Here is a 45,248-nt window from a genome sequence, read left to right on the forward strand (position 1 = left end):
CATAGCTACCCCCCCGCCGCCCCCACGCGCCCCCCGCTCACCGGCCGGCCCGCGCGGCCGCCGGTTGCGGCCAGCCTGGTCGCCGCGGCGCCGCGGCCCCCGCACGACCCGACGCACCCCGGAGCGCCGGAGCCGTCGCGGCCCGCACGCCCCACGGACCCGCGGCCCGCGCAGGAACCGGCCGCGAGCACCACGCGCATCCCGTCCCGGCCCAGCCAGCCGACCGAGGCCAAGACGACGCGCTTCTCCGCCCAGGGCGCGCCCGGCCGTGACCGGCCGGCCGAACCGCGCCCCGCCAATTCCGCGCCGCCGGCGCCGCAGCGGCCCCCGGCGCCGGCTCCGGCGGCACCACCGTCCGGCGATCAGACGCGGGCCATCCCGGTTCCCGGCAACCGGGCCGACGACAACGGCGACGCCGCCGAACCCACCACCGCCCTGCCGAAGATCCGCCCGGAAGGCAACGAACCCGAAGCGGCCACCGAGCAGGCGAACGCGCGCGGTCAGGGTGAGAACGGCGACCCGGCGCGACAACGCCGGCGCTCCGGCGGCGGCCTGTCCGCCCAGGATCTGCTGCGCCGCGAGGGACGGCTGTAGTCAGCCGCCCGGGCGGCGCTCAACGCCGCGAAAGGGCTTGAGCCTCAGGCGGATTCGTCCTCGGGTTTGTCGGGCTCGGCCTGCAGGATCGCGTTCTTGTCGTCCGTCTCCTCGACCTGTTTCTCGGCTTCGGCGGACGGATCGGGCGCCAACAGCACCTGGATCGCGTTGTTGAGGAACGCGACCGTAGGTACGGCCAGCAGGGCGCCGACGATCCCGGCGAGCACGCCGCCGGTGGAGATGGCGAGCACCACCCCCAGCGGGTGAATGGAGACCGCGCGGCCCATCACCAGCGGTTGCAGCAGATGGGCCTCGATCTGGTTGACCGCGATCAGCAGGCCCAGCGTGATCAGGGCGTACACGATGCCCTTGGCCAGCAGCGCGACCACCACGGCCACCAGGCCCGAGATCAGGGCACCGACCAGCGGGATGAACGCGCCCAGGAACACCAGCGATGACAGCGGCAGCGCGAGCGGGACGCCCATGATCGCCAAACCGGTGCCGACCCCGGCCGCGTCGGTGAGGGCCACCAGGAAGGTGGCCCGCACGTAGCCGATCAGCGACCCGTAACCGGCGTTGCCGGCTTCGTGCACCCGGCCGCGGACGTCCGCCGGGATGATCTGCACGACGTACTGCCAGATGTTGCGCCCGCCGTAGAGAAAGAAGATCAGCGTGAACAGCACCAGCACCGCCGCGGTGACCAGCTCGGTGACGGTGGCCGCGGTGGACAGCGCGCCGCTGGTCAGCTTCGCCTGATTGTTGTGCAGCGCCTCGATGGCGGCGTTGCCCGCGCTGTTGATCTGTTCGTTGCGCAGGTGCGCCGGCCCGTTGATGAGCCAGCGGCGCGTCGACTCGATGCTCTGCGTCACCTGTTCGGTCAGCCCGGGCAGGCCGTCGATGAACTGCAGGATGACGAATGCCAGGATGCCGCCCAGGATCGCGAAGCCACCCAGCAGCACCAGCGCCACCGCGCCACCGCGGGGCAGGCCCCGCTTGTCCAGCCAGTCGACCACCGGCACCAGCAACGCGCTCACCAGCAGCGCCACCAGCACCGGCACGACGATGACTTCGAGTTTCTTCACCACCCACAACAGGGCGACCACGGCAATCAGGATGACCAGCAAGCGCCAGGCCCAGGCGGCGGTCTTGCGGACAAGGGGTTCGACCGACGCGTCGTCGGCGTTTGCTGACATCTGGCCAGCCTATCCGCCGCGGCCCACGCTCAAACGTGTGTTGAAGCCGTCTCACCGAGTGCTGCGCGGGGGCTGGCGCCATCGCCGTCGGCACGATCCGGTTACGACCCCGGAACTTCCAAGACACGGTAGGCGATGCGCAGCGATCGCCGCGCCACCTGCACCGTTACCCTAAATCACGTGCCGCACGACGCACCCGCCCACAAAACCACACCCCCGCGCGCGGGGGCAGCTCCCGCTTGCGGCGGCGAAACCCCGCGCGGGAAGTACTGGTGGGTGCGCTGGGTGATCCTCGCGGCGGTTGCCATCGTGCTTGCCGTCGAGGTTTCGCTGGGCTGGGATCAGCTGGCCAAAGCCTGGATGAGCCTGTATGAGGCGAAATGGTGGTGGTTGCTCGCATCGGCGGCGGCGGCGGCCGCATCGATGCACAGCTTTGCTCAGATCCAGCGCACGTTGCTCAAGTCGGCCGGCGTGAACGTCAAGCAGTTGCGCTCCGAGGCCGCGTTCTACGCCGCCAATTCGCTGAGCACCACGCTGCCCGGCGGGCCCGTGCTGTCGGCGACCTTCCTGTTCCGGCAGCAGCGGCTGTGGGGCGCCTCGACCGTGGTGGCGTCGTGGCAGCTGGTGATGTCGGGCGTGCTGCAGGCGGTGGGATTGGCTTTGCTCGGCCTGGGCGGCGCCTTCCTGCTGGGCGCGAAGAACAACCCGTTCTCGTTGCTGTTCACCCTCGGCGGCTTCGTCGCGCTGCTGCTGCTGGCCCAAGCCGTCGCGTCACGGCCGGAGTTGATCGACGGCATCGGCAGCCGGGTGCTGGCGTGGGTCAACTCGGTGCGCGGCAGGCCGGCCGACGCCGGCCTGGACAAGTGGCGCGAGACGCTGATGCAGCTGGAATCGGTGAGCCTGGGCCGGCGCGACCTGGGGGTGGCGTTCGGCTGGTCGATGTTCAACTGGATCGCCGACGTCGCCTGCCTGGGCTTCGCCGCATACGCCGCCGGAGATCACGCCTCGGTCGCCGGGTTGACGGTGGCCTACGCGGCCGCCCGCGCGGTCGGGACGATCCCGCTGATGCCCGGCGGCCTGTTGATCGTGGAGGCGGTGCTGGTGCCCGGCCTGGTGTCCAGTGGGATGTCGCTGCCTAACGCGATTTCGGCGATGCTGATCTACCGGCTGATCAGCTGGTTGCTGATCTCCGCGATCGGCTGGGTGGTGTTCTTCTTCGTGTTCCGCACCGAGAACATCGCCGACTCCGACGAGGACCCGATCACGGGTCCGCTACCGGTCGTGCCGCTGCAGGGCGACCCCCCGGCCGACCCGACCGAGACCGCACTGCAGGGGCCGTTACCGCCCGACCGGAATCCGGACGCCGAGGACCAGTAGCCGGGCGAAGCGGGTCGCCGCCATCGGGCCTAGCCGACGGTGTTGCCGCGCGACGGGCCCGGCAGCGGGTTGGTGGCCGCGGGCGGCGCCGGCTGCGGCGCGGCGGCCGGGGCGCCACCGGTGGTCCCGCCCAGCGGCGAAGCGCCCGGGGCGTTTCCGGGCAGCGCGGGCAGCCCACCGGCCGCGCCCTGCGCCTGCTGCATCAGCCCCATCGCCTGCGGGATCGAGATCGGCAACTTGCACTGCAGCGACAGGTTCGTCAGCGGCTGGGCAATGGACGTCATGTCACCGGCGACCTTGGGGTTCGCCTCGAAGTAGGACTTCAGCCCGTTCACCGACTGGGGCCCCGCCTGCTGCTGCAGCATCGAGGTCATCGTCTGGTTGGTCTCCGGGTGGGAATCCAGGTAGTCACCCATCGACTTGGAGACTGAGCCGATCGTCCGCGCGACCTCGCTGGCCGCGCACGGGTCGTTGGCACCGGTCGCCGGGGCGCCGGCGAGCACCGCGACGGCCACACCGGGCACGGTCGCGGCGATCAGTCCGGCGAAGATTTTGCGACCCCGTCCGGCGGTGGCTCTGGTCATGGACAACTCCTTAAGAGTTTGCGACGACCGCCGCATCGGCGCCTCGCAAACGACTGCGATAAGACGGCCCCACGCAACGAAGGCGTTCCCCCCGAATCCCCCGGGGGCCCGGCGGGCCATCCGACATCCTGCCACCGCCGATATCACCCCTGCCAGTCCGCACAAAGGCCGGGCCGGGATATGTGACCGAAATCCCGCTTGGTCACCGGTTCACAACGTCTTCGCAGCGTCTTGGCAACAACGCCGTCGCCGCAGCTCAGGAACTAGATAAGCCCGCATAATCCACAGGCCGCTGCGGTATCGTCGCCAACACGCGTTAGCGAGACCCCGGGGAGCGACAAAATCCAGCAGTTAATGATGCGCCTCAGCCGCAGCCTGCGTAGGTACCGCTGGTTGGTCTTCACGGGCTGGCTGCTGGCATTGGTTCCGGCGGTCTACCTGGCGCTGACGCAGTCGGGCAACCTGACCGGCGGTGGGTTCGACGTGGCCGGATCGCAGTCGCTGGCGGTGCACGACCAGCTCGAGGAGCTCTACCACGACCAGGGTGGATCGTCGTTGGCGCTGGTCGCCGCGCTTCGGCCCGACGCCAGCTACCAGGACATGAACGACGCCGTCGCGCAGCTGCGACAGATCGCGGGCGGCATCCCCGGCACCGCCGAGATCCCCAACCCCACCCAGCGGCCCCCGCAGCCGGACCGGCCCTACGTGCTCTCGGTGCGGCTGGATTCCCGTAACACCAGCGACATCGCCAAGCAGCTCCGCACCAAGGTCGGCATCAAGGGCGACCAGCCCGGCCAGACCGCGAACGGCCGCGTGCGGCTCTACGTCATCGGGCAGGGCGCGCTGTCCGCCGCCGCCGCGGCCAACACCAAGCACGACATCGCCGCCGCCGAGAAGTGGAACCTGCCGGTCATCCTGATCGTGCTGCTCGCGGTGTTCGGGTCGCTGGCCGCCGCCGCCATCCCGCTGGCCCTGGGCATCTGCACGGTCGTGGTCACCATGGGCCTGGTCTATCTGCTGTCCGCCTACACAACGATGTCGGTGTTCGTGACCTCGACGGTGTCCATGTTCGGGATCGCGCTGGCCGTCGACTATTCGCTGTTCATCCTGATGCGATTCCGGGAGGAGCTGCGCACCGGGCGCCAGCCCCGCGAAGCCGTCGACGCCGCGATGGCCACCTCCGGGCTGGCCGTGGTGCTGTCCGGCATGACGGTGATCGCCTCCCTCACCGGGATCTACGTGATCAACACCCCGGCGCTGAAGTCGATGGCCACCGGCGCCATCCTGGCCGTCGCGGTGGCCATGCTGACCTCGACGACGTTGACGCCGGCGGCGCTGGCGACGTTCGGGCGGGCGGCGGCCAAGCGGTCGGGCTTCCTGCACTGGTCGCGGCGGCCCGAGAGCACCCAGTCCCGGTTCTGGAACCGCTGGATCGGCTGGGTGATGCGCCGGCCGTGGGTGTCCGCGCTGGCGGCATCGCTGGTGCTGCTCGTGATGGCCGCGCCGGCGGCGTCGATGGTGCTGGGCAACAGCCTGCTGCGCCAGTTCGACTCGTCGCACGAAATCCGCGCCGGGGTGGGCGCCGCGGCCCAGGCCCTCGGTCCCGGCGCGCTGGGCCCGATCCGGGTGCTGATCAACTTCCCCGATGGCGGCGCGGCCTCCCCCGAACACAGCCACACCGTCGGCGCGATCCGCCAGCGGATGTCGCAGGCACCCAACATCGTCTCGGTGTCGCCGCCGCAGTTCGCCGAGGACAACGGCAGCGCGCTGCTGTCCGCGGTGCTGTCGGTGGACCCCGAGGACATGAAGGCCCGCGAGACCGTCGGCTGGATGCGCGCGCAGCTGCCCAAGGTTCCCGAGGCGGGCACGGCGCGCGTCGACGTCGGCGGCCCCACCGCGCTGATCAAAGACTTCGACGACCAGGTGTCGGCGACCGAGCCGCTGGTGCTGGCCATCGTCGCGGCAATCGCGTTCGTGATGCTGCTGGTCTCGGTCCACTCGGTCTTCTTGGCGCTCAAGGGCGTCCTGATGACGTTGCTGTCGGTCGCCGCCGCCTACGGCAGCCTGGTGATGGTGTTCCAGTGGGGCTGGCTGAAGGACCTCGGCTTCGCCCAGATCAGCTCGATCGACAGCACCGTTCCCCCGCTGGTGCTCGCGATGACCTTCGGGTTGTCGATGGACTACGAGATCTTCCTGCTCACCCGCATCCGGGAGCGCTTCCTGCATTCCGGTAACACCCGCGACGCGGTGGCCTACGGCGTCAGCACCAGCGCCCGCACCATCACCAGCGCCGCGCTGATCATGATCGCGGTGTTCGTCGGCTTCGCGTTCGCCGGCATGCCGCTGGTCGCCGAGATCGGCGTGGCGTGCGCGGTCGCGATCGCGGTGGACGCCACCGTGGTGCGGCTGGTGATGGTGCCGGCGCTGATGGCGATGTTCGCCCAATGGAACTGGTGGCTGCCGCCATGGCTGTCCCGGGTGCTGCCGTCGGTCGACTTCGACCGGCCGCTGCCCGAGGTCGACCTAGGCGACGTGGTCGTCATCCCTGACGACATCTCGGCGCTGGTGGCGCCCAGCGCCGACCTGCGGATGGTGCTCAAGTCATCCGCGAAGCTCAAGCACCTGGCGCCCGACGCCGTCTGCGTCACCGATCCGCTCGCCTTCACCGGGTGCGGCCGCAACGCCGCGCAGGCGTCGGGCCCGGACGAGGAGCAGACCCGCGGCCTGGGTCCCGCGCAGATCCCCCACCAGGTCGCCCTCAGCGAGGAGAAGGTCAGCGTCGGCGTTGGCGCCGGCGACAAGAAGCCCGGCACCAACGGCCACACCAACGGCTCCCCGGCGGCCAAGAAGCTGGTCGGCGGCCTGACCTCGCGCAACGGCATCGCCAAGGCCATCGCCGGGGCGGGCCGGCCCGTTCACCCGGTGACGCTGTGGCGGGGCCGCCTGTCGGTCGCGATCGACGCGCTGGAGACGGACACGGACACCGTTACGGCCGGCGACGGACCGAGATACGAGCGGCGCAGCCCCGTGGAGACCACGAACGTTCAGCTGCCCACCGGCGACCGGCTGCTGGTCCCGACCGGCGCCGAAACCCTGCGGCTCAAGGGCTACCTGATCATGTGCCGTAACAGTCGGCGCGACTATGCCGATTTTGCAGACATGGTCGATTCGTTGGAGCCCGAGACCGCCGCGGTGGTGCTGGCCGGAATGGACAGGTACTACTGTTGTAAATCATCCAGGCGGCAGTGGATTGCCACCCAGTTGGTCCGTCGACTCGCAGATCCCGACCCGTGCGATTACCCGGGAGACCAGGGATCGGAAGCCGACGGCAACGCGGACTGGGAGGAAATCAGGCAGCGCTGCCTGGCCGTGGCCGTAGCGATGCTGGAGGAGGCGAGGTGACGTTGGCACCCGACCGACGCCCCGCACCGCCGCCCCATCGGCCGGGCCCCGAACAACGTCCACGCGGCAATGGGCCGTCCGGGTCCTTTCAGGATCCCGACCAGCCGGTGGAGTTCTGGCCGACCGCGGCCATCCGGTCCGCCCTGCAGGGCGGTGACATCGCGACCTGGAAGCGCATCGCCGGCGCGCTGAAGCGCGACCCGTACGGGCGGACCGCCCGTCAGGTCGAAGAGGTCCTCGAAGGCACCCGGCCGTACGGCATCGCCAAGGCGCTGTGGGAGGTGCTCGAGCGGGCCCGCACCCACCTGGAGGCCAACGAGCGCGCCGAGGTGGCGCGCCACGTGCGGCTCCTGATCGACCGGTCGGGCCTGGCCCCGCAGGAGTTCGCGTCCCGCATCGGGGTCACGGCCGAGGAGCTGGACGGCTACCTCGACGGCAGCACCAGCCCGACGGCCGCGCTGATGATCCGGATCCGGCGGCTGTCGGACCGGTTCGTCAAGGTGAAGTCCGCCCGGTCCGCCGAAGCCAACTGATCTGGGCTACCTGACCGGCAGCACATCGGTGATCAGCCAGTCGCTGCCCCGCTTGGTCAGCGTCACCCGCAGCGCCGGCGCCGCCTGACTGGGCGGCTGTCCCGGGGTGTTCTGGGTGACCCGCAGGATCACCGCCACACTGGCCGCCGACGGCCCGAGGGCCTCGACTCCGGCCGACACCGTGGTGGCCTGCGCCGTGACGTTGTGCTGGGCCAGGTCGGCGCTGGACTTGCTGTACTGCTCTTTGAACGCGGCCGCATGCTCCGGGACGATCATCGCCGTGGCCCGGTCGATGGAGCCGGTCGGGGCGGTTGGGCTGAACGACGCCATCGCCTCCGCCATGCCGGTGGCGATCGCGACGACCTGGCGCGAGTCGTTGGTGAAGTCGTTGTCCGCCCTCGTCCAGTGCGTGTAGCCGGTCGCCACGGCCGCGGCCAGCGCCGCCGTACACAGCAGCACGACGGCCAACCGCAGCCCCGGGGCGTCATCGTCGGTGCCGAGGCTGACCGAGTCCCGACGCAGCAGCCAGAAATTGATCGCCACGCCTTCGACGATCAGCAGGATCAGCACCGAGCACGCCGACACCCACCACAGCGGCCAGCCGAGCACCAGCCCGATGGCCAGCAGGGCCGCGACCGCGGCCAGCGGGGCCAGAATGTCGAAGGCGAACAGCCGCCAGATGTTCCTCATCGGATCGACCCCAGTCCGGAGATCATCTGCTTGCCGTCCACGTCGGAGACGTCCAGCCGCAGGCTCCAATGCACGGTTTGCGGCTTGGCCCCGACGTTTTCGCTGACCGACGTGGCGATCACCATCACCGAGTCGGTTCGGCTCGCGAACGGCGGCAGCTTGGTGGTGACCGTCTCTCTTGGAGGCCTCGTGCCCGCCGGCTGGGTGTCTAGATCGTGGTGCACGGTTTCGATCGCCACCGCCTCGATCCGCCCGGCGCTCTTGGACTGCAGCTTCTCCACGACCGCCTTGTACGGCTGCACGGCGGCGTCGAAGTCGGTGTTGAGCTCGCCGACCGTCCCGTCGTGCAGCCGCTGCAGGCTGGCGTCGACGTTGCCGCTGTTCATGTTGATCAACACGTTCGCCCAGTCCGCGGCGGTCTGCATGGCGCGGCTCAGGTAGCCGCGCTCGGCGACCTGGTCGCGGTGGTCGGACCAGATGATGAAGCCGAGCACCACCGCGGCCACCGACAGCACACCGAGCACCGCCGACGCGATGCCGTAATGGGAGAAGACTTCGGCGCTTTCGGATTCGTCTTCGCCGACACCGTTGGAGTCGTCGTCGGTCGAGTCGTCGTCGGGGGCGACGTCAACGGAATCTTCTTCGGCAGGTGGCTCGGTTCGCTGGCCCTCGGACATGGCCCGATCGTCGCACCCGGAAAAGATGGAAGGATGGCGGGGTGACGAATACGGCCATCCGCTCGGGCATCGACCTGAGCTTTGTCGACGACAGCATCCGCCCCCAAGACGACCTGTTCGGTCACGTCAACGGCCGCTGGCTGACCGAATACGAGATACCGGCGGACCGGGCCACCGACGGCGCCTTCCGCCAGCTGTACGACCGCGCCGAAGAACAGGTGCGCGACCTGATCGTGGAGGCCAGCCAGCAGGGTTCGGCCGCTGCGGACGACGACGCGCAGCGCATCGGCGACCTGTACGCCAGCTTCCTCGACGAGGACACCGTGCAGCGCCGCGGCGTGCGGCCGCTGCTGGACGAGATGACCCTGATCGACGACGCCGCCGACGCCGACGCGCTCGCCCGGGCGATCGGCGCGCTGCAGCGCACCGGCGCGGGCGGCGGCGTCGGGGTGTACGTGGACACCGACGCCAAGAACTCGGCCCGCTACCTGGTGCACTTCACCCAGTCCGGCCTCGGGCTGCCCGACGAGTCCTACTACCGCGAGGAGCGGCACGCCGAGGTGCTGGAGGCCTATCCCGCGCACATCGCGCGGATGTTCGGCCTGGTGTTCGGCGGGGACCCGGCCGGGCACGTCCAGACCGCCGACCGCATCGTCGCGCTGGAGACCAGGCTGGCCGAGGCGCACTGGGATGTGGTCAAGCGCCGCGACGCCGACCTCACCTACAACCTGCGCACGTTTGCCCAGCTGCGGGACGAGTCGGTGGGCTTCGACTGGGCCGGCTGGGCCGGCGCACTCGGCGCGAACCCCGATGCCCTCGCGGAAGTGATTGTGCGCCAACCCGATTACCTGCGCACCTTCGCCGAACTGTGGCGCAGCGAGGACCTCGAGGTGTGGAAGAGCTGGGCGCGGTGGCGGTTGATCCGCGCGCGGGCCGCCTGGCTGACCGACGAGCTGGTGTCCGCGGACTTCGACTTCTACGGCCGGCGGCTGACCGGCACCGAGCAGATCCGGGACCGGTGGAAGCGCGCGGTGTCGCTGGTGGAGAACCTGATGGGCGACGCCGTCGGAAAGCTATATGTGCAGCGGCATTTCCCGCCCGGGGCGAAGGCCCGCATCGACGAGCTGGTCGCGAACCTGCGGGCGGCGTACCGGATGAGCATCAGCGACCTGGACTGGATGACACCGCAGACCCGGGAGCGGGCGCTGACCAAGCTGGACAAGTTCACCGCCAAGGTCGGCTACCCGTCCAAGTGGCGGGACTACTCCTCGCTGGTGATCCACCGCGACGACCTGTACGGCAACTACCAGCGCGGCTACGCGGTCAACCACGACCGTGAGCTGGGCAAGCTCGGCGGGCCGGTGGACAAAGACGAGTGGTTCATGACGCCGCAGACGGTCAACGCCTACTACAACCCTGGGATGAACGAAATCGTCTTCCCGGCCGCCATTTTGCAGCCGCCGTTCTTCGACGCCGAGGCCGACGACGCGGCCAACTACGGCGGCATCGGCGCGGTGATCGGGCACGAGATCGGCCACGGCTTCGACGACCAGGGCGCCAAGTACGACGGCGACGGCAACCTGGTCGACTGGTGGACCGACGCCGACCGGACCGAATTCGGCGCCCGCACAAAGGCTCTCATCGAGCAGTACGACACCTACACGCCGCGTGGCCTGACCGGCGACCACCACGTCAACGGCGCATTCACCGTCGGGGAGAACATCGGCGACCTGGGTGGCTTGTCGATCGCGCTGCTGGCCTACCAGTTGTCGCTGAACGGCCGGCCCGCGCCGGTGATCGACGGCCTCACCGGCGTGCAGCGCGTATTCTACGGCTGGGCCCAGGTGTGGCGCACCAAATCCCGTGACGCGGAGGCGATCCGGCGCCTGGCGGTGGATCCGCACTCGCCGCCGGAGTTCCGCTGCAACGGCGTGCTGCGCAACATGGACGCGTTCTACGACGCCTTCGACGGCGCGGACCCCGGTGCGCTGTTCTTGGAGCCGGACAGCCGGGTCAAGATCTGGAACTGACCGGCGTCAGCGCCTCGATCCGCGCGGGCACGTGCTTGTGCCACGGCGTGCCGGCGTAAGGATCGCGCCACTCGGTCGACGTGAGCGCGTTCGGCGCGACGCCGGGGGTGACGGTGCGTCCCTCGTCGTCGACGTAATCGAGCCCAAAACCGTTGGGCAGGGCGGCATGCCCGGCCATCATCGTCTCGGTGATCTCGATGGTGGCCTCGGCGCTACCCGCCGCGGTGCTGATCCGCGCCCGGCCTCCCGCGACCAGCCCGAGGGTCTGGGCATCCTCGACGCTGATCCGCAGCGCGCCCTCGGCGTCGCGTTTACGCCAGGTCGGGTCGCGGAAGATGTCGTTGGCGGTGTAGGCGCGCCGCTCCCCCACCGACAGCACGATCGGGAATTCCGCCGTGGTGAGCTGCGGTGGAATCCGCGATAGCGTCTTCAATTCGTCGAGCATCGACGGGATTTCCAGCGCGATCTTGTGGTCGGAGTGACTGATCAGCGTGAAGTCGTCCTCGTAGTTGTGCACGGTGAACGTCACCCCCGACGGGGTGTCCAGGATCGCGTCGAACAGGGCGTTGCCGTCGGCGTGCCCGGCGCGCCGCACCGCATCCGGATAACTCAGAGCGGTCTTTTGGGCAAGGCCCCACAGGGCGGCCGCACCGCGCAACCCTTCCGGCAGGGTCGGCCCGAGCGTTTCGTACAGCACGTACGGAAGTAGTTGCGCCACGGTCGGATTCGCCATGGCTCCGAGAAACGCCTCGGTGTAGGCCTGCCGGCCGTTTTGGGCGGCTTCGTGCAGTGGCCGCAGATCCGCGTCGTCCAGGACGCCGAGCGCCCGCACCAGCCGCGCCCAGATTTCCGGCTCGGCCAGGGTTCCCGGCAGGGGCTCCATCAATGGGCGGCGCAAGTGGAAGGTGTTGTGCGGGAATTCCAGGTTGAAGAAGGTGGCTTCCGGCTTCTCGAACTGGGACGCGGCGGGTAGCACATAATGTGCGAGCCTGGCGGTCTCGGTCATCGCGACGTCGATGACCACCATCAGCTCCAGGGCTTGAAAGGCCTCCCGGCAGGCCGCCGAGTTGGCCAGCGAGTGCGCGGGATTGCTGCTTTCCACGATCATGGCCCGGAAACGGGCCGGGTGGTCGGTCAGGATCTCCTCGGGCACCACGTTGCTGGGCACCAGCCCGGAAATGATCGGGGCGCCGGTGACCGGCGTGCGCCCGGAGAACTGGCCGAACAGCGGGGCGAAGGACGAATGTAGATGCTGGCCACCCTTTTTCGCGAAGTTGCCGGTGAGGATCCACAGCAGCTTGTTCAGGTAGGAGCACAGCGTGCTGTTGGGTGCCTGCTGCACGCCGAGGTCTTCGAACACCGAGACGCTGGCGGCCGTGCCGATGCGCCGCGCCGCCGCGCGCAGCAGTTCCTGGTCGACTCCGCAATGCTGGGCGTACTCGGCCACCGGGACCTCGCGCAGCGCGGCGCGCACGGCATCCGCGCCGCGCACGTGCTCGCCGAGAAATGTTTCGTTGCACAGGTTTTCCTGGACGAGAATGGCGGCCAGCGCGGCCAGGCACCACGCGTCGGTGCCGGGTCGCACCCGAAGGTGGAAGTCGGACATCTTGGCGGTGTCGGTGACCACCGGATCTATGACGATCATCGAGCGGGCCGGATCTTTGGCGATCTCGTTGAGCACCACCCTGGCTCGCGGGAAGCTCTGCGACATCCACGGGTTCTTCCCGACGAACACCGCCACCTCGGCGTGCTCGAACTCGCCCCGGGTGTGACCGCCGTACAACTGACCGTCGACCCAGGCCTCACCGGTTTTCTCCTGCGCCAACGCATTTGAGCGATAGCGCGAGCCCAACGCCTTCAAGAAGGCGCCGCTGTACGCCCCGCCCAGGTGGTTGCCCTGCCCGCCGCCACCGTAGTAGAAGATCTTGTCGCCGCCATAGCTGTCGCGAATGTGCTTGAAGCCCTCGGCGATCTCGACGATCGCCGTGTCCCAATCGATCTCCTCGTAGCTGCCGTCGGCGCGGCGCCGCAGCGGGGAGGTCAGCCGGGCGCCGCTGTTCTGATAGTGGTCCAGCCGCAGCGCCTTGTTGCAGGTATAGCCTTGCGAGGCCGGGTGCGCCTTGTCACCGCGGATGCGGGTCAGCCGGCGGTCGTCGACCTGGACGACGATGCCGCAGTTGCATTCACACAGGATGCACGCGCTGGATTGCCATTTACCGGTCATCGTGGGTTTCCTTTCCGAGCGCCTGACCAGAAGACGCCGCCGCCAGCAGGTCGCGCAGCTGGCGGTGGACGACATCGAGGGGCATCAGGTCACGTCGCACCCGCGCGAGCACGATCGCACCCTCGAGCGAGGTGGTGGCCATCACCGCCAATTCGCGCGCCCGCTCCGGCGCAATGCCGTCGGCGATGAACCGCGCGGCGATCAGGTCCGTCCATCGGTCGAAGACCGCCGCGGCGCGTTCGATCACCATGCGTTCGGCGTCGTGCTGCTCGCCCGCTTCAACCGAGACGGCCACGATGGGGCAGCCCGCGCGAAAGTCGCTGTCGAGGAGCTGGCGACGGTACTGGTCGATCAACGCGTCCAGCAGTTGCTTGCCGTCCTCGGCGCCGGTGATGACCGCGGCGACGTACTCGCCGGCGTAGTCGACGGCCTCGCACAGCAGCTGGGTGCGCCCGCCGGGAAAGTAGTGGTAGGCCGATCCGCGGGGTGCGCCGCTGTGCTCGAGCACATCGGAGATCGCGGTGGCGCGCGCCCCGCGCTCCCGGATCAGCAGCGCGGCAGAAACGATCATCCGCTCGCGGGGACCACGCATCGCAGCTCCTCAGGTATCGCGGTTATGTATGATGCTATATATAATTCGGGCCCAAGCGAAAGCCCCCTTGCTGCGGATCGCCCGGTTGCTAAGCGCCGTGGCGGCCGCGCAGACGCGAAATCGCCCATCTCCGCGAGGAAATGGGCGATTCTGCGTCGTTGAAGCGGGTTAATTCAGCCAGTCGGCGGATCCGTCGTTCTTCTTGTAGTTGCCACCGCTGGAGTTCTTCACGACGATCGGGTCACCCGGACCGAAGTTGTCGAAGAACCACTTGGCGTTGGCGGGGCTGATGTTGATGCACCCATGGCTGACGTCGCGCTTGCCCTGGTCGTCCACCGACCACGGCGCGCTGTGCACGTAGTCGCCGACGTTGTCGAAGCGGACCGCGTCCTCCACCGTCACCTTGTAGCCATAGGTCGAATTGACCGGCACGCCGTAGGTCGAGGAGTCCATCACCACCGACGCCTTCTTGTCCTGCACGTAATAAGTGCCGTTGGGGGTCTGGTGATTGCCCGACGTCATGCCCATCGACATCGGGATGGTCTTCTCCACGGTGCCGTTGCGGGTGACGGTCAGCTGATGAGTCGCGTCGTCGGCCGTGGCGATCAGCGAGTCGCCGGTCTGGAAGGTGGACACGGTGCCGCCGGCGTCGACGGTTACCGCGGTGTGCGCGGGCCAGAAATTGATTGGGCGCCAGCGCAACTGGGTCGGGGTCATCCAGTAGAACTTGCCCGGCACCGGCGGAACCGACGAGACGTGCACGGCGCCGATCGCCGCGTCGGCGTTCTCGACCGTCCCGGGGAAGTTGATGATGATCGGCTGGGCCACACCCACGGTCGAGCCGCCCTTGGGCACGAACGACGGCGGCCCGAACGGGGGCGTGCCGGTGAACGGCGTGTTGTTCTGCCCATCGGCCGCGGCCGCGGTGGGTTGTTGCGCGCCCGGCGGAAGCCATGGCGGCGGCGCCAGCGGGTTGGGCGGCGGCGGGGCCGCCAGCGGGTCGGCCGGCGGCGGGGGCGCCAGCGGATCGGGTGGCGGCGGCGGTCCGGGCGGGGCCGCGACCGCACCCGGGTCAGCGGGCGCGGGGTCCGGATCCGCCAGTGCGGGAGCCGCACTCAGCACCAGCACCAAGCCCATGACGGACGCCAAGCCGGCGGCGTTCAGAGCGGCGAAGAGGCCCTTCTTAGTACCGGCCCTCGTCCAGCCCGACATATGCATACCTCCACTCGTGGTCTCGACACAGTGTCGCATAAGGGCCGCGCCAGCTACCGTCACCGCCCGTTACCCGCGCCCCGGAAAGGGCGCCGATTACAGGGCTGAACTGGGCGGATATGAATCGGGTGAGCTTGTCGGGGCAACCTCCAGCATCCGCCGGTTGGCCACGATGCCGATGAGCGCGACGGCCATCAAGGCCGCCGAAGCGGTAAGCATCATCGTGACGCTGCGCTCATAGAAGAGGCCGCCGGCCAGCGAGCCGGCCATGATGCCGACCTGGAAGGCGGTCACGTAAAGCCCCGACGCCCCGTCCGGGTCGTCGGCCCCGTTGCGCATCGCGGCGGATTGCATCATCGGGGAGACCGCGGTGGCCATCGCCCCCCACAGCACGATGGCGGCGGTCCCGATCAGTGCGGTGGCCACGCCCGTCCTACCACCCAACGCCAGCCCGGTCAGCACGATGAAGGCCGACGTCAGGCCCGTGATGCACAGGATGATGGCGCCCTTGGGCCGGTGGTCCAGCGGCCGCGCCACCAGCGGCAACGACAGCAGGCCGGCCAGCCCGTAGGCGGCCAGCACGAAGGCGAGGTTCGGCCCGCGCACGCCGAGGACGTTGCGGATCAGCTCGACGATGTAGGTGTAGGAGACGAAGTGGCCGGTGACCGCGATCATCGCCAGCACGCTCACCAGGATCAGCCGCGGGTTGCGGTGGTGTCGCGACCTCGGACCCACGTGGGCGAGCTGGTCCTCGGTGAGGACCATCTCCGGCAACATCACCCGGGCGGCGAGGGTGACCGCGGCGGCCGCGACGGTGACGCACACGACCGCCAGGCGCCAGCCCCACATCAGGCTCAGCGCCGCGGTCAGCGGGCTCCCCACCACCAGCGCGAGGCTGGTGCCGACGTAGATCGACATGGTGGCGCGCCCGGCATGGGTCGGCGGCACCAGCCGGGTCGCGATCGGCGCGATGACCGCCCACAGCAGGCCGTGGGTGACCGCACAGAGCACCCGCCCGGCGGCCAGCACCGCGAAATTGGGCGCCAGCGCCGAGATGACCTGCGAGGCGGTCAGGCAGGTCAGGCTGAGCATGAGCGCGCGGCGCCGCGGCCAATGCGCGGTCCAGCGCACCAGCGGAAACGTCGTCAGGGCCGCCACAAAGGCGTACCAGGTCAACAGCGTCCCCACCGCAAACAGGCTGACGTGCAGGTCGCGAGCGATGGCCGGCAGCGCACCGACCGGCAGAAGCTCGGCGGTGACGTAGGTGAAGGCCGCGGCGGCCAGCACAGCCAACTGAGCTGCGATCCGTGGGGTCCACGTTCGCGCGGCGGCATTGGTTTCGGCAGTCATGGCGTCTGTATCGGCCGGACTACCCACTTCCTGGGTTGTCGCGCCTAATGCGATCACACTGCCTTACCGTACGGACCGCAACTACCCCTCCCCCTGAATCAGGGCCGGGAAACAGGTCTCAACTACGTCACCGATCAGGAACGAACCAGGCGTGCGATCGCGGCGGAGGCTTCGGCGAGCTTCTCGTCGGCATCGTCGCCACCCTCGGCGACCGCGCGGGTGACGCAGTGGCTCAGGTGCTCGTCGAGCAGATTCAGGGCGACCGACCGCAGCGCGCTGTTGACGGCGCTGACCTGGGTGAGGACGTCGATGCAGTACTTGTCCTCCTCGATCATCCGGGCGATGCCCCGCACCTGGCCCTCGATGCGCCGCAGCCGCTTGGCGTAGTTGTCCTTCTGCTGCGAGTACCCGTGGTCGTTCGTCATCTGTCTCCCCTGCCAATCGCCCGCTCTGCGGCGGCATCACGCCGGACTCCAGCTTATACCCCGTCGGGGTATCACCCCGGAAATGGGCATCGCGACTGGCCAGCGCATACTTGAACGATGCCCACCACCAATTCGGCCGCCACCGCCGACATCAAGCCGCGTAGTCGTGACGTCACCGACGGCCTGGAGAAGGCCGCCGCCCGGGGCATGCTGCGGGCCGTAGGCATGGGAGACGAGGACTTCGCCAAGCCACAGATCGGCGTCGCGTCGTCGTGGAACGAGATCACCCCGTGCAACCTGTCGCTGGACCGCCTCGCCAAGGCGGTCAAGGAGGGCGTGTTCTCGGCCGGCGGTTACCCGCTGGAGTTCGGCACCATCTCGGTGTCCGACGGCATCTCGATGGGCCACGAGGGGATGCACTTCTCGCTGGTGTCGCGCGAGGTGATCGCCGACAGCGTCGAGACGGTGATGCAGGCCGAGCGCCTGGACGGCTCGGTGCTGCTGGCCGGCTGCGACAAGTCGCTGCCCGGGATGCTGATGGCCGCCGCCCGGCTGGACCTGGCCTCGGTGTTCCTCTATGCGGGCTCGATCCTGCCCGGGGTCGCCAAGCTGTCCGACGGCAGCGAGCACGAGGTCACCATCATCGACGCGTTCGAGGCGGTGGGCGCCTGCGCCCGGGGCCTGATGCCCCGCGAGGACGTCGACGCCATCGAGCGCGCGATCTGTCCCGGTGAGGGCGCGTGCGGCGGCATGTACACGGCCAACACGATGGCCAGCGCCGCCGAGGCGCTCGGAATGTCGTTGCCGGGCAGCGCGGCGCCGCCGGCGACCGACCGCCGCCGCGACGGATTCGCGCGGCGCAGCGGGGCGGCCGTCGTCGAACTGCTGCGGCGCGGCATCACGGCCCGCGACATCCTCACCAAGGAGGCGTTCGAGAACGCGATCGCGGTGGTGATGGCGTTCGGCGGCTCGACCAACGCGGTGCTGCACCTGCTGGCCATCGCCCACGAGGCCGGCGTCGCGCTGTCGCTCGACGATTTCAGCCGGATCGGTTCGAAGGTCCCGCACCTGGCCGACGTCAAGCCGTTCGGCCGCCACGTCATGTCCCACGTCGACCACATCGGCGGCGTGCCGGTGGTGATGAAGGCGCTGCTGGATGCCGGGCTGCTGCGCGGCGACTGCTTGACGGTGACCGGTGCGACGGTGGCCGAGAACCTGGCCGAGATCGCCCCGCCCGACCCGGACGGCAAGGTGCTGCGCGCGCTGAGCAATCCCATTCACCCGACGGGCGGGATCACCATCCTGCGCGGATCGCTGGCGCCCGAGGGTGCGGTGGTCAAGTCGGCGGGATTCGACTCCGACGTGTTCGAGGGCACCGCAAGGGTTTTCGACGGCGAGCGGGCCGCGCTGGACGCGCTGGAAGACGGCACCATCACCAAGGGCGACGCCGTGGTGATCCGCTACGAAGGCCCCAAGGGCGGTCCCGGCATGCGCGAAATGCTGGCCATCACCGGCGCCATCAAGGGAGCCGGTCTGGGCAAAGACGTGCTGCTGCTGACCGACGGCCGCTTCTCCGGGGGGACGACCGGCCTGTGCGTCGGCCACATCGCGCCCGAGGCGGTCGACGCCGGACCGATCGCGTTCCTGCGCGACGGCGACCGCATCCGCCTGGACGTGGCCAACCACGTGCTCGACGTGCTGACCGATCCGGCCGAATTCGAGGCGCGGCGAAAGGATTTCACCCCGCCGGAGCCGCGCTACAAGACCGGCGTGCTGGCCAAGTACGTGAAGCTGGTCAGCTCGGCCGCCATCGGCGCGGTCTGCGGCTGATCGCCGTCCCGGGCCTGATTGGGTCCGGGGCGGGCGAACTGCCTTGCGGCCTAATTGAATTCGCGATCAGGCGTGCGTGTCCGTCGTGCGCGTGCGCATGCCGAGGTAGGTCGCGTTGAAGCCCAGGAACGCCAACAACGCACCGGCGACGACATTCGACCAGGTCATGCCGGCGGTCATCACGACGCCCGGCAGGATCCACGTCGAGACGATGACCCACAGGCCCAGCACCGGCAGTGTCCAGGTCATGCCGTGCGCGCGGTCCAGCGTCGTTGCGAACCCGTAGGCCAGGAACGCCGCCGCGATCCCGCCGATCAGGTCGGACGTGGCAAGCGATGCCGTGGCACTGAATCCGACGATCCACGGCGACGCGGCCACGTACAGGCCCGTCAGCAGGGCCAGCCCGAACGTGACGTGCGCGCTCATCGACTCGGCCACGCGCTCGTAACGCGCACGCAGAGCCAACAAATCGGGGTGGTGATCGATTGATGAATGGACTGTACTCATTTTGTGACCTTTCTGTTATGCGGCAAGCCTTTTGAGCGTGGCCGCACCCATCCATCTGACGTCAAGATTACGCCCGCACGCCGTTGGCCAGCAACGAAAATCGTTGCCCCGGCAGGGCCGCACGACGTGGCGGGATGGACAACGCGGGTAGCGTCTTAGGTCATGGATATCGCGGACCGACTGCGGCTCGACGTACCGGTCGGGCAGGCCGGCATGGGCGGCGGACTCGCGGGCGCTGCGCTGGCCGGCGCCGTCGCCCGGGCGGGCGGACTGGGCACGCTGGGCATCGACACGCCCCACCGGCTACGAACGTCGATCGAGCGGGTTCGCGCGCAGGCGCCGGGCCGCGCGGTCGCGGTAAACCTGTTGATGCCCTTCGTTCATCGCCGGCACATCGAGGTCTGCGTCGACGCGCCGGTGGACGTCGTGGTGGTGGCGTTCGGCGAAAAGCGGGGCCTCGTCGAGCACCTGCGCGCTGCGGGGATCTTCGTCTTCGTGATGGTGGGCACCGACGCGCAGGCGCGCGCCGCGATCGCCGGCGGCGCCGACGGTTTGATCGCTCAGGGACGCGAGGCCGGCGGACATCTGGTGGGAACCGTGGCGGCGCTGGACTTTTTACCGCGCGCCCTCGCCGCGGCCGCCGGGCGTCCGGTGTTCCTGGCCGGCGGCATCGCCACCGGCGCCGACACGCGCGCCGCGCTGGACGCCGGCGCCAGCGGTGTCATCGCAGGCACACGATTCCTGTTAACCCATGAGGCTAACGCCAACCGGGCGTATCAGCAGCGAATCCTGATGGCGGACAAGACAATCGAAACCAACCTGTTCGGCCTGAGCTGGCCGCTGCGCCACCGCGTCGTGCCCAACGCGGCCACCCGCCGGTGGTGCGACCAAAACGGTAAGGCCAAGGCGCTGCCCGCCGCCCTGAACGCGGCCAGTCGCCCGCTGTCGGCGCTGGGTTATTTCGACGCGGGACCGCTGATGCGTCTGCAGTCGCCCGCCCTCCCGTTCTTCACACCGCTGGCGCCGGTGGCCGGCGTGCCCGACTCCTGGTTGGACAGCGCAGCACTGTACGCGGGCGAAACCGCTTTGCGGATCCGCGAACTCACCTCCGCCGAGCAGGCCGTCGCCGACCTCGCCGCCCGCTGACGCCTACCGCACCAACGCGAACGCGAAGCCGTCCCAACGCTTGGCGCCCACCGTCTGAAGCACCGCGGTGTCCAGCCGCGGGTGCTCGCCCATCGCCTGCAGCGTCTGGCGCACCGCCCGCGCCTGGGCGTTGGAATCCGGATCGAGGATCTGCCCCTGCCGAATCACGTTGTCCGCCACGATGACCGCGCCGGGGCGGGCCAGGCGCACCGCCCACTCCAGGTAAGCGGGGTAGTTCTCCTTATCGGCGTCGATGAAGACCAGATCGAACGGACCGGTCACCGTCGGCAGCGTGTCCAGTGCGGCTCCGACGATCACCTCCACCCGATCGGCGAGGCCGGCCCGCTCCAGGTTGGCCCGCGCCACCTCGGCGTGCTTGGGCTCGTATTCCAGCGTCACGACTCGTCCTTGCGGACCGGCGCCGCGCGCCAGCCAGATGGTGCTGAAACCGCCCAGCGTGCCGAGCTCGAGGATGCTTTGCGCACCGATGGCACCGGCGAGCAGGCTCAAGAACTTTCCCTGCTGCACCGACACCGCGATCGACGGCAATCCGGCCGCGTCGCTGGCCTCGAGGGCCGCGCTCAACGACGGGTCGCCGTCCACCACTGTGCGGTCCAAGAATGCGTCGACGTCTTTGGGGGTTGGGTTCTCGGTCATGGCGCCCACGCTAGCCGCGCCCGCCGGCGTTGGCGCGGAGCGCCGGGGTCTCGAACCGGTCGCGGTCGTTTACTGCATACCCATGGGGGGTATATAGTGGGGGTGCGGTCGACCCGCACCGCAAGAATCACCACAACAGGAAAAGGGTGAGTTAAATGGCAACTTACGAGGCCGGTACCGAACTGACGTGCGGTCACGAAGGCTGCGGCTGTCGCGTCCGCATCGAGGTCCCCTGCCACTGCTCGGGTTCCGGTGAGCCGTACCGCTGCACGTGCGGCGACGAGCTGACCCCCGTCAAGTAACCCGCCGGGCCGGTCGTGCGTTCGGGCGTACGCCCGGAGTGGCTTATCGCCCGAACGTACGACCGGTCAGCTCGACTGCGGCTTGCAGCCGCATCGCGATCGCCGACGTGCCCACCGCGGCCGTATAGGCACCCGGGCGGATCCGCCAACTCTTGGCGCTGCCGTCGTAGCGGGCGAGCAGTCGCGGATCCGCCTCGACGGTCACCCGGCGAGTCTCACCCGCCGCGAGATCCACCCGCTCGAATCCCAGCAGCCGCAAACAGGGTTCACCGGCGGCTGCCGTCAGGTACAGCTGCGGTATGTCGGCCCCGGCGCGGTCGCCGACGTTGACGACGCTGAAACTGGCGCTGATGGTTTCTCCGCCGCTCACCACCAGGTCGTGGTAGTCAAACCTGGTGTAGGACAACCCATGACCGAAGGCGAACGTCGGTTCATGGCCACGGCGGGCGAACCAGCGGTAGCCGACGTCAGCGCCCTCGGCGTAGTCGATCGTGGTGGGTGTTCCCCATGATTCCCCGGCGGCCGGCAGCTGCGGGCGCGGCGTCTGGGCGAGATCGACCGGAAAGGTGATCGGCAGCCGGCCCGAGGGATTCACCGTCCCGGTGAGGATCTCCGCGACGGCCCGACCGCCGTCCTGGCCCGGAAACCACGCCTGCACAACAGCATTGACCGCGTCGCGCCACGGCATCGATGACGGATTGCCGGTCTGCAGCACCACCACGGTGTCGGGGTTGGCGGCCGCGACCGCCGCGATCAGCTCGTCCTGGCCCCACGGCAGCGAGAGGTCGCCGATGTCGAAACCCTCGCCCTCCGCACGGACCGCGAACACGATCGCGATGTCGGCCGTGCGCGCCGCCCGCACCGCCTCGGCCGGGCTGACGCCGGGATCGAACTCGATCCGGGCCTGCGGGAGTAGTTTTCGCAACTCCTCCAGCGGACTCGACGGCAGCAGGTACAGATTGCGCATCCCGGCCTCCAGGCCCGAGCCGCCGATCGGCACTACGCCCGCGTATCCGCCCGGCGGGACGACGGCGCTCGAACCGTAGCCGGCTGGCACACCCACGTGCGCGTGCCCGCCGATGACCGCGATGCGTGCGCTCGACCCGGGCGCCAACGGCAACAGCCCCCGGTTGGTCAGCAACACCGTGCCCTGCCGCGCTATCTCCAGCGCAATCTCGTTGTGCGAGGCGAGGTCCGGTTCGGGTGCCGCGCCGCCGCTGTCCACGCCGACGGCGAACATGGATCGCAGGATCCGGCGAACCATGTCCGACAGGCGCTCCGAAGTCAGCCTGCCGTCGGCGTACGCGTCGCGCAGCGGCGCGCCGAAGGACTCGGCCTGCCACAGCAGCGCGTCGACCTGGGCCCCGCACTCCTGATCGAGGCCGGCCAGGGCGCACTGCCAGCTCGGCGTCGCGCCCCAATCCGACATCACCCAGCCGCGGTACCCCCAGGCGCCTTTCAGCACGTCGTTGATCAGGACGGCGTTCGCGGCGGCGTAGTCGCCGTTGATCTTGTTGTAGGCGGTCATCACGGCGCCGGGCTGCGAGCGCTCGATCGCCAATTCGAAGGCCAGCAGGTCGGATTCGCGGTGCGCGTCGGGATCGATGACCGCGTCCAGGAAGTGCCTATTGGTTTCGTTGCAGTTCAGCGAGTAGTGCTTGACCGTCGAGATGACGCCCTGGCGTTGGATGCCGTCGACCGACGCGGCGGCCATCGTGGCAGTTAACAGCGGGTCCTCGGACAGGTATTCGAAATTGCGGCCGTTGCGCGGGTCGCGGGCCAGGTTCATCGCGCCGGCGAGTTGCACGTTGAACCCGCGGCTGCGGGCCTCGCGGCCGATCACCTCACCCGCGGCCCGCGCCAGCGGCGGATTGAAGCTGGCGGCCAGCGCCAGACCGGCGGGCAGCGCGGTGGCCGTATCGCCAACGCGGAACCCGGGATTGGTGACGCCCAGCCCGGCGTCGCTCATCAGCAACGCGGGCACACCGAGACGGGGTACCCCCGGCACGTATCCCGCACTCATCGGCGCGTCGGCGGGGATGCGCTCGTCACGCACCGGCCACATATCGCCGGCCCCCATCACCGAGACCAGCAGCGCGAACCGCTCGTCGTCGGTCATCTGGGCTTCGACCTCACGCGCCCGAGCGTCGGGGTCGGCGGGGTTCACCGGACGCCCTCTTTGGCGTAGACCACACGCAGCACGTGCCCCAGTTCCGGTCCCATCACCAGCTCCGTCAGCTCACAGATCGTCGCAACGAACTCGGGGCCGTGCGGCGGCTCGGCCTGGCACAAATGATGCGCGACTTCGTGGAGCATAACCAGCTCGCGCAGCGCCCAGTCGGCGGTGTCCCGATCGGGAACCGCGATAACGCCCGTGCCGTTGTGGTTTTCGTAGTGGGCGGCGCTGGCGGCGCGCCGTCCCCGCACCCGCAGCGGCGACACATCCGGCCAGCGTTGCCGCACCGCCGGGAGCGCCAGCACGTCGTCCACGTAGCGCTGCGCGGAGGCCACCGATCCGAATCGGCCCTCGGGCGGCAGCGTCAGCTGGGTGCCGAAGAACTCCACCACCTGCGAGCCGTGCTGGGCGGCACGGTCGAACAGCGTCCGGACGAACTCCTCGGCCGCATACACCTTGGAGCGTTGTGAATCCCGGCGTGGGGAGTTCCCCGCGGTCACCCGCTCAGCGCGCTCCGCGCCCCGGGGAGCTCGGGGCTGTTGCCCAGCCGCGCCCGCTTGCCGGCCCGGTCGCCGGCGCGCCGCGCCGCCGACGAATATCCGGCCGACGCCCGGCTGGCCTGCCAGGTGCCGCGCGCCTTCGACGCACCGCGGTAATAGTCCACCAGCTCGATCTCCTTGTCCCGCAACGCGATAGCGGTGCCCGGCGATCGGCGGCGATCTTTGGTGGCCTCCTGCCGCGCCTGGTCGCGGGCCTCGGTCAGCCGCTGGCCGACGCGCGCACCGAACGCCAGCTGAAAGTTGAGCCGCGCGGTGATCGTCGGCGTGGGACGATGCGCGCCGGAGGCGAGGTAGGCGTCCGACGCGCGAACCATCTGGACGACCAGGCTGGCGTACAAGGCGTGGCTGGCGTCGATGTCCTCGACGAACCCGTAGGCGTACACGAACGTCGAATTCGAGGCCACGTCGCAGCGCACGTCGTTGGCTGCGGCGATCAGCACGAACAGCTGCACGTACGTGCGCAACCCCTTGGCGCCCGCCGCCCCGATGGTGATGGTGCGCTGCGTCGGCGTCTGCGCCGCCGATCGTTGGGCCGAGTGCGACCGCGCCACCGCGAGGTCGATGGACGCGGCCGTCGCGAGCCGCTGCGCGGCGGACATGAAAGCGTCGGCTTCGTGGGCGTTGTCGGTGCCCTCGGCCTGGCGCAGCAGTGCGGCGATGCGCGCCAGCATCTTGTCGTCACTCACGGCGACGCTCCTCCCCATCGCTTGGCTCTGTCGCCAAAGTACGGGAGCCGCCCGACACGCCCCGCCTCACAGCCGAGCGGTGATCCAGGAGACCACGTCGTCGAGCACCTGCTCGCGCTCGGGCTCATTGAAAACCTCGTGATAGAGCCCCGGATAGACCTTCAACTCAACGTCGGTGGACCCGACACACTCGACCAGGCGACGGCTGCCCGCGACGGAGATCAGCCGGTCCTGCTCGCCGTGCACCACCAGCAGCGGCGCCGTCAGCGCCGGCGCCCGCTGCGGCATGGTCTCGCCGACCTGCAGCAACGCGCGACCGATGCCGGCCGGGACCTTGCCGTGGTACACCAACGGATCGTCTTTGTAGGCGGCCACCACCGCGGGGTCCCGGGAGATGGCGTCGACATCGAGTTCTTGCGCCGGCAGCCCGGGCACGACGGCACCGAGCACCTTGGCGGCCACCGCCAGCAGCGGCGACACCTGATCCTGGGCCGCCACCGCGGGCCCCGACAGCACCATCAGGTCGTAATTGTCCGGGCGTTCGACGCCGTAGGCGAAGACGATGCCGCCGCCCATGCTGTGCCCCAGCACGATGCACTTGAGGCCGTGGTGTTCCCGGGTGGCGATGCCGACCAGCGTGTCGAAGTCGGCGGTGTACTCGTGGATGTCACGCACCAGCACCCGCTTGCCGCCGGAGCGGCCGTGCCCGCGATGGTCCAGCGCATACGTGACCAGGCCCGCCTCGCCGAAGCGCTCCGCGACGTGGTCGTAGCGGCGGGCGTGCTCCCCGAGACCGTGTGACAGCACCAGAACCGCCCGCGGTGCGGTGTCGGGCGTCCACACGTCGTAGACGATGCGCACACCGCCGAACCCGTCGAAACTGCGTTCGGTGCGGTTCACTGGGAGGTCCTAGTCATTACGGGCAGCGTAATAGCTGCTGATGCGGGACGTGTTGGCAGACACTGCGTAGGCTCATGCGAATGAGCCTTCTCGCGCAGAACTCTGAAGGTGACCCGGTGGCCGGTACGGATTTCTCGGCGCACGCCGAACCGTATCGGCGCGAACTGCTGGCCCACTGCTACCGGATGACCGGGTCCCTGCACGACGCGGAGGACCTGGTGCAGGAGACCCTGCTGCGGGCCTGGAAGGCGTACGACCGTTTCGAGGGCAAGTCCTCGATGCGGACCTGGCTGCATCGCATCGCCACCAACACCTGCCTGACGGCGCTGGAGGGGCGCCAGCGCAGGCCGTTGCCGGTGGGCCTGGGTGGTCCGAGCTCGGACCCGACCGCCGAGCTGATCGAGCGGCGCGAGGTGCCGTGGCTGGAACCGCTACCGGAGCTGACCGAGCATCCCGCCGACCCGTCGGTCGTCGTCGGGTCGCGGGAGTCGGTGCGATTGGCGTTCGTCGCTGCGCTGCAATACCTGCCGCCCCGGCAACGGGCGGTGCTGCTGCTGCGTGACGTGTTGGGATGGCGCTCCGCCGAGGTCGCCGACGCGGTCGGCACCACCACTACCGCCGTCAACAGCCTGCTGCAGCGGGCCCGCTCCCAGCTCGAGACCGCCGGACCCAGCTCCGAAGACCCACTGGTGCAGCCGGATTCGGCCGAGGCCCAGGATTTGCTGGCGCGCTACATCGCCGCGTTCGAAACCTACGACATCGATCGGCTGGTCGACCTGTTCACCGCCGAGGCGATCTGGGAGATGCCGCCCTACACCGGCTGGTATCAGGGCGCGGGCGCCATCGTCACCCTCATTCACCAGCAGTGCCCGGCGGAGGGCGCCGGCGACATGCGCATGCTGCCGCTGATCGCCAACGGCCAGCTCGCCGCGGCCATGTACATGCGCGACGGCGACGTGCACGTGCCCTTCCAGCTGCACGTGCTGGATGTGCGGGGCGGCAAGGTGTCCCACGTGGTGGCCTTCCTCGACGACAGCTTGTTCGCGAAGTTCGGGCTGCCCGGTTCGCTGTCCGCGGACACGAAATAAGAAGGTTTCCTGCATGACGAACACCACCCAGGTGACGCCCGTCCCCGGCAAGCCGGCGCTGCTGCTGAGCGCTTTCGACCTGGCCGATGTGGGCTACGTCGTCGAGGAGTTCTTCGTCTCCGGCACGGCCTGTTGCTACGCCCCGGTGAGCGAGCTTGGCCCCGATGGCCGTTGGGATGTAACCCCTTCGGGCTCGGCCGATTACACCACCCGCATCGTGGCGTTGACGCCGTCCGACCCGGCCCGGTTCAACGGGACGGTGCTCGTCGAATGGCTCAACGTCAGCGGTGGCATCGACGCCGCCGCGGTGTGGATGATGGCGCACCGCGAAATCCTGCGCTCCGGCTTCGCCTACGTCGCGGTGTCGGCCCAGCGGGTGGGCGTCGAGGGCGGCGAAAGCCTGCTCGGCGCGGACATGTCACTGAAAAGCCAAGACCCGCAACGGTATGCGGGCCTGCACCACCCGGGCGACGCGTTCTCCTACGACATCTTCTCCCGGGTCGGCGAGCTCATCAAAGGTGGCGAACACGGCGCGCTCCTGCGCGACCTGCCCGCGCAACGCGTCATCGCCCTGGGCGAATCCCAGTCCGCCATGTTCCTCACCACCTACATCAACGCCGTCGATCCGCTGGCCCCCCGCTACGACGGATTCCTGGTCCACTCCCGGTTCGGCCCGGCCGCGCCGCTGGACGGCAGCTCGATCTTCGAAGAATCCACTGCGGCGCAGGCGGTTACGTTCCGCCCGGAACTACGCGTCCCGTTGCTCGCGGTCATCACCGAGACCGACGTTTTCGGCGGACCGCGCGAGGGCTATTACTTCGCCAGGCAGCCCGACAACGACCGGCTGCGAGTCTGGGAGATCGCCGGCGCCGCCCACGCCGACAACTACACGATCCAGGTGGCGTTCATCGACAGCGGCTCGGCACCGCTCGAGGCCATCGTGGCCGGCTACGCGCCGACCAACACGCTGATGGGCCAGGAACTCGCGCACAACATCAACTTCGGCCCGCAGCACCACTACGTGGTGCAGGCGGCGCTTGCGGCGCTGGACGCCTGGGTCGCTACCGGCGAACCGGCGCCGGGCGCCGAGCCGCTCTTGGTCCGCGAAAGCTCGTCGCCACAACCCGTTCCGGACGGCAACGGCATCGCCCGGGGCGGCATCAGGACGCCATGGGTGGATGTGCCGGTCGCCAGGACGTCGGGCCTGGGCGGCGAAGAGAGCATCATGTCGGCCATCTTCGGCTCCGGAGAGCTGTTCGACGCCAACACGATTCAGCGGCTCTATCCCGGTGGCAGCACGCAGTACCTGGAAAACTTCACCGGTGCCCTCGACGTGACGATCGGCGCCGGGTTCATCCTGCCGGCCGACCGCGCCGAAATCCTGCAGCTGGCCGCCGCGACGTATCCCGGCGAACGGGCTTAGGACGATTGCCCGGCTCCTCACTCGCGCCGTTCCGGCGCTCGCCGTCGCCGGGCTAGAACAGTCGGCTGTCCGGCGGCGGCCCCGGCACCGAACGGACCAATCCGGCCCCGGTGACCATCGGAAGGTCCAGGGCCGACAGCAGACCGGGCGCGGCCGAGCACACCGCCGGGATGGCGTTCACCATCCGCGAGGCGCCCGCCATCCGGGCCCCCAGGTCGTGGTCGTGGCCTTCGGCCATCTCGAATTCGCACCGCATGCTCGGGGATCCCTCGATCTCCACGCGGTAGAGGCCCTGCCCGGAAGCCGGCCCGTAGCCGAGGTCCTTCGGCGGGATCGAGATGTGCGGCTGCGGCCAGTCGGGGGCGATGTCGTCGCGCATCCGCGTCACGTGGTCGAGCACGAAAGTCGGCTTCCCGTCGACATATCCGGTGAGCGTGGAGCGCATCGCGGCGATGGTTCCGGCGGCGATGTGGCCGGTGGGGGTGTCGAAGGACTCGGTGGCGGGAATCCGCTCGTTGCTCTCCTCGATGCTGTGGACCTTGACGCCCAATCCGGCGGCGAGCTGGTGCAGGACGGGTCCCCACCCGAAGGTGAACATGCCGGGCTGCGCCGCGAACGCCTGATATTCCGGCGGCTTGCCGAAGCCGAGAATCTCATACACCGCGGCGCGGTCCGGGTAGGTGGCGTAGTTGAACATCTCGGTTACCCGCACCGACTCGATCACCCGGGAAACGCCGGTAAGTAGCAGTGGCAGCACGTCATTGGCGAACCCGGAGTCGATGCCGGTCGTGAAGAACGACACACCACCGTCGAGCGCGGCCTGCCGCAGCGGGGCGGTGAAAGCCGGGTCAAGCCCGTCGGGGAAGACCAGCGGCACGACCGAGCAGGACACCACGTTCTTGCCGGACCGCAGAATCGAGATCATGTCGGCCGCGGCATCGAGCGGCCGTAGGTTGGCGGCGGCGGCGTACACCACCACGTCGGCGTCGCCGGCGCGCAGCGCCGCCGGATCCTGGGTGGCCACCACGCCGACCGGCGCGATGCCGCACAACTCCCCGGCGTCTCGGCCGGCCTTCGCGTCGCTGTGCACCACGACGTCGACCAGCTCAAGCTCCGGATGGTCGATCACCCCACGCAGGGCGATCACGCCCATGGATCCCGGCCCCCATACCCCCACCTTGAACACGGCTATCTCCTAATATTAGGACGCATATTCTTGCATTTCGGACGGATCGTAGGGAGGTGGCGGTGGATACGTCAATGGCCGAGCCACGAAGCGAATCGGGTGTCAAGTCACCGCCCACCGCGCGGGTGATGGACGTCCTTGCCGCCCTGGCGAATTCGAGTTCCGGCCTCACCTCGGCCGAGCTGGCCAAGAGCTGCGCGATCAGCACCTCGACCTGCGCCCTGGTGTTGGCCGAACTGGAGCAACGGGCCTGGGTGGCGCGCCGCGGCAATCGCCGTTATGTGCTGGGCAGCGGATTGTTCGGGCTGGTCCACGGGCTGCGCGAACAGTTCCCGCTGCTGGACCGCGGGCGCGACGCGCTGCGCTTCCTGCACGAGACGCTCGGCGCGGGCTGCTCGATGTCCAAGATCGGCGCACGGCATCTGACCACCGTCGACGCGGTCGGTCACGGCCCCGACGGCGAGCACGCCGTGGGGCAACACTTCCCCATCGACCCGCCGTTCGGCCTGGTCGCCATGGCCTGGCGCGACGACGACTTCGTCGAGGCGTGGTTGCGCCGCGTGACGCCCAGGCTCACGCGTGGCGAAATCGCCGAGCACCAGCGGGTACTGGCGAGTATCCGCGCCCGCGGCTACGGCGCCTGGCGGTTCGACGACACCCACCGCTCGCTGCACACCCGGCTGGCCGACGTGCTGGCCTCGCTGGAGCCGACGGCGCAGGTCACCCGCCAGCTCACCACGCTGATGACGATGGTGACCCTACAGTCGGTCACCGATGTCCTCGAAACCGAGTTATCCACAACGGAATTCGTTGTCTTGCCTATATTCGCACATGCCGGCCAGCCGGAGTACCAGATCGAGATTCACCTGGGCCACGCCACCGGGCTGACCCTGCCGGAACTCGACGCCGCGCTGCGGCACGCGCAGGGGCTGCTCGCCGCGGCGCTGCCCTGACGCGGCCGACGATTAGGCTGGGGTGATGCCCGCCACCACCGAGATCAGGGATGCGGCAACCCGGGCCGTCACCACCACCCCCTGGCTGACCTCCCGGCACTCTTTCTCCTTCGGCGACCACTACGACCCGGCCAACACCCACTTCGGGCTGCTGCTGGTGAACAACGACGACATCGTCTCGCCGGGAACAGGATTCGACACCCACCCACACCGGGACATGGAGATCGTGACCTGGGTGCTGCGCGGCGAACTGTCGCACCATGACTCGGCCGGCAATCGCGGGGTGATCTATCCCGGTCTGGCGCAACGCATGTCGGCCGGCAGCGGAATCCTGCACTCCGAGCGAAATGAGTCCCCCACTGAGCCGGTTCATTTCGTGCAGATGTGGGTGGTGCCCGACGAGGCCGGGGTGCAACCCAGCTACCAACAGCATGAGATCGACGACGAGCTGCTGGCGGGCAACCTTGTGACGATCGCCTCGGGGATGTCCGCGCACGACGCCGCGATCACCCTGCACAACCGCAACGCCGCGCTGCACGGAACCCGGCTGCCGGCCGGCGCCGCGGTGAGCCTTCCGCAAGCTCCCTACCTGCACCTTTTCGTGGCCCGGGGCCGGGTCAGCGTGGAAGGAATCGGCGCGGTGAACGAAGGCGACGCCGTGCGATTCACCGATGCGGACGGCCGGCGTGTGGCGGCGGACGAACCGTCGGAACTACTGATCTGGGAGATGCACGCGAAGCTCGGTGACTGAGGCCATGGAGGGCCGGGTCCGCAGCCCATAGAGTGGGCACGACAGACAGGAGTCGGCATGCCTTCCTCGCACCCTCAGCACGCGGCGCCCAACCCCAACCGGAACATCCAGGCGATCCGCACCGTGCGGTTCTGGGCGGCACCCCTGGTCATCACCGTGGCGCTGATGTCGGCGTTGTGCGCGCTCTATCTCGGCGGCATTCTGAACCCGACGACCAACCTGCGCCATTTTCCCGTCGCGGTGGTGAACGAGGACGCCGGGCCCGGGGGCGCACAGATCGTCGACCGGCTGGTCAATGGGTTGGACAAGAACAAGTTCGACGTCCGCGTGCTCTCCCGTAGCGAGGCCCGGCACCAGATGGACACCGGCCGGGTGTACGGCCAGGTGCTGATACCCCCGAGCTTCTCGTCGAAGCTGCGGGACCTGGCGACCAGCGCGGTGCTCCCGGCCCGCGCGGACCGGCCGTCGATCACCGTCTCCACCAATCCGCGGGCCGGCACCCTGGGCGCGAGCATCGCCGGCCAGACCCTCAACACGGCGATGGGGATCGCCAACGGCATAGCCGGGCAACGGGTTATGGCCGAGGTGGCCGCGCAAACCGGTGGCGCACCGCTCGCCGGCGCGGCCCAGGTGGGCCTGAGCGCCCCCATCGAAATTCAGTCGAACGTCTACAACCCGCTGCCCAACGGCACGGGTAATGGCCTGTCGGCCTTCTACTACGCGCTCTTGCTGCTGCTGGCCGGATTCACCGGCAGCATCGTGGTCAGCACGCTGGTGGACGCGTTGCTCGGTTATGTGCCGGCCGAATTCGGCCCGGTGTACCGGTTCGCCGAGCAGGTCAGGATCTCCAGATTTCAGACGCTGCTGTTGAAGTGGGCCATGATGGTGCTGCTCGGGTTGCTGACCTCGGCGGTGTATCTGGCGATCGCCGACGGGCTGGGCATGCCCATCGATCATGGCTGGCAGCTGTGGGCGTTCGGCGTCTTTGCGATCGCCGCCGTCGGCATCACGTCCAGTTCCCTGCTGTCGGTGCTGGGCACCGCCGGAATGCTGGTCAGCATGCTCATCTTCGTGATCCTCGGCCTGCCCTCGGCCGGCGCCACGGTGCCACTGGAGGCGACGCCGTCCTTTTTCCGCTGGCTGGCCGAATTCGAGCCGATGCACCAGGTCTTCCTCGGGACCCGGTCGCTGCTGTACTTCGGCGGCCATGGGGATGCCGGCCTGACGCCGGCGCTGACCATGACGACGATCGGTCTGGTCATCGGTTTGCTGCTCGGCGGCATTGTCACACACCTCTACGACCGCAAGGGTTTTCACCGGATTCCGGGTGCGGTCGAGCTGGCTATCGCCCAGGAGCACCAGGCGCAGCACCAAACCCGCCGCGGCAAGCGCGCGGGAGCGGCCGCCGCCCCGGCTGCCAACGCCGAGCCGGCCGCTCCGGAGTCGACCGCCGCGGGGCCGGCCGAGCCCGTCGCGGAGCCGGCCGAGCCCACCACCGAGCCCGAAAGTTCAAGCGAGCAAGCGTAATTCGCGCGTAGCCCTACCGTCACCGCACCGTTATTTTGTTGACAGTGTGACTCCTGGGACTGATGATGTTTCTGTTGCATTGGTACCTGGCGGAAAGGGCTATCGTGCTGACCCGACGCGCCAGCTTCCGCCGGCTCGCGGCGTGCTGCGCCGCCGTCGTTGCCTGCTTCACCCTGGCCGTCACTTCGGGACAGCCCCTCGCCCGGGCCGCCGACGGCCGCGATCTGCTGGCCAACGCCATCGGCAGCACCCGCGGCTCCTACCTGGTCTACAACTTTGGCCCCGGCCATCCCGCGCCGATGCTCAACGCCGGTGGCAGCTGGTACGAGATGAACAACGGCGGCCACCTGATGATCATCAAGAACGCGGCGGGGCGCCTGTCGCCGCACCTGCTGGTCGACACGCACCAGGGCGATCAGGCCCGTTGCGAGAACAACCCCGGCGCCCGCACCGGCGAGGGCCTCTGGCAGGCCTCGGAGCTGTACGCCCCGCTGCAGGCATGGCAGCGCATGGGCCAGCCGACCATCGCGATCAACGCCAACTTCTTCGACGTCCGCGGCCAGAAGGGCGGCTCGTGGCGCCAAACCGGATGCAGTTCACCGCTGGGCGCCTTCGTCGACAACACCCAGGGCCAGGGGCGCGCCAACCAGGCGGTCACCGGCACTGTCGCGTACCCCGGCAAGCAGGGCCTGTCGGGTGGCGGTGAAAGCTGGAGTGCACTGTCGACTATGATCCTGCCGTCCGGTGGCGCGCCATATGTGGTGTGGCCCAGGACAAAGAGCGACTACGACGCCGCCACACCGGTGGTGGCCGACCTGCTCAACAAGAACGAGAAGTTCGTCGCGGTCTCGGGCATCGGGCTGTTGGCGCCCGGCAATACCGGGCAGCTGCACGACGGCGGGCCAAGCGCGGCCCGAACGGCCCTGGCCTACGCCAGGCAAAAGGACGAGATGTACATCTTCGAGGGCGGCAACTACACCCCGGACAACATGCAGGACCTGTTCCGCGGGCTGGGCAGCGATAACGCCGTGCTGCTCGACGGCGGCGGCTCTTCGGCCATCGTGCTGCGCCGCGACACCGGGGGCATGTGGGCCGGCGCGGGATCACCGCGCGGGTCTTGCGACACCCGCCAGGTGCTCTGTGATTCACACGAGCGGGCGCTGCCCAGCTGGCTGGCGTTCAACTAGCTACGGCCACAACCTTTTTCGTCGGTGCCGGACCGCATAGGAAGATCAGCAGGCTCGCCGCTATCACCGCCGCGGCGACCACGAACACCGGTGCGATCACGAATCTCGACATCGTCGCGCCGCAGAAGGCGCCGGCGCACATGGTGGCGACCACGCCGATGCGCAGCCTGTGGCGTTCGCCGGTGCCGCCGGCCAGGCGGCTGTCCAGCCCGAGGCTGACGATCGTCGACGTCAGCACCGTGGTGGACAGCTCCTGGATGCCGAACTGGCGTGCACTCGAATGTTGTAGGCCGAAGGTCACCGCCAGCATGCCGATCATGATCAGCTTGGAATTCCCCTGGTAGCGCAGCACTCCCGCGCCCGCCAGGATCGCCAGCGCCACCAGCAGGACGATTTCGGTTGTCAGCACCGTGGTGATCCACGCTCGCGTGCGCGGGCCGAAGTGTCGCGACAGGCGTCCGCTGACGATCGTCGTGCAGACGAAGGTCGGCAGGGCCACCGCGACGGCGGTCAGGTCGATGGTGCTGCTCGGGGCCAGCCAGAACCCAAGGAATATCACGTTGCCGGTCATGTTGGCGACGAACACGTGGCCGAGCGCCAGGATGCTGATCGAGTCGGCCAATCCGGTGGCGAAGGTCAACAGCAGCAACGCTGCTACGGTCCATCCTTCGGATACCGGTGACGTGACAGCCATGCGGTGCAGTATATTTCGGCGCCACCCGCGGCCGGCGTTAAACTTTCGGCGTCAGATCCAGCGATGTGATCGTCGTCATCCGGGTCACCAGCCAACGGTTGTTGGACCGCTTCAGGAACAGCCGGTACGACAGGTACTTCAGTGACGGAACGTTTTTGGTCAGCGGGCTGGTGGAGGTCGTGTTGGTGTAGACGATGACCGAAGCGTTGGGGTCGTCCAGCGTCTCGACCGCCGCGCCGGTGACCTCGGTGCTGTTGCTGATCTTGGCCTGCTTGTTGGGGGCCACGATCGCATCGACGAATTTGCGATACTGCGCCTCGAAATCGCCGCTGAGATAGCGGGATGCGCGGTCGGCGAGCGTGTCCATGTTTTCCGGCGTGTACGTCCACAGCGTGGTGATCGCGCTGGCGGCGGTCCGCGCGACGTTCAGTTTCGTTGCGGCGGTGGCCCGATCGGCCAGGTACGGCTGCATCATCGCGCCGGCGAACGCGGCGGACCCGACGAACAGCAGGGCGGCGATCACAGCGACGATGGCCCACGCCTTACCGGCCCGCCGCTTCTTACCCGCGCCGTCGGCCGGCGCGGCGCCGGCGGTCTGTTCCGCGTCCTCGCCGGCGGCTTCCGCATCGGCGCCATCCGACTCGGCCGCGTCGCCGCCGTCGGATTCCGTTGTCGCATCGGGTTTTTCGTCGCGCGGCTCGGCGCCGTCGCCCTCCGGCACGCCAGTCGCATCGGCCTCGGGGGCGGCCGGGCTCTCCTCGGCGGTCACATCACCTGCTGCAGGTTGCTGATCTTCCACTGGTTCCCTTCCTGCGTCGCGGTTGCCGCCCAACGATTGGTGTTCTCCAAGACCTGTTTTTCATCCGGCGACTTGGTGGTGATCGCCGTGGCCACCATGACGCTGACGCTGCCGTCGTCGTTCCATCGCTCCAAGCCGGCGTCCAGGACGCTGCCGGTGGCCGGTTCGGCCCGCGCGACCTGGAGCAGGATCTCGTTGGCGTTCTGCTGGTACTGCTTGGCGAAGTCGCCGGTCGCCTGCGCCAATATCCGGTTCACGTAGTCGTTGGCGTGAAAGGGATCGATGGAGGTGAACTGCGTCATGAACCCGCTCACGTAGCTGAGCACCTCGCGGTCCTTCGACGCGGTCCGAGCCCGGGATTCATGCGAGCCGAGCATCAGCGCGCAGGCCGTGATCGCCGCGACCATCAGGAGCGCGGCGACCGTTCCGGCAAGCGGCACCAGCCATGGCCGCCGCGCCGCGGCCTCGACCGGGCGCGCGACGAGCAGGGGCCGCTCGCCGGCTACAAACCTGCGCCGCGGGCTCATTTTCCGCCCCCAGGCTGCTTCGGCTTCGTCAGCACCTTGAGATCATCGACGCGCCAGGTGTTTCCGCCGCCCTTGGCGAAGTTCACCCGCACGGTGGCGCTGATGTAGCGCTGCTCGGGCCCGATGCCGCGCCGACCCTGCATGAACAGCAGCATCGTCGCCCGGTCGGGGCCCGCCGATTCGATCGAGCTGTTGGTGACCCAGTACTCGTTGATGACCGGGTGCCCCTTCTGCACCACGTCCTGCTGGGTGGCCAGCTGGGGCCGATACTTGTCGGTCGCCAACGACAGCGCCCGCGCGAAATCGTCGTGCAGCGACTTGGGGTCGTACGTCAGCATCTGGGCGACGATCTTCGGTCCCTGCGTGGCGATCTGGGCGCGGGTCTGATCGGACGCCCGGTCCCTGGAGTACACCACGAAAAAGCTGATCGCGGCCCCGGCCAGGCAGAGCGCCACCGCGCTCGACACCGCGACCGCGGTCCAGCGCCGGATGCTGGCCGGTGCCGCGTCCGGTTCGAGGGGGCGCACTTCGGTGCGCGCCAGCATGTCGGCGAACGTGCGACGGCGTGAATCCCATAGGGGCCAAAGCCATCCCACGATCGAGACGGTATCGAGTAGGTGGGCGACGTCCCGGAGCAGCAGGGTCCACGGGCCCGGCGCATCGCCGGTGCGTCGCGTCACCGCGATGCCCACCAGCGCGCGGCCCAGGCTCCAGCCGGTGATCACCGGCAGCAGCAGCCGGTTGACCAGCACCAGCAGGGTGACGACGCCGAGGACGGAGATGGCCGGCCACCACCACGCGCCGTGGGGCGGCACGGTACGCAAAACCAGCGCCATCGTGATGATCACCGCGAGGCCCGGCAGCACGTCGACGGCGAAGGCGCCGACGCGAGAACGCCAGGGCGCCAAGGCTTCCCGCGGTGACTCCTGGATTGCCGTGGGTGCAGTCTGTTCGACCACCACCGTCACTTCGTCACCTGGTCGAGCTTGGAAATCTTGTACTGCCCCTCGGCGAAGGCCATCTTCACGCGCAGCCGGTAGCCGGCTTCGCTCTGGTTCTGGTCGCTGGCCACCTTCACGCGCAGCGCCACCAGGATGTCGATCGAACCGTCGGGGTTGTTGCGCTCGACGGCCGCCCGCACGTCCGACACCTGGACGTGGATGTTCGCGGCCTGGTACGCCTGCACGAGCATGCTGGTATAGAGCAGCGCCTGCGAGCGGAAGGCGTCCGTGCCGCAGTCGACGATCTTCTGCTCGCTCGCGGTCATCGCGTTGGTGTCCGGCGCCTGGGTCGCCGACACGCATTCCACCGCCGCCTTCAGCGCCGCGGCGTCGTTGCGGGCGATGCGCTGGCTTTGGTGGTGATAGTGCAACGCGAGGTAGCCGCCCCCGCCGACGCCGAGGGCGCACAGCACCAGCACCGCGGCGATCGCGGCCAGCCATCCGCGGCCCACCCGGGACGGGCCTCGTGGTGCGGCCACCGTGGGCTCGCCGGACTCCGCCTCGTCCTCGGTGGTCTCACCGGACTCGGTGGTCTCGCCGGACTCGGTGGTCTCGCCGGACTCGGTGGTGTCGCCGGACTCGGACGCGTCACTGTCGGCAGCACCGTCCGTGGATCCCACCGCATCCTCGGCAGCGTCCTGCGGACCGGTTTGCCCGGCTCCGTTCTCGGGTGCCGTCGAATCCTCGATCTTGTCCTGCGTGGTCAACGAATCGTCCGTGTCGATGGGGTTCAGCCGGCTGGTGCCAGCATCTCCTTCCATCCATCGTCTCCTGTTCTGGTCGAGTTCTCGACGGAGTATTTAACTCCGTCTGGCCCTACCAGTTCACCGCTTTGGGGACTGTAGATCGCCGAGGGAGGCCCGCTGGGTTTGTAGACACACGGGTTGGGCTGCTGGCCATTGCACTGCACGGTACCCGACCCGGGTCGGGACAACGGATCGCTGGTGGGCGGCGGTGTGCCCGCGACCCGATCCGAGGGCGCCGGGTTCATCCCGTTGTCCACCGACGGCGCGGGGATCACCATCCCCGGCCGGACCGATTGGTCACAGCGCGCCGCGGGCGCGGGGCACGTCAAGATCTGGTTGGGGTCGCCGTACCACGGGTTCGTACCCGCTGGCACATACGGTTTGGGGTCACGGCATTCCCGCGGAGTCGCCGCTCGTTTGCCCGGAATGTCCGTACACGGGATGTTGCGCGACCCGCGCACACTGTTCGCCGGTGTTTCCATCGGGATCTTGCAGTACGTGCCCGTGGGCAACGGCTGGATGCTGGTGTCGGCCGGGGACCGCCACTCCGGGGCCGGGATGAACCCGGTCAGACACGGCGGCGGCTGGTTGATCGACAGCGCCAGGTCGAGTGCGGCCATGTTAGGGAACGGCGCGGCCACCGTCTGGGCGATCGACGCGCCCTGCGGGAGGAACACCAGGACCTGCTCGACGCCGGTGTGGTAGCGCTTGAGCAGGTCGAAGACCACCTCGAGGTTGGCCAGCGTCTGCGGCAGCGAATCCCGCACGTCGCTGAAGACCGAGTTGACCTGGTCGGCCGTCGGCGCCGCCTGGCGCAGCAGGCTTTTCAGGTGTTGATCCTCCTGCGCGGACTGAGCGCCCAGCCTGTTCAGGTTGCGCGCCCAGCGCTCGATGTTGTCACCCGATTTGACCTGGCTGTCCAGCACCGGCCCGGAGTTCTGGATGATGTCGTTGACGTCGGTCATCTGGTTTTTGAAGTCGCCGACGATCGCCTGCGTCGCGTCGACCAACCGCTGCAGGTTCGGGCCCAACCCGCCGACGGATTGCGCCGTCTCGTCGAGCAGCTGGCCGATCTTCTCCTTGGGCAGCACCGACAGCCCGCGGTTCGCCGTGTCCAGGGCCGGCCCGATCTCGGCGGGCACGGTGCCCGTGGTGATGGTCTGGCCGTCGGCCAGGTACTTGTTGGGGTTCCCCCTCGACGTCAGGTCCAGGTACTGCTCACCGACGGCCGAAACCGAGTGCACGTTGGCCGTCGCGTCGATCGGGATCTTGTAGTGGCTGTCGATGCTCATCGTCGCCTGAGCGCCGCGCTCGGTGGGCTCGACGTCGGTCACCTTGCCGATGGTGACGCCGCGATAGGTGACGTTGGCGGTGGGATACAGGCCTCCCGATGCGGGCAGGTCGGCCTTCAGCGTGTAGCGGCCGATGCCCACCAGGCTCGGGATCTGCAGGTAGTAGATCCCGAGCACGAGCAGCGAGATGACGGTCAGGATCCCGAAGGCGATCAGCTGGCGTCGGATGAAGGGAGTCAGCATTGGCTTCTGTCCGCCCTTTCCACCAGCGGTCCACCCGGTGCGTCATTCGGGTTCGGCGTGTAGCGCACGTCCGGGATCATCGTCTCCGGATCGCGCCCGAACGACTGCTCGAGCGCCCGCAGGGCTCCCGACAATCCGGTCCCGGTGAGGAACGCGTTGTCGACGGCGCTGTAGGTCAGGTCGAGCGTCAGCGAGATGTTGATGTAGTCGCCGCGGAAGATCTTCGGGACGGTGTCGATGTCGAACGGTTGGGTGAGGATCAGCTTCAGCGCGCCGATCAGGTACGGCGAGGCCCGGCCGAGCTCCTTCAGCGGGCACTGCAGCGCCTGCAGGTCGGTGTGCAGCGGACCGCGCGCCTCCGAGAGGTACTGGTCGGCGGCCTGGCTGAGGCGTCCCACCGAGTCGACGGCGTTGATCAGATGCTGCTGATAGTCCTTGTTCGCGAAGTATTTGATCAGCGGCGGAATGTCGGTCAGCACCCGGTCCAGGACGTCGGCGCGGCCGCCCACGTAGGTCAGCAGCCGGTTGGTGGAGTCGATGGCGTGGGTGATGTCATCGCGCTGCTGGTTGACCTGGTTGGTGAAGGTGTCCAGCTTGCCGAGCAGCGCCCGGATCTGGTCGGCGCGGCCGTTGAAGATGTTGTAGATCTCGTTTTGCAGCACCTCGAGGTTCGGGATGCCGCCGCCGCGCAGGATCAGCGACAGGCTGGCCAGCGTCTGCTCGGTCGTCGGATAGGACTGCGAGTTCTTCAGCGGGATGGTGTCACCGCTCTTGAGCAGCTCGGGCGACGGGTTCGGCGGCGCGGCGAGCTCGACGTGCTGCGAACCCAGCAGCGAGGTCTGGCCGATCTTGGCGGTGGCGTTCTTGGGCAGCTTGGTGTTCTTGTCCACGCCCAGCGTCAGCGTGGCGATCCAGTTCTTCAACTGGATGGCTTTGATCGAGCCGACGAAGACGTCGGCGACCATCACCTTGCTGTTGCCGTTGATCGCCAGGGTGTCGGGCACCTGCACGTAGATGGTCATGGCCCCCGACCCGCTGCCGGGGCCTCCCGGGATCGGGACGTTGGAGATGCCTTTCCATCCGCACGAGCTCAACACCATCGCGGCGACCAGCAGGGTCAGCCCCTGCCAGCTGCGACGGCGAATCACCCGAAGCGCGCCCCTCATGGGCCGACCGTTCGTCGCGCCCCTCACTGGCCACCTCCGAAGTCAGCGGGTGCCGCCGGGCCACCCGCGTTCGGCGCGGGCGCGAACACCGGCGCCGGTGTCGGTGCGACCGGACCCGGGATCACCTCCGGCCCCGGCGGTGGCGGCGGGATGGGAACTTGCGGCGGAACCTGGCCGATCACGGGCGCTATCGGGTTCTCGTCGTAGGCGTTCGGCGGACCCGGCGGGGTCTGCAGGTTCGACTGGACGGGCGCGATGTTCGGCCCGCCCATCAGCTCCTCCAGCGAGTCCGGGGTCATCAGGCCCGCGGTGATCGGTCCGACCTGCTGGCCCTGCATGCCCGGGGCGACGATCCAGCCCGGCTGGGTGTTGCGGTGCGACGTCGGGGTGTCCGGCACCCAGATGCCCGGGACGGTGGTGTCCTTGTATCCGTTCGGCGGGTGCAGCCGGTCCTCGGAGTAGGCGACCTCCTTCGGCAGCGTCTCTGCCGTGCTGAACAGGTTCAACCCGAACGGCGGGTAGTTGAACTTGATCGCGTCGAGAATCGGCGAGAGGTACTGCGCACACAGTTCGGCCGACTCCTGGTAGCCCAACCGGCTGCCGGCCTGGATCGCACTACAGATGAACTGCATCGGGTTCGCGAAGTTGGTGATCGACGGGATGGCGACCACCGAGCCGTGCGACGGGTGGTAGATCTGGTTGATGTTCGCGGCGGCCGTCGGCAGCACGTGCAGCGCGGTCTCCAGCCCGTTCAGCGGATCCGGTTGCAGCAGCGCGTTCGTCGCGGTCTCGAGGTTGTTGATGTCCTGAACCAGCACCCCGCGGTTCTGGTCCAGCCAGGGCCGCACGGTGGTGAGCAGGCTGTCGAACTGCGCGATCGCGTTGGCCAGGTCGGTGTCGGAATGCGCGAGCCGCGTGGTGAAGTCGGCCAGGTTCTGGTTGAGCGCGACGAACTGCTGGTCGTCGTTGTGCAGCGCGTTGACGAACAGCGCCAGGCTGCGAACCACCGCGAAGAAGTCGCCGCGACCCTCGTTCAGCGCGGTCAGCGCCTGCGACAGGCTGGTCAGCGTGGCGTTGAACTGCTTGCCCTTGCCGGCCAGCCCGTTGGCGAACGACTCGATGACCTCACCGAACGGGCCCTTGGGCTGCTCGGGCGTCGGGCCCAGCTTGGAGATGATGTTGGTGATGCTGTTGCGCAGTTGGTCCCACTCCACCGGCACCTGGGTGCGCTCTTCGGGGATCACCGCGTTGTCGGCCAGCACCGGCCCGCCCTTGTAGGCCGGCTCCAATTGGATCGCCCGCGAGGCCACCAGGGTCGGGTTCAAGATCACCGCCGACGCGTTGGCGGGGACCTTGTACTTGTTCTCGTAGTGGAAGGTGACCTTCATCTTGTCGCCGCTGGGCTCGATCTTGTCGATCGCGCCCACCCGCAGGCCCATGATCTGGACCTTGTCCCCCGCATACAGCGCGTTCGCCGCCGGGAAATAGGCCACCACGGTGTTGTTGGTCAGCTTCTCGTACAGCCGCCAGCCGACATAGCCGACGACGAGCGCCAGGATCACCACCAGCGATCCGATGATGACCGATGCCCGAGACAGCCTCGGCAGCCGGATGTTGCGGACGTCAAAGATGGTGCTCAATTCTGGCTACCTCCCCCCGCTGCGCCACTGCCTCCGGCTCCGCCGGGATTGATGAACGGTGCCGGGAGTTGGTTGCCCGGCCCGGGCGGCGCCGCCGGTCCCGGCGGGAATCCGGGCGCGAACGTTGACGGCGGCGGCGTCGGACCCGCGGGTGCGAGGTTCTCGGTGCGTGCACCCGGGGGTGCTTGCGCCGGCAACGGCACGGGTGTGCCCGGCACGTCAGGCGGCGGGTCGCCCGGCCGGCCTGCGATCGGGATGCCCGGCGTCGGCGGCAGACCCGCGGGGTTCGGCGGCGACGCCATCACGTCGACTGGAGCCGGGAAGCCCGGCCCACCGAACGGTCCCGACGCCGCACCCGCACACGGCAACGGATTCCACGGCCGCGGCAGACCCTCGTCCCCGACGGTGACATTGCCGCCGGGGTTCGCCGGCGTGTACGAGCACGGCGATCCCGGTGGGACGGCCGGACCCGGGTGATCGGGCGTGCCCTCGAGCACCGGCGGCGCCGGCGGCGGCGCACCATTCGGGAACCGTGTCCCGTTCGGGTCGGGCCAGCGGTATTCCGGCAATCCCGCACCGCGCCAGAAGTTCTCCGGATCGATGCCGCGCTTCTTGAAGGCGGCGTCGACCCACGGCTGCGAAATTTGGTACAGGGCCAGGTTGTGCAGGACCACCTTGAAGAACGGTCCCGACGCGATGGCCTCGTTCAGCGAGGGCAGGAACTTGCCGACCTCGGTGAAACCGTTGGCCAGGTCGTCTTTGCGCTGCACCAGGATGTCGCTGACCGTGCGCAGCTGTTCCAGCACGTGGTTCAGGTTTGGGTTGTCGTTGATCAGGCCCTTGACCTGTTCGGAGAACGCGGCGACGTTGCCGAGCAGGGCGTTGATCGCCTGGCCGCGCTCGTTGAAGGCGGCCAGCAGCGTGTTGGTGTTGACCAGCAACCGGTCGACTTGATCACCGCGTTTACCGAGAATGCCCGCCACCTGGTTGGCCTGGGCCAGCAGGTGCTTGACCTCTTCGTCGCGCTTGCCGATGGTGTCGGAGAACTTCTCCACGCCTTCCAGGGCCGGGCTCAGGTGCGGGTAGGTCTGGTCGATGGTCTGCGAAAGCACGTGCAGGGACTGCTTGACGGTGTCGATGTCCCAACCCTGGGCGGCCTTGGTGACGTCGAAGAACGCGTCGTAAATCTGGTACGGCGTGGTGCTTTGGCCGATCGGCAAGGTCGCGCCCGGCCGCAGCGGCTGGCTGCCGCGCGCCTCCAGTTCGAGGACCTTCTTTCCGAGGATGGTGTCGGTCTTGACCGCGAGCCGGCTCTCGGTGCCGAACGTTGCGGTGCCGGCGTTGAATTGGACCACGATGTGATCGCCGTCGATCTTGAGGCCCTCCACCTTGCCGACCTCCACGCCGGCGATGCGCACCTTGTCGCCTTTGCTGAGGCCACCGGTATCGGTGAACTGCCCGTAGTAGTGCGGTTTGGCCATCAACATCGGGACGCTGGTGAAGCTTTGGCCGACGCCGATCACGAGCACCGTCACGATGATGCCCATCAGCCCGATGCGGATCCGGTTGGGTGGTTCCAGTGTTCTCATTGCGGCGTGCACCTACCCGTCGGCTGCTGGAACAGCCGGACCGTGCGGACCGGGCCACCGGCCTGCAGGCCGTTGATCTTCAAGGTGATGTCGCAGGCGTAGAAGTTCACGAAGTCCCCGTAGGACCCGATGGCGCGCCCGATCATGTTCAATGCCGTCGGCACCTTCTTGAGGTAGTCCTGCAGTTGGTCTTGCTGGTCGATCAGCGGCTGCTGCACCGCGTCCAGATAGTTGATCGTCTTGTGCAGAAGACCGCGGTCCTCAGCGAGCAGGTCGGCGACCGTGCCGGCGGCGTTGCTGATGTGCGCGACACCACCCGCCAGCGATTCACGGTGGTTGTTGAGGCCGGTGATCAACACCTCGAGGTTGTTGATGGTCTCGTCGAACTGCTGCCGGTGCCGAACGGTCGTGTCCAACACGATGTTCAGGTTCTTGATGACCTCGCCGATCGCCTGGTCGCGCTGACCGAGCTGGCTGGTCAGCTGCGCGGTGTTGTCGAGGATGTCGTTGATGGTGCCGCCCTGGCCCTGGAACACGGTGACCAGCGCGCTGGCGATGGTGTTGACCTTCTGCGGATCCAGCGCCCGGAACAGCGGCTTGAACCCACCGATCAGGGCGTCGAGGTCGAGCGCCGGCTGGGTGCGTGCCAACGGGATGAACCCGCCGGCCGGCAGGACCTTGTCGGCGCCCTCGCCCTGACCGCGCTTGATCTCCAGGTAGCGGTTTCCGATCAGGTCGAGGTAGCGGATCTGGGCGGTCGTCGACTGGTACAGCTGCACCGAGCGGTCGACGTTGAATTTCACCCGGGCCCGCTTGCCGCCGTCGACCAGCTCCACCTTGTCGACCTTGCCGACCTCAACCCCCGAGGCGCGGACGAACTGGCCCGCGCGCAGGCCGCTGACGTTGGTGAACTCCGCCGAGTAACTGTTGGTGCGGTCGAAGCGCATCTGACCGAACACCACGATGATCATCACGGTGAAGATCAGCAGCACCACCGAGAAGATGCTGAGTTTGACAAGGGTTCCGGTGATTTTCATGGGTTGATCGTGTTATCCCCTACCTGGCGTCCCCAGACGTACTCGATCGCATACGGCGATCCGGTGTCCAGGTGGTTGTACGGCGCGAGGCTGTTGCCGGAGTCCATCACCAATTCCGGTGCGGGCCACAGGTCGTGGGTGAGCGGCTGCCAGCATCCCGGCGCGCCGCCGGGGCCGCCGCGAGCGTTCACCCGCGGCAGGTTCTCCGGCCAGACGTAGGGGTTGGGCGCGCCACCGACCAGGCCGGCCGTGGCGCCGAGGCCCAGCGTCAGCGCCGCGACGGCGACCAGCGACAGGGGGTTGGCGACCAGTCCCAACCCGGACAGCGCCTGGGTGTGGGCGACCAGTGAGTAGCCGTTGCCGCCCAGGAAGGACGCGGCCTTGGGTTCGATGTCGTGGTAGTTGCGCACGGTGCAGAACAGCTCGGGGCTGTAGGTGTCCAGCAGCTGCGCCGTCGGCACCAGGTCTTCGGCGCCGCGCGCCAGGTACGGGCCGCCCTTGTTGAACAGGTCCGCGCCGGTGTTGCCGAACCCGGCCGCCGACAGCAACGCCTGGTCCAGATCTTTCTGCTGGGCGTTGATCGTGCGCGAGGTGATCACCGCGTTGTTCAAAAAGTCGAACAGATCCGGCGACGCGTTCGCGTACGTGTCGCCCAACGCCGCCAACCGCTGAATGTCCTTGCGCGCCTGCGGCAGCTGCGGATTCACGTCGTCAAGCAAGGCGTTGGCGTTGGTGACCGACTGACCGAACTT

Annotated in this window: 39 protein-coding genes and 2 pseudogenes; 14 read left to right on the plus strand and 27 right to left on the minus strand. The window is 68.6% G+C overall.

The features are described from left to right. Window positions 1–594, plus strand: a pseudogene (locus A5732_RS26470) (hypothetical protein); the annotation flags it as partial. A gap of 44 nt (window positions 595–638) precedes the next feature. Here the strand turns inward: A5732_RS26470 and A5732_RS26475 are convergent. Beyond that, complete coding sequence (locus tag A5732_RS26475; protein WP_076103861.1) at window positions 639–1,787, minus strand: AI-2E family transporter; 1,149 nt, start codon at window positions 1,785–1,787, stop codon at window positions 639–641. Between the two features lie 180 nt (window positions 1,788–1,967). Between A5732_RS26475 and A5732_RS26480 the strand changes: the two genes are divergently transcribed. Then, entirely contained in the window at window positions 1,968–3,164 is a 1,197-nt protein-coding gene (locus A5732_RS26480) for a lysylphosphatidylglycerol synthase transmembrane domain-containing protein (protein ID WP_081389616.1), read from the plus strand. 29 nt (window positions 3,165–3,193) lie between these two features. Here the strand turns inward: A5732_RS26480 and A5732_RS26485 are convergent, their stop codons facing one another. Further along, on the minus strand, window positions 3,194–3,748 hold the full coding sequence (locus tag A5732_RS26485) for a hemophore (protein WP_076103864.1): 555 nt from the start codon (window positions 3,746–3,748) through the stop codon (window positions 3,194–3,196). A gap of 354 nt (window positions 3,749–4,102) precedes the next feature. Between A5732_RS26485 and A5732_RS26490 the strand changes: the two genes are divergently transcribed. Both A5732_RS26490 and A5732_RS26495 read left to right on the plus strand, forming a co-directional pair. Continuing rightward, window positions 4,103–7,150 carry an MMPL family transporter gene (locus A5732_RS26490; RefSeq protein ID WP_076103866.1) on the plus strand — a complete coding sequence of 1,016 codons (3,048 nt, stop codon included), beginning with the start codon at window positions 4,103–4,105 and terminating at the stop codon, window positions 7,148–7,150. Continuing rightward, window positions 7,147–7,683, plus strand: a complete 537-nt coding sequence (locus tag A5732_RS26495; protein WP_076056147.1) for a transcriptional regulator — start codon at window positions 7,147–7,149, stop codon at window positions 7,681–7,683. Before A5732_RS26490 ends, A5732_RS26495 begins: the two co-directional genes overlap by 4 nt. A 6-nt stretch (window positions 7,684–7,689) precedes the next feature. Here A5732_RS26495 and A5732_RS26500 read toward each other — a convergent pair whose 3' ends face one another. After that, the gene (locus A5732_RS26500; RefSeq protein ID WP_076103869.1) at window positions 7,690–8,373 is read right to left on the minus strand and encodes a hypothetical protein; all 684 of its coding nucleotides are present in this window, start codon (window positions 8,371–8,373) and stop codon (window positions 7,690–7,692) included. Further along, entirely contained in the window at window positions 8,370–9,050 is a 681-nt protein-coding gene (locus tag A5732_RS26505) for a hypothetical protein (RefSeq protein WP_076103872.1), read from the minus strand. The genes A5732_RS26500 and A5732_RS26505 overlap by 4 nt, the downstream gene beginning before the upstream one ends. Window positions 9,051–9,091: 41 nt before the next feature. Here A5732_RS26505 and A5732_RS26510 point away from each other — a divergent pair, with 41 nt between their 5' ends. After that, window positions 9,092–11,080, plus strand: a complete 1,989-nt coding sequence (locus A5732_RS26510) for a M13 family metallopeptidase (RefSeq protein ID WP_076103874.1) — start codon at window positions 9,092–9,094, stop codon at window positions 11,078–11,080. Here the strand turns inward: A5732_RS26510 and A5732_RS26515 are convergent. The 5 genes from A5732_RS26515 to A5732_RS26535 form a co-directional block, all read right to left on the minus strand. Continuing rightward, a complete protein-coding gene (locus tag A5732_RS26515) occupies window positions 11,064–13,304 on the minus strand; it encodes a molybdopterin-dependent oxidoreductase (protein ID WP_076103877.1) in 2,241 nt (746 codons plus the stop codon). The genes A5732_RS26510 and A5732_RS26515 overlap by 17 nt on opposite strands. Next, window positions 13,294–13,896: a TetR/AcrR family transcriptional regulator gene (locus A5732_RS26520; protein WP_076103879.1), complete on the minus strand. Its 603-nt coding sequence runs from the start codon at window positions 13,894–13,896 to the stop codon at window positions 13,294–13,296. Before A5732_RS26520 ends, A5732_RS26515 begins: the two co-directional genes overlap by 11 nt. Before the next feature lie 168 nt (window positions 13,897–14,064). Then, on the minus strand, window positions 14,065–15,108 hold the full coding sequence (locus A5732_RS26525; RefSeq protein WP_076103882.1) for a L,D-transpeptidase: 1,044 nt from the start codon (window positions 15,106–15,108) through the stop codon (window positions 14,065–14,067). A gap of 96 nt (window positions 15,109–15,204) precedes the next feature. Further along, the gene (locus A5732_RS26530) at window positions 15,205–16,458 is read right to left on the minus strand and encodes an MFS transporter (protein WP_064950848.1); all 1,254 of its coding nucleotides are present in this window, start codon (window positions 16,456–16,458) and stop codon (window positions 15,205–15,207) included. Window positions 16,459–16,592: 134 nt separating this feature from the next. Next, the gene (locus A5732_RS26535) at window positions 16,593–16,883 is read right to left on the minus strand and encodes a metal-sensitive transcriptional regulator (protein ID WP_064877634.1); all 291 of its coding nucleotides are present in this window, start codon (window positions 16,881–16,883) and stop codon (window positions 16,593–16,595) included. Window positions 16,884–17,000: 117 nt separating this feature from the next. Between A5732_RS26535 and ilvD the strand changes: the two genes are divergently transcribed. Beyond that, window positions 17,001–18,713: a dihydroxy-acid dehydratase gene (ilvD, locus tag A5732_RS26540; RefSeq protein WP_076103885.1), complete on the plus strand. Its 1,713-nt coding sequence runs from the start codon at window positions 17,001–17,003 to the stop codon at window positions 18,711–18,713. Window positions 18,714–18,779: 66 nt separating this feature from the next. Here the strand turns inward: ilvD and A5732_RS26545 are convergent, their stop codons facing one another. Next, on the minus strand, window positions 18,780–19,220 hold the full coding sequence (locus A5732_RS26545; RefSeq protein ID WP_076103888.1) for an SPW repeat protein: 441 nt from the start codon (window positions 19,218–19,220) through the stop codon (window positions 18,780–18,782). A 162-nt stretch (window positions 19,221–19,382) separates the two neighbouring features. On the opposite strand from A5732_RS26545, the gene A5732_RS26550 reads away from it, so the two are divergent. Beyond that, a complete protein-coding gene (locus A5732_RS26550; RefSeq protein ID WP_076103891.1) occupies window positions 19,383–20,366 on the plus strand; it encodes a nitronate monooxygenase in 984 nt (327 codons plus the stop codon). Between the two features lie 3 nt (window positions 20,367–20,369). On the opposite strand, the gene A5732_RS26555 is transcribed toward A5732_RS26550, so the two are convergent. Beyond that, on the minus strand, window positions 20,370–21,023 hold the full coding sequence (locus A5732_RS26555) for an O-methyltransferase (protein WP_076103893.1): 654 nt from the start codon (window positions 21,021–21,023) through the stop codon (window positions 20,370–20,372). Between the two features lie 155 nt (window positions 21,024–21,178). Here A5732_RS26555 and mymT point away from each other — a divergent pair, with 155 nt between their 5' ends. Next, entirely contained in the window at window positions 21,179–21,325 is a 147-nt protein-coding gene (mymT, locus tag A5732_RS26560; protein WP_075233985.1) for a metallothionein MymT, read from the plus strand. A gap of 43 nt (window positions 21,326–21,368) precedes the next feature. On the opposite strand, the gene A5732_RS26565 is transcribed toward mymT, so the two are convergent. The 4 genes from A5732_RS26565 to A5732_RS26580 all read right to left on the minus strand — a co-directional run bounded on the left by A5732_RS26565 (window position 21,369) and on the right by A5732_RS26580 (window position 25,608). After that, the gene (locus A5732_RS26565) at window positions 21,369–23,444 is read right to left on the minus strand and encodes a beta-glucosidase (protein WP_076103924.1); all 2,076 of its coding nucleotides are present in this window, start codon (window positions 23,442–23,444) and stop codon (window positions 21,369–21,371) included. Between the two features lie 44 nt (window positions 23,445–23,488). Next, window positions 23,489–24,001, minus strand: a complete 513-nt coding sequence (locus tag A5732_RS26570) for a TIGR04338 family metallohydrolase (protein WP_076103896.1) — start codon at window positions 23,999–24,001, stop codon at window positions 23,489–23,491. Further along, window positions 23,998–24,747, minus strand: a complete 750-nt coding sequence (locus tag A5732_RS26575) for a DUF2786 domain-containing protein (RefSeq protein ID WP_076056169.1) — start codon at window positions 24,745–24,747, stop codon at window positions 23,998–24,000. The genes A5732_RS26570 and A5732_RS26575 overlap by 4 nt, the downstream gene beginning before the upstream one ends. A gap of 66 nt (window positions 24,748–24,813) precedes the next feature. After that, window positions 24,814–25,608, minus strand: coding sequence for an alpha/beta hydrolase (locus tag A5732_RS26580; protein WP_253189125.1), 795 nt, complete (start codon window positions 25,606–25,608; stop codon window positions 24,814–24,816). Between A5732_RS26580 and A5732_RS26585 the strand changes: the two are divergent. Together A5732_RS26585 and A5732_RS26590 are read left to right on the plus strand one after the other, a co-directional pair. Further along, window positions 25,601–26,735 (plus strand): annotated as a pseudogene (locus tag A5732_RS26585) (sigma-70 family RNA polymerase sigma factor). The gene A5732_RS26580 and the pseudogene A5732_RS26585 overlap by 8 nt on opposite strands. Before the next feature lie 13 nt (window positions 26,736–26,748). After that, complete coding sequence (locus tag A5732_RS26590; RefSeq protein ID WP_076056175.1) at window positions 26,749–28,158, plus strand: alpha/beta hydrolase domain-containing protein; 1,410 nt, start codon at window positions 26,749–26,751, stop codon at window positions 28,156–28,158. Between the two features lie 52 nt (window positions 28,159–28,210). Here A5732_RS26590 and A5732_RS26595 read toward each other — a convergent pair whose 3' ends face one another. Next, window positions 28,211–29,344, minus strand: a complete 1,134-nt coding sequence (locus A5732_RS26595; protein ID WP_076103902.1) for an NAD(P)H-dependent amine dehydrogenase family protein — start codon at window positions 29,342–29,344, stop codon at window positions 28,211–28,213. A gap of 74 nt (window positions 29,345–29,418) precedes the next feature. Here A5732_RS26595 and A5732_RS26600 point away from each other — a divergent pair, with 74 nt between their 5' ends. The 4 genes from A5732_RS26600 to A5732_RS26615 all read left to right on the plus strand — a co-directional run bounded on the left by A5732_RS26600 (window position 29,419) and on the right by A5732_RS26615 (window position 33,762). Next, complete coding sequence (locus A5732_RS26600; protein ID WP_076103905.1) at window positions 29,419–30,297, plus strand: helix-turn-helix domain-containing protein; 879 nt, start codon at window positions 29,419–29,421, stop codon at window positions 30,295–30,297. Window positions 30,298–30,322: 25 nt separating this feature from the next. Continuing rightward, window positions 30,323–31,048, plus strand: coding sequence for a pirin family protein (locus A5732_RS26605; protein WP_076103908.1), 726 nt, complete (start codon window positions 30,323–30,325; stop codon window positions 31,046–31,048). Window positions 31,049–31,105: 57 nt separating this feature from the next. Further along, a complete protein-coding gene (locus A5732_RS26610; RefSeq protein WP_076103912.1) occupies window positions 31,106–32,575 on the plus strand; it encodes a YhgE/Pip domain-containing protein in 1,470 nt (489 codons plus the stop codon). Between the two features lie 65 nt (window positions 32,576–32,640). After that, a complete protein-coding gene (locus A5732_RS26615) occupies window positions 32,641–33,762 on the plus strand; it encodes a phosphodiester glycosidase family protein (RefSeq protein ID WP_076056213.1) in 1,122 nt (373 codons plus the stop codon). Here A5732_RS26615 and A5732_RS26620 read toward each other — a convergent pair. The 11 genes from A5732_RS26620 to A5732_RS26670 form a co-directional block, all read right to left on the minus strand. Beyond that, window positions 33,755–34,456, minus strand: a complete 702-nt coding sequence (locus A5732_RS26620; protein ID WP_076103914.1) for a YoaK family protein — start codon at window positions 34,454–34,456, stop codon at window positions 33,755–33,757. The genes A5732_RS26615 and A5732_RS26620 overlap by 8 nt on opposite strands. Window positions 34,457–34,493: 37 nt before the next feature. Next, entirely contained in the window at window positions 34,494–35,255 is a 762-nt protein-coding gene (locus A5732_RS26625; protein ID WP_076056187.1) for a mammalian cell entry protein, read from the minus strand. After that, window positions 35,222–35,782 (minus strand): mammalian cell entry protein, encoded by a 561-nt coding sequence (locus A5732_RS26630; protein ID WP_076056189.1) that lies wholly within the window; start codon window positions 35,780–35,782, stop codon window positions 35,222–35,224. The genes A5732_RS26625 and A5732_RS26630 overlap by 34 nt, the downstream gene beginning before the upstream one ends. Beyond that, window positions 35,779–36,750 (minus strand): RDD family protein, encoded by a 972-nt coding sequence (locus A5732_RS26635; RefSeq protein WP_076103917.1) that lies wholly within the window; start codon window positions 36,748–36,750, stop codon window positions 35,779–35,781. The genes A5732_RS26630 and A5732_RS26635 overlap by 4 nt, the downstream gene beginning before the upstream one ends. Further along, on the minus strand, window positions 36,747–37,544 hold the full coding sequence (locus A5732_RS26640; RefSeq protein WP_076103920.1) for an Mce protein: 798 nt from the start codon (window positions 37,542–37,544) through the stop codon (window positions 36,747–36,749). The genes A5732_RS26635 and A5732_RS26640 overlap by 4 nt, the downstream gene beginning before the upstream one ends. Continuing rightward, entirely contained in the window at window positions 37,514–39,064 is a 1,551-nt protein-coding gene (locus A5732_RS26645) for a virulence factor Mce family protein (protein WP_076056196.1), read from the minus strand. Before A5732_RS26645 ends, A5732_RS26640 begins: the two co-directional genes overlap by 31 nt. Beyond that, window positions 39,058–40,230 (minus strand): virulence factor Mce family protein, encoded by a 1,173-nt coding sequence (locus A5732_RS26650; protein WP_076056198.1) that lies wholly within the window; start codon window positions 40,228–40,230, stop codon window positions 39,058–39,060. The genes A5732_RS26645 and A5732_RS26650 overlap by 7 nt, the downstream gene beginning before the upstream one ends. Window positions 40,231–40,253: 23 nt before the next feature. After that, a complete protein-coding gene (locus tag A5732_RS26655) occupies window positions 40,254–41,870 on the minus strand; it encodes a virulence factor Mce family protein (protein ID WP_076056199.1) in 1,617 nt (538 codons plus the stop codon). Beyond that, on the minus strand, window positions 41,867–43,459 hold the full coding sequence (locus tag A5732_RS26660) for a virulence factor Mce family protein (RefSeq protein ID WP_076056200.1): 1,593 nt from the start codon (window positions 43,457–43,459) through the stop codon (window positions 41,867–41,869). Before A5732_RS26660 ends, A5732_RS26655 begins: the two co-directional genes overlap by 4 nt. Further along, window positions 43,456–44,496, minus strand: coding sequence for a virulence factor Mce family protein (locus tag A5732_RS26665; protein WP_076056202.1), 1,041 nt, complete (start codon window positions 44,494–44,496; stop codon window positions 43,456–43,458). The genes A5732_RS26660 and A5732_RS26665 overlap by 4 nt, the downstream gene beginning before the upstream one ends. Then, a partial coding sequence (locus A5732_RS26670; RefSeq protein WP_171975111.1) for an MCE family protein occupies window positions 44,493–45,248 on the minus strand: 756 nt, incomplete at its 5' end. The genes A5732_RS26665 and A5732_RS26670, both read right to left, overlap by 4 nt.

The sequence above is a fragment of the Mycobacterium colombiense genome, assembly GCF_001953985.1.
Classification (GTDB): domain Bacteria; phylum Actinomycetota; class Actinomycetes; order Mycobacteriales; family Mycobacteriaceae; genus Mycobacterium; species Mycobacterium colombiense_B.

Coding starts and splice junctions, on each gene's coding strand:
- A5732_RS26475 (WP_076103861.1), bottom strand. CDS start 1,787: ATGTCAGCAAACGCCGACGACGCGTCGGTCGAACCCCTTGTCCGCAAG.
- A5732_RS26485 (WP_076103864.1), bottom strand. CDS start 3,748: ATGACCAGAGCCACCGCCGGACGGGGTCGCAAAATCTTCGCCGGACTG.
- A5732_RS26490 (WP_076103866.1), top strand. CDS start 4,103: ATGATGCGCCTCAGCCGCAGCCTGCGTAGGTACCGCTGGTTGGTCTTC.
- A5732_RS26500 (WP_076103869.1), bottom strand. CDS start 8,373: ATGAGGAACATCTGGCGGCTGTTCGCCTTCGACATTCTGGCCCCGCTG.
- A5732_RS26505 (WP_076103872.1), bottom strand. CDS start 9,050: ATGTCCGAGGGCCAGCGAACCGAGCCACCTGCCGAAGAAGATTCCGTT.
- A5732_RS26515 (WP_076103877.1), bottom strand. CDS start 13,304: ATGACCGGTAAATGGCAATCCAGCGCGTGCATCCTGTGTGAATGCAAC.
- A5732_RS26520 (WP_076103879.1), bottom strand. CDS start 13,896: ATGCGTGGTCCCCGCGAGCGGATGATCGTTTCTGCCGCGCTGCTGATC.
- A5732_RS26525 (WP_076103882.1), bottom strand. CDS start 15,108: ATGTCGGGCTGGACGAGGGCCGGTACTAAGAAGGGCCTCTTCGCCGCT.
- A5732_RS26530 (WP_064950848.1), bottom strand. CDS start 16,458: ATGACTGCCGAAACCAATGCCGCCGCGCGAACGTGGACCCCACGGATC.
- A5732_RS26535 (WP_064877634.1), bottom strand. CDS start 16,883: ATGACGAACGACCACGGGTACTCGCAGCAGAAGGACAACTACGCCAAG.
- ilvD (WP_076103885.1), top strand. CDS start 17,001: ATGCCCACCACCAATTCGGCCGCCACCGCCGACATCAAGCCGCGTAGT.
- A5732_RS26545 (WP_076103888.1), bottom strand. CDS start 19,220: ATGAGTACAGTCCATTCATCAATCGATCACCACCCCGATTTGTTGGCT.
- A5732_RS26550 (WP_076103891.1), top strand. CDS start 19,383: ATGGATATCGCGGACCGACTGCGGCTCGACGTACCGGTCGGGCAGGCC.
- A5732_RS26555 (WP_076103893.1), bottom strand. CDS start 21,023: ATGACCGAGAACCCAACCCCCAAAGACGTCGACGCATTCTTGGACCGC.
- mymT (WP_075233985.1), top strand. CDS start 21,179: ATGGCAACTTACGAGGCCGGTACCGAACTGACGTGCGGTCACGAAGGC.
- A5732_RS26565 (WP_076103924.1), bottom strand. CDS start 23,444: ATGACCGACGACGAGCGGTTCGCGCTGCTGGTCTCGGTGATGGGGGCC.
- A5732_RS26590 (WP_076056175.1), top strand. CDS start 26,749: ATGACGAACACCACCCAGGTGACGCCCGTCCCCGGCAAGCCGGCGCTG.
- A5732_RS26600 (WP_076103905.1), top strand. CDS start 29,419: ATGGCCGAGCCACGAAGCGAATCGGGTGTCAAGTCACCGCCCACCGCG.
- A5732_RS26605 (WP_076103908.1), top strand. CDS start 30,323: ATGCCCGCCACCACCGAGATCAGGGATGCGGCAACCCGGGCCGTCACC.
- A5732_RS26610 (WP_076103912.1), top strand. CDS start 31,106: ATGCCTTCCTCGCACCCTCAGCACGCGGCGCCCAACCCCAACCGGAAC.
- A5732_RS26615 (WP_076056213.1), top strand. CDS start 32,641: ATGTTTCTGTTGCATTGGTACCTGGCGGAAAGGGCTATCGTGCTGACC.
- A5732_RS26620 (WP_076103914.1), bottom strand. CDS start 34,456: ATGGCTGTCACGTCACCGGTATCCGAAGGATGGACCGTAGCAGCGTTG.
- A5732_RS26630 (WP_076056189.1), bottom strand. CDS start 35,782: ATGAGCCCGCGGCGCAGGTTTGTAGCCGGCGAGCGGCCCCTGCTCGTC.
- A5732_RS26640 (WP_076103920.1), bottom strand. CDS start 37,544: ATGGAAGGAGATGCTGGCACCAGCCGGCTGAACCCCATCGACACGGAC.
- A5732_RS26645 (WP_076056196.1), bottom strand. CDS start 39,064: ATGCTGACTCCCTTCATCCGACGCCAGCTGATCGCCTTCGGGATCCTG.
- A5732_RS26650 (WP_076056198.1), bottom strand. CDS start 40,230: ATGAGGGGCGCGCTTCGGGTGATTCGCCGTCGCAGCTGGCAGGGGCTG.
- A5732_RS26660 (WP_076056200.1), bottom strand. CDS start 43,459: ATGAGAACACTGGAACCACCCAACCGGATCCGCATCGGGCTGATGGGC.
- A5732_RS26665 (WP_076056202.1), bottom strand. CDS start 44,496: ATGAAAATCACCGGAACCCTTGTCAAACTCAGCATCTTCTCGGTGGTG.